At 38.0% G+C, this 57,671-nt stretch carries 57 protein-coding genes and 2 tRNA genes (1 of these 59 running past the window's edge); 42 read left to right on the top strand and 17 right to left on the bottom strand.

What is annotated here, in order from left to right; all coding sequences use genetic code 11:
• From bamJ to AC5YCE_RS04000, 4 genes are all read right to left on the bottom strand, one after another.
• Positions 1-526 carry the 5' portion of a BamJ family beta-barrel-assembly machinery protein gene (bamJ, locus tag AC5YCE_RS04015; RefSeq protein ID WP_496126463.1) on the bottom strand. The gene continues 248 nt to the left of window position 1, outside the view, so 526 of the gene's 774 nt are visible here — the first part of the coding sequence; the start codon lies at positions 524-526; the stop codon falls past the left edge of the window.
• A 208-nt stretch (positions 527-734) separates the two neighbouring features.
• Positions 735-2,930 carry a polysaccharide biosynthesis tyrosine autokinase gene (locus AC5YCE_RS04010; RefSeq protein ID WP_496171138.1) on the bottom strand — a complete coding sequence of 732 codons (2,196 nt, stop codon included), beginning with the start codon at positions 2,928-2,930 and terminating at the stop codon, positions 735-737.
• A gap of 20 nt (positions 2,931-2,950) precedes the next feature.
• Complete coding sequence (locus AC5YCE_RS04005) at positions 2,951-3,379, bottom strand: low molecular weight protein-tyrosine-phosphatase (protein WP_496171137.1); 429 nt, start codon at positions 3,377-3,379, stop codon at positions 2,951-2,953.
• 5 nt (positions 3,380-3,384) lie between these two features.
• Positions 3,385-4,485: a polysaccharide biosynthesis/export family protein gene (locus AC5YCE_RS04000; RefSeq protein ID WP_496126466.1), complete on the bottom strand. Its 1,101-nt coding sequence runs from the start codon at positions 4,483-4,485 to the stop codon at positions 3,385-3,387.
• Positions 4,486-4,729: 244 nt separating this feature from the next.
• On the opposite strand from AC5YCE_RS04000, the gene AC5YCE_RS03995 reads away from it, so the two are divergent.
• From AC5YCE_RS03995 to galE, 11 genes are all read left to right on the top strand, one after another.
• Positions 4,730-6,016 carry an MATE family efflux transporter gene (locus AC5YCE_RS03995; RefSeq protein ID WP_496171136.1) on the top strand — a complete coding sequence of 429 codons (1,287 nt, stop codon included), beginning with the start codon at positions 4,730-4,732 and terminating at the stop codon, positions 6,014-6,016.
• Between the two features lie 4 nt (positions 6,017-6,020).
• Positions 6,021-6,962, top strand: a complete 942-nt coding sequence (locus AC5YCE_RS03990; RefSeq protein WP_496171135.1) for a glycosyltransferase family 2 protein — start codon at positions 6,021-6,023, stop codon at positions 6,960-6,962.
• Between the two features lie 126 nt (positions 6,963-7,088).
• Entirely contained in the window at positions 7,089-8,198 is a 1,110-nt protein-coding gene (locus AC5YCE_RS03985; RefSeq protein ID WP_496171134.1) for a hypothetical protein, read from the top strand.
• A gap of 3 nt (positions 8,199-8,201) precedes the next feature.
• Positions 8,202-9,131 (top strand): glycosyltransferase family 2 protein, encoded by a 930-nt coding sequence (locus tag AC5YCE_RS03980; protein ID WP_496171133.1) that lies wholly within the window; start codon positions 8,202-8,204, stop codon positions 9,129-9,131.
• A gap of 11 nt (positions 9,132-9,142) precedes the next feature.
• Positions 9,143-10,186, top strand: a complete 1,044-nt coding sequence (locus AC5YCE_RS03975; RefSeq protein ID WP_496171132.1) for a glycosyltransferase family 4 protein — start codon at positions 9,143-9,145, stop codon at positions 10,184-10,186.
• 3 nt (positions 10,187-10,189) lie between these two features.
• Positions 10,190-11,020, top strand: a complete 831-nt coding sequence (locus AC5YCE_RS03970; protein ID WP_496171131.1) for a glycosyltransferase — start codon at positions 10,190-10,192, stop codon at positions 11,018-11,020.
• Positions 11,021-11,036: 16 nt separating this feature from the next.
• The gene (locus tag AC5YCE_RS03965; RefSeq protein ID WP_496171130.1) at positions 11,037-11,657 is read left to right on the top strand and encodes a sugar transferase; all 621 of its coding nucleotides are present in this window, start codon (positions 11,037-11,039) and stop codon (positions 11,655-11,657) included.
• Between the two features lie 38 nt (positions 11,658-11,695).
• Positions 11,696-12,577 (top strand): UTP--glucose-1-phosphate uridylyltransferase GalU, encoded by an 882-nt coding sequence (galU, locus tag AC5YCE_RS03960; protein WP_496171129.1) that lies wholly within the window; start codon positions 11,696-11,698, stop codon positions 12,575-12,577.
• A 28-nt stretch (positions 12,578-12,605) separates the two neighbouring features.
• Positions 12,606-13,865 carry a nucleotide sugar dehydrogenase gene (locus tag AC5YCE_RS03955; protein WP_496171128.1) on the top strand — a complete coding sequence of 420 codons (1,260 nt, stop codon included), beginning with the start codon at positions 12,606-12,608 and terminating at the stop codon, positions 13,863-13,865.
• Positions 13,862-15,517: a glucose-6-phosphate isomerase gene (gene pgi / locus AC5YCE_RS03950; protein ID WP_496171127.1), complete on the top strand. Its 1,656-nt coding sequence runs from the start codon at positions 13,862-13,864 to the stop codon at positions 15,515-15,517. The genes AC5YCE_RS03955 and pgi overlap by 4 nt, the downstream gene beginning before the upstream one ends.
• A gap of 26 nt (positions 15,518-15,543) precedes the next feature.
• Positions 15,544-16,560, top strand: a complete 1,017-nt coding sequence (galE, locus tag AC5YCE_RS03945) for a UDP-glucose 4-epimerase GalE (protein ID WP_496171126.1) — start codon at positions 15,544-15,546, stop codon at positions 16,558-16,560.
• A gap of 64 nt (positions 16,561-16,624) precedes the next feature.
• Here the strand turns inward: galE and AC5YCE_RS03940 are convergent, their stop codons facing one another.
• A complete protein-coding gene (locus AC5YCE_RS03940) occupies positions 16,625-17,995 on the bottom strand; it encodes a phosphohexomutase domain-containing protein (protein ID WP_496171125.1) in 1,371 nt (456 codons plus the stop codon).
• Between the two features lie 203 nt (positions 17,996-18,198).
• On the opposite strand from AC5YCE_RS03940, the gene AC5YCE_RS03935 reads away from it, so the two are divergent.
• Entirely contained in the window at positions 18,199-19,116 is a 918-nt protein-coding gene (locus tag AC5YCE_RS03935) for a LysR family transcriptional regulator (RefSeq protein WP_496126479.1), read from the top strand.
• Positions 19,117-19,271: 155 nt separating this feature from the next.
• Here AC5YCE_RS03935 and AC5YCE_RS03930 read toward each other — a convergent pair.
• Together AC5YCE_RS03930 and AC5YCE_RS03925 are read right to left on the bottom strand one after the other, a co-directional pair.
• Positions 19,272-19,347: transfer RNA gene (locus AC5YCE_RS03930), tRNA-Gly, on the bottom strand.
• Positions 19,348-19,395: 48 nt separating this feature from the next.
• Positions 19,396-19,468: transfer RNA gene (locus tag AC5YCE_RS03925), tRNA-Gly, on the bottom strand.
• 228 nt (positions 19,469-19,696) lie between these two features.
• Between AC5YCE_RS03925 and AC5YCE_RS03920 the strand changes: the two genes are divergently transcribed.
• From AC5YCE_RS03920 to AC5YCE_RS03905, 4 genes are all read left to right on the top strand, one after another.
• Entirely contained in the window at positions 19,697-20,005 is a 309-nt protein-coding gene (locus AC5YCE_RS03920; protein WP_496171124.1) for a BolA family protein, read from the top strand.
• A gap of 9 nt (positions 20,006-20,014) precedes the next feature.
• Positions 20,015-20,410, top strand: coding sequence for a SirB2 family protein (locus AC5YCE_RS03915; RefSeq protein ID WP_496126213.1), 396 nt, complete (start codon positions 20,015-20,017; stop codon positions 20,408-20,410).
• A gap of 318 nt (positions 20,411-20,728) precedes the next feature.
• Positions 20,729-21,142 carry a hypothetical protein gene (locus tag AC5YCE_RS03910; RefSeq protein ID WP_496126214.1) on the top strand — a complete coding sequence of 138 codons (414 nt, stop codon included), beginning with the start codon at positions 20,729-20,731 and terminating at the stop codon, positions 21,140-21,142.
• A gap of 210 nt (positions 21,143-21,352) precedes the next feature.
• A complete protein-coding gene (locus AC5YCE_RS03905; protein WP_496126215.1) occupies positions 21,353-21,943 on the top strand; it encodes a LysE family translocator in 591 nt (196 codons plus the stop codon).
• A gap of 41 nt (positions 21,944-21,984) precedes the next feature.
• On the opposite strand, the gene AC5YCE_RS03900 is transcribed toward AC5YCE_RS03905, so the two are convergent.
• On the bottom strand, positions 21,985-22,629 hold the full coding sequence (locus tag AC5YCE_RS03900; RefSeq protein WP_496126216.1) for a DedA family protein: 645 nt from the start codon (positions 22,627-22,629) through the stop codon (positions 21,985-21,987).
• 219 nt (positions 22,630-22,848) lie between these two features.
• On the opposite strand from AC5YCE_RS03900, the gene AC5YCE_RS03895 reads away from it, so the two are divergent.
• The 7 genes from AC5YCE_RS03895 to AC5YCE_RS03865 all read left to right on the top strand — a co-directional run bounded on the left by AC5YCE_RS03895 (position 22,849) and on the right by AC5YCE_RS03865 (position 29,079).
• Positions 22,849-23,265: a DoxX family protein gene (locus tag AC5YCE_RS03895; RefSeq protein ID WP_496171123.1), complete on the top strand. Its 417-nt coding sequence runs from the start codon at positions 22,849-22,851 to the stop codon at positions 23,263-23,265.
• Between the two features lie 182 nt (positions 23,266-23,447).
• On the top strand, positions 23,448-25,016 hold the full coding sequence (gene guaA / locus AC5YCE_RS03890) for a glutamine-hydrolyzing GMP synthase (protein ID WP_496171122.1): 1,569 nt from the start codon (positions 23,448-23,450) through the stop codon (positions 25,014-25,016).
• A gap of 271 nt (positions 25,017-25,287) precedes the next feature.
• Positions 25,288-25,962, top strand: coding sequence for an HNH endonuclease (locus tag AC5YCE_RS03885; protein WP_496171121.1), 675 nt, complete (start codon positions 25,288-25,290; stop codon positions 25,960-25,962).
• A gap of 237 nt (positions 25,963-26,199) precedes the next feature.
• Entirely contained in the window at positions 26,200-27,150 is a 951-nt protein-coding gene (locus tag AC5YCE_RS03880) for a pirin family protein (protein ID WP_496171120.1), read from the top strand.
• A 55-nt stretch (positions 27,151-27,205) separates the two neighbouring features.
• Positions 27,206-27,604, top strand: a complete 399-nt coding sequence (locus AC5YCE_RS03875; protein ID WP_496126220.1) for an OsmC family protein — start codon at positions 27,206-27,208, stop codon at positions 27,602-27,604.
• A gap of 196 nt (positions 27,605-27,800) precedes the next feature.
• Positions 27,801-28,445 (top strand): glutathione S-transferase family protein, encoded by a 645-nt coding sequence (locus AC5YCE_RS03870; protein WP_496171119.1) that lies wholly within the window; start codon positions 27,801-27,803, stop codon positions 28,443-28,445.
• A 16-nt stretch (positions 28,446-28,461) separates the two neighbouring features.
• Positions 28,462-29,079, top strand: a complete 618-nt coding sequence (locus AC5YCE_RS03865) for an alpha/beta fold hydrolase (protein ID WP_496171118.1) — start codon at positions 28,462-28,464, stop codon at positions 29,077-29,079.
• A gap of 42 nt (positions 29,080-29,121) precedes the next feature.
• On the opposite strand, the gene AC5YCE_RS03860 is transcribed toward AC5YCE_RS03865, so the two are convergent.
• Positions 29,122-29,991, bottom strand: coding sequence for a helix-turn-helix domain-containing protein (locus AC5YCE_RS03860; protein ID WP_496171117.1), 870 nt, complete (start codon positions 29,989-29,991; stop codon positions 29,122-29,124).
• Between the two features lie 172 nt (positions 29,992-30,163).
• On the opposite strand from AC5YCE_RS03860, the gene AC5YCE_RS03855 reads away from it, so the two are divergent.
• Positions 30,164-31,060: a DMT family transporter gene (locus AC5YCE_RS03855; protein ID WP_496171116.1), complete on the top strand. Its 897-nt coding sequence runs from the start codon at positions 30,164-30,166 to the stop codon at positions 31,058-31,060.
• 63 nt (positions 31,061-31,123) lie between these two features.
• Here the strand turns inward: AC5YCE_RS03855 and AC5YCE_RS03850 are convergent, their stop codons facing one another.
• Positions 31,124-31,738: an SPOR domain-containing protein gene (locus AC5YCE_RS03850; protein ID WP_496126261.1), complete on the bottom strand. Its 615-nt coding sequence runs from the start codon at positions 31,736-31,738 to the stop codon at positions 31,124-31,126.
• 192 nt (positions 31,739-31,930) lie between these two features.
• Positions 31,931-33,721, bottom strand: coding sequence for an arginine--tRNA ligase (gene argS, locus AC5YCE_RS03845; protein ID WP_496171115.1), 1,791 nt, complete (start codon positions 33,719-33,721; stop codon positions 31,931-31,933).
• Between the two features lie 177 nt (positions 33,722-33,898).
• Between argS and AC5YCE_RS03840 the strand changes: the two genes are divergently transcribed.
• A complete protein-coding gene (locus tag AC5YCE_RS03840) occupies positions 33,899-34,168 on the top strand; it encodes a DUF2798 domain-containing protein (RefSeq protein ID WP_496126226.1) in 270 nt (89 codons plus the stop codon).
• A gap of 159 nt (positions 34,169-34,327) precedes the next feature.
• On the opposite strand, the gene AC5YCE_RS03835 is transcribed toward AC5YCE_RS03840, so the two are convergent.
• A complete protein-coding gene (locus AC5YCE_RS03835; RefSeq protein ID WP_496171174.1) occupies positions 34,328-34,927 on the bottom strand; it encodes a YfjT/YkfB family phage-associated protein in 600 nt (199 codons plus the stop codon).
• Positions 34,928-35,324: 397 nt separating this feature from the next.
• Here AC5YCE_RS03835 and AC5YCE_RS03830 point away from each other — a divergent pair, with 397 nt between their 5' ends.
• The 4 genes from AC5YCE_RS03830 (at position 35,325) to AC5YCE_RS03815 (ending at position 42,672) form a co-directional block, all read left to right on the top strand.
• The gene (locus tag AC5YCE_RS03830) at positions 35,325-37,025 is read left to right on the top strand and encodes an NAD-dependent malic enzyme (RefSeq protein ID WP_496171114.1); all 1,701 of its coding nucleotides are present in this window, start codon (positions 35,325-35,327) and stop codon (positions 37,023-37,025) included.
• Between the two features lie 157 nt (positions 37,026-37,182).
• A complete protein-coding gene (locus AC5YCE_RS03825; RefSeq protein WP_496171113.1) occupies positions 37,183-40,536 on the top strand; it encodes a type VI secretion system Vgr family protein in 3,354 nt (1,117 codons plus the stop codon).
• Positions 40,529-42,283: a glycoside hydrolase family 19 protein gene (locus AC5YCE_RS03820; protein WP_496171112.1), complete on the top strand. Its 1,755-nt coding sequence runs from the start codon at positions 40,529-40,531 to the stop codon at positions 42,281-42,283. The genes AC5YCE_RS03825 and AC5YCE_RS03820 overlap by 8 nt, the downstream gene beginning before the upstream one ends.
• Positions 42,280-42,672, top strand: a complete 393-nt coding sequence (locus tag AC5YCE_RS03815) for a hypothetical protein (RefSeq protein WP_496171111.1) — start codon at positions 42,280-42,282, stop codon at positions 42,670-42,672. Before AC5YCE_RS03820 ends, AC5YCE_RS03815 begins: the two co-directional genes overlap by 4 nt.
• A 50-nt stretch (positions 42,673-42,722) precedes the next feature.
• Here AC5YCE_RS03815 and AC5YCE_RS03810 read toward each other — a convergent pair whose 3' ends face one another.
• Complete coding sequence (locus AC5YCE_RS03810; RefSeq protein WP_496171110.1) at positions 42,723-43,643, bottom strand: Dyp-type peroxidase; 921 nt, start codon at positions 43,641-43,643, stop codon at positions 42,723-42,725.
• Between the two features lie 160 nt (positions 43,644-43,803).
• On the opposite strand from AC5YCE_RS03810, the gene AC5YCE_RS03805 reads away from it, so the two are divergent.
• Positions 43,804-44,424: a LysE family transporter gene (locus AC5YCE_RS03805; protein WP_496126233.1), complete on the top strand. Its 621-nt coding sequence runs from the start codon at positions 43,804-43,806 to the stop codon at positions 44,422-44,424.
• 59 nt (positions 44,425-44,483) lie between these two features.
• A complete protein-coding gene (locus AC5YCE_RS03800) occupies positions 44,484-45,101 on the top strand; it encodes a LysE family translocator (RefSeq protein ID WP_496171109.1) in 618 nt (205 codons plus the stop codon).
• Between the two features lie 293 nt (positions 45,102-45,394).
• On the opposite strand, the gene AC5YCE_RS03795 is transcribed toward AC5YCE_RS03800, so the two are convergent.
• The 4 genes from AC5YCE_RS03795 to AC5YCE_RS03780 form a co-directional block, all read right to left on the bottom strand.
• Positions 45,395-45,988, bottom strand: coding sequence for an SRPBCC family protein (locus AC5YCE_RS03795; protein WP_496171108.1), 594 nt, complete (start codon positions 45,986-45,988; stop codon positions 45,395-45,397).
• Between the two features lie 235 nt (positions 45,989-46,223).
• Entirely contained in the window at positions 46,224-47,018 is a 795-nt protein-coding gene (gene znuB, locus AC5YCE_RS03790) for a zinc ABC transporter permease subunit ZnuB (protein WP_496171107.1), read from the bottom strand.
• Between the two features lie 3 nt (positions 47,019-47,021).
• Entirely contained in the window at positions 47,022-47,810 is a 789-nt protein-coding gene (gene znuC, locus AC5YCE_RS03785) for a zinc ABC transporter ATP-binding protein ZnuC (protein WP_496171106.1), read from the bottom strand.
• Positions 47,789-48,280 (bottom strand): transcriptional repressor, encoded by a 492-nt coding sequence (locus AC5YCE_RS03780; protein ID WP_496171105.1) that lies wholly within the window; start codon positions 48,278-48,280, stop codon positions 47,789-47,791. Before AC5YCE_RS03780 ends, znuC begins: the two co-directional genes overlap by 22 nt.
• Positions 48,281-48,416: 136 nt before the next feature.
• Between AC5YCE_RS03780 and AC5YCE_RS03775 the strand changes: the two genes are divergently transcribed.
• From AC5YCE_RS03775 to AC5YCE_RS03725, 11 genes are all read left to right on the top strand, one after another.
• Positions 48,417-49,259: a metal ABC transporter solute-binding protein, Zn/Mn family gene (locus AC5YCE_RS03775; RefSeq protein ID WP_496126263.1), complete on the top strand. Its 843-nt coding sequence runs from the start codon at positions 48,417-48,419 to the stop codon at positions 49,257-49,259.
• Positions 49,260-49,427: 168 nt separating this feature from the next.
• The gene (locus AC5YCE_RS03770) at positions 49,428-49,820 is read left to right on the top strand and encodes an ATP synthase subunit I (protein ID WP_496126239.1); all 393 of its coding nucleotides are present in this window, start codon (positions 49,428-49,430) and stop codon (positions 49,818-49,820) included.
• A 111-nt stretch (positions 49,821-49,931) separates the two neighbouring features.
• Entirely contained in the window at positions 49,932-50,807 is an 876-nt protein-coding gene (gene atpB / locus AC5YCE_RS03765) for a F0F1 ATP synthase subunit A (protein WP_496126240.1), read from the top strand.
• A 79-nt stretch (positions 50,808-50,886) separates the two neighbouring features.
• Positions 50,887-51,141 (top strand): F0F1 ATP synthase subunit C, encoded by a 255-nt coding sequence (gene atpE, locus AC5YCE_RS03760; protein ID WP_107008918.1) that lies wholly within the window; start codon positions 50,887-50,889, stop codon positions 51,139-51,141.
• A gap of 38 nt (positions 51,142-51,179) precedes the next feature.
• A complete protein-coding gene (locus AC5YCE_RS03755; protein WP_496126241.1) occupies positions 51,180-51,650 on the top strand; it encodes a F0F1 ATP synthase subunit B in 471 nt (156 codons plus the stop codon).
• A gap of 11 nt (positions 51,651-51,661) precedes the next feature.
• Positions 51,662-52,198 (top strand): F0F1 ATP synthase subunit delta, encoded by a 537-nt coding sequence (locus AC5YCE_RS03750; RefSeq protein ID WP_496126242.1) that lies wholly within the window; start codon positions 51,662-51,664, stop codon positions 52,196-52,198.
• Between the two features lie 63 nt (positions 52,199-52,261).
• Positions 52,262-53,806 (top strand): F0F1 ATP synthase subunit alpha, encoded by a 1,545-nt coding sequence (atpA, locus tag AC5YCE_RS03745; protein WP_496171104.1) that lies wholly within the window; start codon positions 52,262-52,264, stop codon positions 53,804-53,806.
• A gap of 90 nt (positions 53,807-53,896) precedes the next feature.
• Entirely contained in the window at positions 53,897-54,766 is an 870-nt protein-coding gene (atpG, locus tag AC5YCE_RS03740; protein WP_153389452.1) for a F0F1 ATP synthase subunit gamma, read from the top strand.
• A gap of 26 nt (positions 54,767-54,792) precedes the next feature.
• Positions 54,793-56,187, top strand: coding sequence for a F0F1 ATP synthase subunit beta (gene atpD / locus AC5YCE_RS03735; RefSeq protein WP_153373062.1), 1,395 nt, complete (start codon positions 54,793-54,795; stop codon positions 56,185-56,187).
• Positions 56,188-56,213: 26 nt separating this feature from the next.
• Positions 56,214-56,633, top strand: coding sequence for a F0F1 ATP synthase subunit epsilon (locus AC5YCE_RS03730; RefSeq protein ID WP_496126244.1), 420 nt, complete (start codon positions 56,214-56,216; stop codon positions 56,631-56,633).
• A 79-nt stretch (positions 56,634-56,712) separates the two neighbouring features.
• Positions 56,713-57,471 (top strand): hypothetical protein, encoded by a 759-nt coding sequence (locus AC5YCE_RS03725; RefSeq protein ID WP_496171103.1) that lies wholly within the window; start codon positions 56,713-56,715, stop codon positions 57,469-57,471.
• Positions 57,472-57,671: the final 200 nt, after the last annotated feature.

Here is a 57,671-nt window from a genome sequence, read left to right as displayed (position 1 = left end):
GTACCGTTGACTCAGCGGTGGGTTGTTTGCCCGTACCTTGCTTGGTGATTTTATATTGCAAGCCAGAATCAGTGGTGATCACACCTTGTTTCTTGGCATTTTCTTTTAAGAAGTTGGTATTTGCATCGTAGGCAGCAAGTGCTTGCTCAGCTTCGGCTTTTTGCTCCGCAGGAATGCTGGCTAAATTGGTACGCAGTTCTTCCATACCTTTTGCATAAAGTTCTTTATTGAGCAGTGCTGTTGCAGATTTAATTTCAGCTTCAGAATATTTTGATGGCTTTTCAGATTTTGCATCCAATAAGCCTGCAACAAGTGCATTCACGTTCACTTCCGCAGGGATTTGTGATGCCATTTGATAACCATTGGCATAACTGAGCTTATTTAAAACCTCGCTATTCTGGCCCTTGTTTACAGCAACTGTGGTTAAAGCTTGGCTTGTAGCTGGCGTTTTTGAAGCGTAATAAACAGGTGCGAGTGCAGCTCCACCTAAAAGAATTGCGACAGCGATGGGTAAGGCTTTACTCATGATGATTCCTAATTTTTAATCTTAATACGCTACATTATTGGGGTAGCTTGTTGTATGAAGCATATATCGTCTAGTCTATAAACGATAGAGAAATTAAACTAAATCTACCGAAAATAACAAGATACAATATTTAAAAAATAAATGCTCTATGCAATAAAAAGCCAGAATCGAAATTCTGGCTTTTAAGTTTTCAAAAACTTAAATGATGTTAATCATTGTCTTTGGATGCTTTATAGGCATAGTTATAATTATAACCGTAACTACCACCTGCACTACGCTGAATGTCATTTAAAATGAAACCATTCACTTTAACACCTGCTTGCTCAAAACGATTGATTGTAATTTCAAGCTCTTTCATTTGAGTTTTCGAATGACGAGCGACAACTAAATTCACACCTGCGTATTGAGCAATAATAATACCATCCGTGACCGCCAATACTGGTGGTGTATCAATGATGACATAATCAAACTGACTAGAGACTTGTTCTAATAACTCTTTAAAACGAGGACAACCTAATAACTCAGATGGGTTATTTGGACTCTTACCTCGAGTCATGACACTCAAACCAGAGACATTACTTTCTCGGATCACAGGATCTAGTGGAGACTGTGAGTTGAGATAATCAGTTAAGCCTGGCTGTGTATCCAAATCAAAATACTTATGAATATAACCACGACGTAAATCTGCATCGATAATCAGAACACGACTACCAGACTGGGTAAGGATTGTTGCAAGATTCGTTGAAATAAACGACTTGCCGACTTCTGGAGAAGGGCCAGAAATCATGATGACGTTGTTGGTAGCTGAATTCAACACAAAGTGAATTGCAGTTCGCATACTTCTTAAACTCTCAACCGCAATATCATCACCATGATTCACAGCCAGAATCGGAATCGACTTTTTCTTTTTCAATAAGCGAATCCGATTTTCCTGTAATGGAGAGCGAGGAACCGTGGCATATACAGGGAGATTAAACTCACTTTCCAATTGAGTCGCATCTTTAATGCCTGATTTCAGCATTTTTCTGATCAGAGCAATCAGTACACCAATAAATCCACCAACAAATAATGAAAGCAATAAAATAATGAGTGAACGAGGCTTAACTGGTTTTACAGGCTCTACAGCATGGTCAATAATGCGGACATTACCAATTTCACCCGCTTCTGCAATTTTAAGTTGTTGATAGCTATTCAGTAAGGTCGTATATAATTCTGTATTAACTTTTACATCACGATATAACTGTAAATAAAGACGTTGTGTCTCAGGCAATTTTTTAATCGTCTGAGTCATTTCAGACGTTTTTTGATCAATTTCAGCAAGCTGAGCATTTACTGCCGCCATCAGAGGATGATCATTGGTATATTTTGATGATAATTCAGCTTGCTGTTGTTGTAGCTCAATTTTAATTTTTGCCAATTCAACATTTTGTTTTAGCATCAATTCAGCTTCTTGAGTCACGTCAATCGTATTGTATTTTTGACGGAAATCATTAAATTTGATTTCTGAAATTTCAAGTTGCTTTTTCAACTCTGGGAGTTGTTTGTCTAAAAAACTCAAAGTTTGTTTGGATTCTTGACTTTTTCTTTCAATATTTTGTGCTTGATAGACATTGAGCACATTATTAAGAACATCGGTAATATGTTCTTGATCTGTACCATGATATGACAAGCCGATCACACCAGATTGTTTGCCTTTTTCAGCCACGCCATATTGTGAGCGAACAAGCGAAACAGCAGAGGGTAAGGAAAGCTTTGTGATGATGAAACTTTGCTTAAAAGGCACTTTATTAAATAGCTCTACATTCCATTGCCCATATTGATCAGTTTTGATATTGGCTTTATTTAAGGCACCTTCAAAAACGATATGATCTTTATAGCGAAGTGTAAATTTATCTTTATTGATAAAATTTAACTCTAGAGGCTTATCAATATAATAAGAGGGAACATCAAGCGTTTTAATGACAAATTCAGATTTTTCATTTTTGAAAATGACTAAATTATTCTTATAAATGGTTTGGTTTTTATTCGGTTCTATGATTCGGTTAAATAAAGTATCATGATTATCATGAATGCGGATATTGAGATTTAAGTCTTCGATTACTTTACCCAAGATCATACGAGAGTTTAAAATCTCGATTTCGGCATCCGCCACAGATTTAGCGCCTACACCAGGTACAGCTTTGCTTAGATCGCCTAATAGTGCTGCAGCTCCTGCACCTTTACTATCTTCGACTTGTACCAATGCATCAGTCGAGTAAACAGGTGTAGTAACTCTTAAATATAGCAAAGCGCAAATCAAGCTTAAAATCACACAGAGTGCAATCACTTTCCACTGTGCGATTAGTGAAAAAAACAACTCTTTTAAGTCAATAGTGTCGTCAGTCGTGTTCGAATTTTGATTCATAAAAAACTACTAAATAAATTTTAAATATGTGATTTCCAATCCGCAACATAGGACTGTATGTTACGACACGTTTCTTCAAAAAAAGCTTGATCATGTTGGTAAGGATCAGGCACATTTTGTCCTTGCCAGTGACCTAGTCGAAACACTTTACCTTTAGCAAAAGGCCAAGTGTGTTCGATATGTTTTTGTTGATTGCTACTCATCACCAAAACCAGATCCGCTTTTTTGATTAATTCTGCATTGATTTGCTTGGCTATATGAGAACGCATATCAATATTGAGCATATCCATACACGCGATTGCTTTATCATCAGCAGTGTGCCCCACCATGGCAGATAGCCCCGCTGAATCAATCTGCAAATCAGGATGTTGCCTTTTGATTAGATATTCGGCCATAGGGCTGCGACAAATATTACCGACACACACCACTAAGATATTTTGAATCTGCATCTGGATTATTTACCTAACTGATCAAATGAGTAAAGCGCACTTGAGAAAGGCACGATTTGATTGATCACACGCTGCCAGCGTGTTAAGCCTGTTGCATCGATATAAACGATATCATTTTTTTGCATTTCAAATTGATTCGCTAATCCTAAATTACCAAAACTGCTTAAATTTAAATGAAAAACGGTAGATTCTTTAGTTTTTAAGTTAGTACGCATGACATAAATTTTGGCAGCACTGGCAGAGTAGGGGTTAATACCTTCACTTTCACCCAAGACATCACTCAAGGTCATGCCCTGATCACGCAGCGCAATCGCTTGGCTTTTACTGGATTCGCCCATGACATACAGCTTTTGATTTTGTTTGGTATTTACAAATATGGTGTCATTGGGTTGAATCAAAAGATTATGCAGGGAAAGGCCTTGTTTTTCCAATTGAACGGTATTGAGATCATAGGTTTGACCCTGACGAATCAGTTGAATATTGGTGTTGTCACCTGTTTCAGTATTAATCCCCCCAGCTTGACCCAAAGCGGTATATAGACTGATGGGCTGATCATTTAAAGTGTATTGCCCACTTTTCATGACTTGACCATTTACAAAATAACGTCGGCCTTCATAGGACAGCACTCGAACTACAACGTCAGGATGTTTCAAATAACGGGCAAACTGACCACGTAGAAAACGGTTGGTCTCTGCTAATGTTTTACCCGCAATACGTACTTGACCGATGAGTGGGAGTTGGACATTACCACTTGAATCAATGGGATAACCTGAGGCACGGACATTGGATATATCTTGAATTGGAGGGGTAATTTCAGGGTAAGCCCAAAGCTGAATCGAGAGCACATCGCCTGCACTTAAGGTATAAGCGCGCTGATTGCCATTAAATAGATGTGAAATAGCAGAAGAATGTGAGTTTTGTGCATGATTAAAAGCAAAAGCATTCACATTTTGTTGATTCAACTGAACCACGGACAGTTTTGAACCTTGCTCAGTGGTATAGTCGCCTTGCTCTGGCAAATCATAAGTTTGAAGACCAGAGGTGATCGCACACCCTGAAAATAAAAAAGAAACTGTTAAAAAAAGTGATGTGCTTTTGTATTTCACATTCAAAACCCTTAGTTGTAATAAGTTGTTGCTTGAAAATCCTTTGAAAGGCAATTGTATTCTAAAAAACCAAGTTCGCATACTCGTGTGTGTAAGTGTGTCAGTTACATCGACAAATTAAGTTTTATGATATAGTGCTACCTGTAAAAATTACACTGAATTTAAGTAATGAGTAGCTTTATCTTTATTTACTTCACAGATTAAATCTTAAATTTTTAAAACATTAAATGCTTATATGAGTGTAATGAAAAAAATCCTCACTAAACTCTCAAACCCCATGTTTAGTAACTCCTTGTGGATGATGTCCGAAAAGCTTATTGCTATATTTGGTTTGATTTTTGTTACGTCGTTCGTTGCAAAATACATCGGTCCTGAGAACTTTGGCAAATTAACTTTCGTTGGCTCCATATTTGCGATTGTACAAACATTGTCATTGATGGGCACAGAGAATGTGATTTTTCAAAAAACCGCCAAGAGTCGAAAATTTGGTGAGAAAATGATCCATGCATCCAAAAGGTTGCGAGATTATATTTATAATACACTTTCCATCCTTATCTTATGTGTACTTTATTTTTATACAGATCGTTTAACATTCATTTTTGGTCTAGCAACTTGTATCGCAATTTATTTTGCTGTACATGATGTTTATAGCATTTATTTCAATGCGATTTTAGAATCAAAAATAAATGCATACTGCAATGTCACAGCGTTAATTATTTCCTTAAGTGTTCGCTATATCATTGCTTTGTTTCAACTTCCGATTGAAACACTCGGCATACCCATCATTTTACTTACACTCATTCCATTTTTATTAAGAAAATATCTTTATAAGAAAAAAAAGCTGTCCGTTGGCACCATGCTGCCCCATGCTATAAAAAGATATAGGCAATACACTTTTTCGGTCGGTCGAAAGCTTTTGTTGTATTCACTGTCGGTTGCTATTTTTACTAAAACAGCACAGTTGTTTCTCGGTTTAGAGTCGCAATTTGATCTTGGAATCTATACCGTAGCCATGACATTAGGTAATAGTTTCTATTTTGTACTTGTAGCGATTATTTCATCTTATTTTACTGGAATTTATCAAGAAAAAAGTCTCGAAAAAAGCCATAATCATGTTGCACAACTTTATATGGCGGTGACTGTCATTTCTTTGAGCGTCACCTTCGGTTTATATTTGTTTGGACCTTGGGTGGTACATGCTCTTTATGGTGCTGAATTTGTACGGGTCACTGAGATTTTATGGATCGCAGGTTTAGTCACCCTGTTCTCAGGATTGTCTACAGTTGCAGAAAAGTATCTGATCAAGTTCAATGCATATGATTATTTAAAGCGAAAAACTTTTATACTTGTTGTTTTTAATGTCATATTTACCTTTTTAATGGTGAAGATGTATGGGTTATATGGTGGTATTTACGCCATTTTAATGACGGAAATTTTATCTGTAACCTTATTTAATTATTTTTTTAAAAATGGACTTATTTGGAATACTCAAAAAAGAATGTTCCTACCATCTACTTATTTGAAGCGGTAAAAATATGCTTTTGAGTTTAATTATCCCTATTTATAAAGTTGAAGACTATATAATTGAGTGTATTGAGAGCGTGTGCTGTCAATTATGCGAAGGTATAGAAGTAATCATTGTAAATGATGGAACGCCAGATAATTCTATGTTGATGGCAAGAGATTACATACAAAGAAATTACAATAATTTTATTGACCAATTTATATTTATTGACCAAAAAAATCAGGGTCAGAGTGTGGCAAGAAATAATGCTCTTAAAGTTGCAAAAGGCGATTATATTGCTTTTTTGGATTCAGATGATTATTTGCTGGAAGGCTACTTTAGGGTTATTTCTGATTCGATTCAAAGTTATAATGACGTTGATGTTATTCATTTTAATGCAAGACAATTTAATGATGTAAATAAGACATATCTGCATAGTTTAAGGATTGTTGAGAAAGAAAGGTATTTTAAAATCGATGATCATTACAGGGAAAGTATTTTTAAGAAATCTCAATGGTATCCGTGGTTGAGAATTTTAAAAAAAAGTTTATTCGATGAGATTTCGTTCGAACCTAATGTTTATATGGAAGATAAGTTACTGTTTCCTGAGTTATATTATGATAACAATTTAAATAATATCTTAGATTTAGAAGATGAATTAGTTTGTTACAGGCATAGGAATGGTAGTTCTATTCGTTCTGGTTATAATAAAGCTTTACTAAATGGAATTGATTTAGGATTGGTAAAATTTTCAAGTAGACGATATAAGCTTTACTCTATCGTGTATATCCAATTTTTAATTCAGAAACTTTCAATTATGGCTGAGCAAGGCCATTCAATAGCAGATATTTATAAATATTTAAAATCTAAAAAAAACCATATTGATTTGAGTTATTCTCTTAATATGAAGACTTGGTTGTTAAAAAAAATTAGCATAATCTATGTTTTTCTTTTAATTTTAAAAAAGAGATAAGTGTGATGAATAGTTTTTTTTAGCAAATAAAAATATACCCATATTAGTTTTATAGATTTGTATGTTTTTGGATCTAAGTTATTTGATACAGGATAAATTTTATTTAAAATTGTGTAGAGTTAGTTAATGATAAGTAATGATTTTAATTTAAGCTCAAAAATAATGTTTTTTTTGCTTTTATTCTGTTCTTTTTTCAGTGTTAATGGACTACCTATAAATCCTGTTTATTTGTTGGGTTTTCCATTGTTGGTTTTATCTTTTTTTTATATCAACTTAAATGGTATAAATAAATTTCAAATTGTCATTTTTACTTATTTATTTTTGACCATGTTCGGATTTTCCATAGGAATATTTAACTTTTATAAAATTAACGAAAATTTAGTTTCTATATCATCAATTTTATATTGTTATTGTATTTTGTTGGGTGCTCAAACTGTAAACTTAGGTTTAATTACGAAAAAAACTGATAGGCTAAAAGTTTATAATCAATTTTATAATATTTTTATATTCTATATGTTCTTAGACTTAATTGTTAGGATGTTAATGTCAGGTGGTTCTGGAACATTTTATGATTTTAAATGGGGGTTTTTCTATTTTGATTCTAATTTTTCTGCCTTAATTATTTTATTATTTATAATGTTTTCGGTTTTCTTAAAAGTAAACAGTATTTATGATATTGGAATCATTAGATTATTATTATTAATTTTTTTACTTGTTACAACATTTTCTAGATCAGCGATTTTTGCCTTCATTATTTCATATATATTATTAAGATATACAAAAAAAATAATTTCATATTTGGCATTGATTTTTGGATCTATACTTGTTTATGTTTTTTATAAAATGGTTTTAATATATCTTTCTGGTGAAAGTTTTGTTGAAATAGATGGTAGCTTTAATTCTAAATTTTATTTAATATCTGTTGCTATTGATAATTATGCGGAACTACCCTTCATCAATAAAGTTTTTGGTATAGGTATGGCAAATTTTCCTTATTTTTCAAATGGAATTTTTGCACATAATATGTTGATTACTTTATTTTATGAGTTTGGATATTTTGGTATATCATTATTTATAATTTTTATTTGTTTAAGCTATAAAATGATAGGTAAAGACATATTATATATACTTATTCCGTTCTTTATTGCTGGATTTTCACTTTTTTCAGCGTTCATGCCTTTCTTTTTTATATTGCTGGCATGTATGTATATTGAAAAAAATCGAACCATGGATTAAAAAATGAGTGAATTTTTAATATCTGTTATTATTCCTGTCTACAATGTTGAGCAATATATTGCAAAAGCATTAACTTCAATTTGTAATCAGACATACAAAAATCTCCAAATCATAGTTGTTGATGATTGTTCAACAGACAATACCTATGGGATTGTACAAGAGATTGCTAAATCAGATTCTAGGATTCTATTGTTAAAGAATGAAATAAATTCAAGAATTGTTAAAACTTTAAATATTGCTTTAAAACATGCGAAAGGTGATTTTATTGCGAGAATGGATGGTGATGATATTAGTGCTCCTGAAAGACTCGAAAAACAATTAAACTTTTTAATAGAAAATCCTGATTATGCATTAGTTGGTTCCCATGTTTATACTATAGATGAATATGACAATGTTATAGGTAAACTTAGATTGCCTATGGGTCATACTAAAGTGGAAAAAGTAATTAAATATTCTTCTCCTGTTTTACATATTTGGTTAGCTAGATCTGAGGTTTACGCGAAATTAAAAGGCTACCGGGAAATTCCTGGGGCTGAAGACTATGACTTTTTATTAAGAATGTCTTCGGAAGGGTTTAAATCTACAAATTTAAATAGTTATGAGTATTCAGTTAGACTTCGAGATGGAAATACTACATCTACTATTGGTTTTAATCAAAGATTGATGTCAAATTATGTGGTTGAATTATACTATTCTAGGATGAAAAATAAAACAGATAACTTTAGTGTAAACTCTGTAAATGACTATTTAAAAAAATATGCCAAACATCAATCCAATTTTGATAAATCCAATGAATATTTAAGGGCTGCATTTAAGTCAAAAGTTGAAAAAAAATTTATTAAGATGTTCTTTTTGGTCTTTCTAACCATTATAACTTCGAAATATCAATTTCAGTATTTGAAAAACAGATTGTTTTTTAAGTTGAACTCTTAGGATTAACTTTGATGAAAGTTTTATTTGTTATAAATTCTCTAAAAGAAAAATCAGGTATTGAAAGAGTGGCGTGCTTATTAGCGAATTTTTTTGATTCAGATTTTAATTTTCAAATTAAAATAGCTAATCGGGATACTGTAAAAGAAAGCGCATCTTATAGTTTAAATCCGAATATTGATGTTGTAAAAATAGATGGGGGTTATCATAATTTCTTTGGCGGACTAAATGGTTTGGTTAAAGATTTTAAACCTGATTATATATTTGTTCATAATATGGGGCGGTTGGCTCTATTAACAGCATTTTTAAATAAAGGCTCATTTTCGAAATTAATTTCACTTGAGCATGTAGCTTTTCAGGTACGTCCAAAATGGGTTAGATTTCTAACGAAGATCCTATATAAAAGGGTTGATCAAGTTGTTACTTTGACTCAACATGATATGAAGCCTTATCAAGAGTTTCACAATAATGTAGTACAAATTAACAATATATCTCCATTTGATTCCGAAACTTTAGATATTGATTACCCAATTGAATCAAGGACTATCGTTTCAATTGGTCGTTTAACATATCAAAAAAACTTTGAATCATTACTTGAAGCGTGGAAAATAGTTTCGGAACAAGCACCTAATTGGAATTTGATGATTTATGGTTTAGGAGAGAATCAGAAAAAATTAGAAAATATTATCATTGATGATGAAATTGATAACGTTTATCTAAAAGGGCAAACGAGTGATGTTGAATCTGTATATAAAACAGCAGCATTTTACGTAATGTCATCAAGATTTGAGGGGCTACCAATGGTTCTTATTGAAGCTCAATCCCATGGTTTACCAATAATTTCATATGATTGTCCACATGGGCCAGCTGAAGTTATACTCAATGATGAGAATGGTTATTTGGTTCAAAATCAAAATACCAAATTATTAGCTGAGGCTATGCTTAAGTTGATATCTTCAGACTCCCTACGTTTAAAGTTTTCTAAGAATGCACATCAAAACGCGAAAAGGTATTCAAAAGTAGAGATCCTTAAAGAATGGTCAAAGGTGTTGAGCTAAATTATGAATTTCTCAGTATTATTATCTCTTTATCACAAAGAAGACCCTCTGGCCTTAAATCAATGCTTTCAAAGCATATGGCAAGATCAAACTATTTTACCGAATGAAATCGTTCTCGTATTAGACGGTCCTATTGGTGATGAATTAAATGAAATAGTTTCGTTTTGGCAAAAAACAATTGGCAAGCCTTTAAAGATAATCCCTTTGCTAAAAAATTTGGGTTTGGGTAAGGCGTTAAATGAAGGTTTAGAGCACTGTACGCATGAATGGGTTTTTCGGATGGATACAGATGATATTTGTATATCTGATCGATTCCAAAAACAGCTCGATTTTATAAAGGGAAATCCTGATATTGTTTTATTTGGTGGCCAAGTTCTTGAGTTTGATCAAAGTATAAATGATGCTCAGGTGTTAAAAGCGGTACCTATTGAACATGACGATATAAAAAAATTTGCACAAAGTCGGTGCCCTTTTAATCACATGACTGTCGCTTATAAGAAAGACATCATTCTTCAGCTAGGCGGTTACCAACATCACTTATTTATGGAAGATTATAATTTATGGTTGAGAGTAATCGGTGCGGGTCATCAAGTTGCAAACTTAGCTGAAGTAATCTTGTATGCAAGAGTGGGTAATGGTATGCATGCTCGTCGTAAAGGGCTTGAATACATTAAAAGTGAAAAGCAATTACTAAATTTGAAAAAACAGCTTAAATTACAGAATCCGATTCATGCTAATATACTGTTTCTTGTCAGATCAGTGTTTAGACTGATGCCTAGTTCATTACTAGGGAAAATATATAATACTTTTTTAAGAAAGAAAGTAGAAAAATAGAGTGGTGCTGAAAGTAATGAAACGTTTGGTCGATATCGTAATTTCATTGATGGCTTTGATTATATTGTCGCCTATATTTTTAATCGTAGCTTACAAAGTACGTAAGAATTTAGGGTCACCAATATTCTTTTATCAAGAGCGTCCAGGTAAGAATGGCAAACTATTTAAAATGATTAAGTTTCGTTCTATGAAAGATGCGGTTGATAGCAAAGGAAATCCGTTGCCAGATGAGGATCGCATTACCCCTTTTGGGCAGAAACTGCGCTCAACAAGCCTAGATGAAATGCCACAATTGATCAATGTACTCAAAGGTGATATGAGTGTTGTAGGACCACGTCCAATGCTCAAAGAGTTTGTTGAGTTATATTCGCCAGAGCAAGCGCGCCGTTTAGAGGTGCGACCAGGGATGACAGGACTTGCACAAGTGAGTGGCCGTAATGAGCTGGATTATGAAGAACGATTTAAATGTGATGTTTGGTATGTAGATAATCACTCGGTATTAGTCGATTTTAAGATTATGTTTAAAACAGTATCAGTGATGACCACTAAAGAGGGAATCAACGCACCAGGTCATGTCGGCCCTTCATTATTTAAAGGGAATAATGAACAAGAAAAGTCTGATAAAGTAAAAAGTTAATTACACCACATTTAATTCAATTGCCCGAAAGTATTGTTATGATCAAAAAAGCCATTCTTCCCGTAGCTGGTCTAGGTACTCGTTTTTTACCAGCAAGTAAATCCATTCCTAAGGAAATGGTCACAGTGGTTGACCGTCCTGCCATTGAATATGTCGTAAAAGAAGCTGTTGCAGCAGGTATTGAGCAAATCATTCTGGTAACTCATTCATCTAAAGCATCGATTGAAAATTATTTTGACCGTAATTTTGAACTTGAAACCACTTTAGAAAATAAAAAGAAATTTGATCTTTTAGATGAAATCACCAACATTGTTCCATCACATATATCTGTGATCAGTGTCCGCCAGCCTCAACCATTGGGTTTAGGACATGCAGTACTGTGTGCAAAAGATATTGTGGGTCATGAAGCTTTTGCTGTATTACTCCCAGATGTGTTGGTTAAAGATGACAGTGATCAAAATGATCTTTCTCTAATGATCGAGCGCTTTAATGCATCCAATGCATCACAAATTATGGTGGAAGCAGTGCCAGATCATTTGGTGGATCAATACGGTATTGTTGATGTGGCACAATCTCCTGCAGAAGGTCAAAGCATCAAAATGCAAGGTATTGTAGAAAAGCCAGCTGTCGGTACTGCACCATCAAATTTATCAGTCGTAGGACGCTATGTTCTGCCTGCTGAAATTATGCAATTACTTGAACAAACGCCTCGTGGGGCTGGGAATGAAATCCAGTTAACTGATGCCATTGCGAAATTACAGGAAACACAGAAAGTCGAAGCCTATCGTATGAAAGGGCAAACTTTTGATTGTGGTAGCAAAATTGGTTATTTAAAAGCTGTACTACATTATGGATTAGAACATCCAAAATTGGGTGCAGAGTTTAAGCAACTCATTCAAGAGCTAGATTTAACTCATTAATAATTAAAAGATGTGTGATTGGTGATGTATGAAAATTAGTATTTTCGGTTCCACCCTGCAAGCTGCGGTTTTTGCAGGGGTATTCGCCGAATCAGGGCACCATGTACATTGGTGTCCTCAGTTTTCAGAAAGTCAGGAGGTTCAATTTCCTGAATACCAAGATCAGAATGTGAATCAGTTGCTTGAAAAACAAGTGAATACTGGTCGTTTAAGTTTAAAGCAAAATTTCACAGCGGAGTTCGAACATGAAGTGTGTTTACTCAGTTTTGGAAGTACGGACTTAAACCTCGCTGAACAAGTGATCGATGATATTGTGCAGAAAAATATCATTCCTCAATTGGTGATGAATGGTTCCACTTTTGGCTTAAATATGACGCAGCAGCTATCACAGCGGCTGAGTCAATCTCATTGGGCGTATTTACCAGATAATATTCAGGAAGGAAATGCGCTGAATAGTGTATTGGGTTTAAAAAGACTGATTGTTGGTGTCGATCAACAGTCTACTAAGCAATTGGTTATAGAGCTCTTTAGACCTCAATTTCCAGCGAGACATCAATTCTTGTTTATGCCGATTTTAGACGCTGAGTTTACCAAGTTAACTATCTCAGGTATGTTGGCAACTCGGATCAGCTTTATGAATGATCTCGCGAATGTCTCTGAAAAATTGGGTATTGATATCCAAAATGTGCAACAGGGGTTGGCATCTGACAGTCGTATTGGTGCATCCTATTTGGCCGCGGGTGCGGGTTTTGGTGGTGAAAACTTTTCGCATGACATTTTAACACTTTCCAATACTGTAAATGCCACAGGTGTGAAAAGCCGTTTGTTGGATCAAGTTTGGACGATTAATGAGCAGCAGAAAGAGATTTTATTTAGAAAGTTATGGAATATTTTCAAAGGTGATTTAAAAAATAAAAAAATCGCAATTTGGGGGGCTTCCTTTAAAGAAAATACAGCCAGTATTCAAAATTCATCGATTCACCCATTACTTGAAGCACTCTGGGCGCAAGGTGCGATTGTTCATTTGCATGATCCTGAAGCATTGGATGAGGTTAAGGCCGTATATGGTGAGCGGGAAGATTTGATTTTGTGCAAAGATCAGTATCAAGCAATTCAGCAGGTAGACGCGCTGTGTCTGTTGACCGCTTGGAAACAATACTGGAGCCCAGATTTTCAATACTTAAAAGCGCATATGGTGCGTCCACTGATTCTCGATGGACGTAATATTTATGATCCAGCCTATGTGAAATCGCAGGGTTTTGATTATCAAGGAGTGGGTCGAGCATGAGTGCAACCATTTCTCCAAATAATAAAATAGATGTATTGCAAAGCTTAAAAGACAAAGCTTCTAAAATGCAATCGCAGCATTTAGTGCAGTTGTTTAGTGAAAATACTCAGCGTTTTGAGCAGCTATCTGTACAGTTTGACTGCGTAACTTTTGATTATAGTAAACATCGTGTTGATCAAAACATTATTGATCAATTAACAGAATTCGCAGAGCAAAAAAATCTATCTGGCTGGATTAAGCGTTTATTTTCGGCAGAAGAAATCAATTACACGGAACAACGTGCTGCAATGCATTGGGCTTTACGACTGCCTAAGCATGATACTGTGCATACAGCGCTAAGTGACCAAGTTCATGTACAACTTGATCGTATGTATGCACTTGTCGACAAAATCCATGCAGGACAATACCGTGGTTGTACCGGTGAAGTCATTCAAGACGTTGTCAATATTGGGGTGGGTGGTTCAGATTTGGGGCCATTAATGGTTTCACATGCGCTCTCCGACTTTAAAGTTGAAACTAAAAAGCCTTTAGGTGTACATTTTGTGTCGACCATGGATGGCAGTCAGCTTTCTGATTTACTCCATCAGCTACGCGCTGAAACGACACTCTTTATTATTTCTTCTAAATCCTTTGGTACGATTGATACGCTTTCAAATGCGAAAACTGTTCGTCAATGGTTGCAAAAATCACTCGGTGATGAGGCTTGTGCGGTAAGACATCATTTCATTGGTGTTTCGACAAAACCTGAAAAAATGACAGAGTGGGGGATTGCACCTGAAAATCAGTTCCTGCTTTGGGATTGGGTTGGAGGGCGTTATTCACTGTGGTCGTGTATTGGTTTACCGATTGCACTCAGTATTGGCGTTGACGGGTTTAAACAGTTGCTCGCTGGTGCATATGCAGTCGATCAGCATTTTCAAAACACACCATTGAATCAGAATGTTCCCGTGTTAATGGGATTGCTAGGTGTTTGGAATAATAATTTTTTAGATATTCAAACCCATGCAGTTTTACCCTATGACGGACGGTTAAAGTATTTTGCATCCTATTTGCAACAGCTTGAAATGGAATCCAATGGTAAGTCGATTCAACGTAATGATCAAAAAGTTGACCTAGATACTTGTCCGATTTTATGGGGTGAAGTTGGACCAAATGCTCAGCATGCGTTTTACCAACTGTTACATCAAGGGACACATGCGGTCAGTTGTGATTTTATTGCACCTGTACAACGTTACAATGCCAAGCAATTTACTTATGTTGAAAATGCAGAGGCTTTGATTGCCCAACATTATTTAGCACTGTCCAACTGTTTGGCACAATCCAGATTATTGGCATTTGGTAATCAAGCACTCGATCAAAATGAATTAGAGCAGTTACCCGAATATAAACAGTATGCGGGCAATCAGCCGAGTACAACGATGTTACTGAATGAGTTGAATCCGTATTCATTGGGCATGCTGATTGCGCTTTATGAACATAAGGTTTTTGTTCAGTCTGTGATTTGGAATATCAATCCTTTTGATCAATGGGGGGTTGAGAAAGGGAAGGAAATCGCCAATCAAATTTTACCTGTATTAAATGGCGATCAAACCGATTTAACTCGTTTAGATGCATCGACGCAGGGCTTATTGAAAGTATTGCTCAATAAATAAAGATTTTAAGAATGTAGGGTGGGATTATGGCTCAAATATTAGTGACAGGTGGCGCAGGTTATATTGGATCTCATACATGTATTGAGTTGTTAAATGCAGGTCATGAGGTTGTTGTTTTAGATAATCTTTCGAACAGCTCTGTTGAATCCTTAACACGAGTTCAAGAGTTAGCGCAAAAAAGTCTGAATTTTGTTGAGGGTGATATTCGTCATCCTGAAACTTTAGATTCGGTGTTCAAGAATTTTAAAATTGATGCTGTGATTCACTTTGCAGGATTAAAGGCGGTGGGTGAAAGCCAACAGATTCCTTTAACCTACTTTGATAATAATATTGCAGGTTCAATCAGTCTCGTTCAGGCCATGGAGCGAGCACAAGTCTTTAATTTGGTGTTTAGTTCCTCTGCAACTGTTTATGATGAAGCGAATATCTCACCGTTGAATGAAGATATGCCAACGGGTATGCCGACCAATAATTATGGTTATACAAAGCTGATTGTGGAGCAGTTATTACAAAAACTCTCTATCTCAGACGAGCGCTGGTCAATTGCGTTATTGCGTTATTTTAACCCTGTAGGGGCGCATAAGAGTGGACGTATTGGAGAAGATCCACAGGGTATTCCCAATAATTTAATGCCATTTGTGACCCAAGTTGCAGTCGGTCGCCGTGAAAAATTATCGATATTTGGTGATGACTACGATACTGTAGATGGTACAGGTGTACGTGACTATATTCATGTGGTGGATCTTGCTAATGCGCATTTGTGTGCTTTGAATAACCGTCTAGAACATAAAGGTTGTCGCGCTTGGAATATTGGTACAGGTCATGGTTCTTCTGTATTACAAGTTAAGAATACCTTTGAACAAGTGAATGGTGTTGCAGTGGCTTATGAGATTGCACCACGCCGTTCTGGTGATGTTGCAACGTCATTTGCCAATAATGCTCGTGCAATGGCTGAACTCGGTTGGACGCCTCAATATGGTTTAGAAGATATGCTTGCTGATAGTTGGAATTGGCAGAAGCAGAATCCTACAGGTTATAAGTAATAGTCATTTATTCAATAACAAAGGGAGCTGATTGCTCCCTTTATTCTTTCTAAGAAGACGAGACTTATCCTTCAATTAATGCTGTGAGTTCATCAACATAATCTTGCATTGGTTTAGGATTTTGATCTAAACGACTTTCAATATTTAAGCGAAGTAAAGGTTCAGTGTTGGATGCACGAACGTTGAAGCGCCATGAACCAAAATCCAAACTCACACCGTCGGTATAGTCAATTTCAGGCTTTTGATCTTCGAAATGATCAAAAATCTTTTGAATGGTGATTTGAGTATCAGTAACCTTAAAGTTGATTTCACCACTACAAGGGAATTTAGTGATCATATCTTCAACTAAACTTGATAAAGATTGTTGGGTGTCTGAGAGTACAGAAATCGCCAACAACCATGGAATCATACCGCTATCACAATAGGCAAAATCGCGGAAATAGTGGTGTGCACTCATCTCGCCACCATAGACTGCATTGTGCTCACGCATCTTGTCTTTAATAAATGAATGACCTGATTTAGATTGAACCGTGATGCCTTTATATTGTTCAACGATGTCCAGCGTATTCCACACTAAACGCGGATCATGAACGATTTTTTCACCTGACTGTTTCAGTAAAAATGCTTGAGCCAATAAACCGACGATGTAATAACCTTCAATAAATTGCCCTTTTTCATCAAATAAGAAGCAACGGTCGAAGTCACCATCCCATGCAATCCCCATATCCGCTTGATGTTGAATCACAGCTTCGCTGGTACTTGAACGGTTTTCAACTAAAATCGGGTTGGGAATCCCATTGGGGAAATTACCATCAGCTTCATTATTGATTTTGATAAATTCAACAGGGATCTTCAATTCTTTGAATTTATGTTCAATCGCATCAACAATATGACCTGCAGCGCCATTCCCTGCATTCATGACTAATTTAAGCGGGCGAATGCTTTGTGGCTGAATATAACCCATCAAGTGTTCAATAAACTCAGGTACGATATTGTAACTTTGTGCCGTTCCTTTCACCGCAACTTCAACGAAGTTCTCAGATTCCGCCAGCGCTTGAATCTCGTTCAAACCTGAATCAGCGCCAATTGGGCGCGCATTTTCACGGACCAATTTCATACCGTTATAATCCATCGGATTATGACTTGCGGTGATTTCAATACCACCTTGGACATCTAAATGAAATGCACCAAAATAGACTTCCTCTGTACCTGTCATGCCTAAGTCTAAGACATTCACACCAGCATCATTGAGGCCACGGATCATTGCTTGTTTTAAGCTTTCACTACTAAGACGGATATCACAGCCAACCACAATTGATTTAGGTTGATAGATCTGTCCGTAAGCGCGTCCGACTTTATAAGCAATGTCCTCATTTAACTCTGTACCGAGTTTTCCACGAATATCGTAGGCTTTAAAACAAGTCAGTTTAGTCATAATGGTCATATTATAAGGTTGATTTCTATGCCTTGATTATAACGGATGATTTGTAAAAAAAGGGATAGAAGTGTTATTGCTTAATAATGTTTGATAGTTTTAGGTTTGTTCATTTAAATTTATTTAAGATGAATTAAATTAAGTTTTTTATCGAAATGTTTTATGATGACAGTGCTCAAAAATTGCGGTAATGGACATTTAACATGATTGAACTTAGACATTTAAAAACATTGGCGGCACTTAGAGAGCATGGTTCTTTAGTCGCAGCAGCAGGGGATTTATGCTTAACCCCTTCAGCCATTTCACACCAATTAAAAGAGCTAGATCAATGGTTTGGTATTGAAGTTGTGAATCGACGTAATCGGCCAGTGAGCTTTTCCAATGTTGGTTTAAGATTACTCAAATTGGCGGATGATATTTTGCCACAAGTGCAAATTGCACAAAGTGATATTTCTCGTATTGTGCATGGACAGACGGGGCGTATTATTTTTTCCTCTGAATGTCATAGTTGTTTTGATTGGTTGATGCCTTTATTAAATCAATATCGGATGCAATATCCGGACGTAGATTTAGATTTTGCATCGGGTTTTGAGGCTAATCCGCATGAGCTTTTACAAAATGCTGAGTTTGATCTGTTGATTACAGCCGATCCAATCGCGCTCAAAGGAATTGAGTATTTTCCTATTTTTGAATATGAGTCGCGTTTAGTTTTATCCAACACGCATCCTTTGGTACGTGCAGAAAAGATCACAGTTCAAGATTTAGCGGAACAAACATTGGTGACTTATCCTGTCGATAAGCATCGTCTCGATATTATGTCGAAGCTTTTTATTCCTGCGAATATCTTACCGAAACAAATCCGGACCACAGATCTGACTCAGATGTTAATTCAATTGGTTGCGAGTGGTCGGGGTGTGGGTGCATTGCCAGACTGGGTCGTGAATGAATATGAGCAAAAAGGTTGGGTGACATCAAGACGCTTAGATTGTGTTGCACCCGAAGGCCTACGTCGTACGTTATATGCGGGGTATCGAGTAGAAGAAAAACAAAAAAGTTATTTTGAGGGTTTTTTAACTCAATTGGATAAATTTTCTAAAAGACGTACGCACTATTATGATTAATTTTCACCGATGATGATGTTTATATCCTAAGCGTTGAGCAAAGTAACCTACGTTGCTTTGCTTATAATTTGTGATTTATCAATCAATAGAACATTGAAATAGAATTTTAAACCATAAAAAAACCCTCATCATATGATGAGGGTTTTTTTAGAATCTGGAGCGGGAAAGGAGACTCGAACTCCCGACCCCAACCTTGGCAAGGTTATGCTCTACCAACTGAGCTATTCCCGCGGAGTCTGTACAGTTTTTTAAATGAAAAAACGATACTAAAAAATTTTGAGCGGGAAAGGAGACTCGAACTCCCGACCCCAACCTTGGCAAGGTTATGCTCTACCAACTGAGCTATTCCCGCATGCCGTGTATAATACAGGATGGAAAAATACGGTCAATCACTTTATGTAAAAATTGAGTTTGTTTGAATAAAATAAAAGCATTTTTCATGAAAATAACATGAATTGATCAGTTTTTCATACCTTTAGCTCCAAATGTCACTTCAAAATACAGCAAAGTTCGAAGCTCAATGACCTTACGGAACAAGGTATACTCTTAACATTAAAGGTTTTAGAACTGGAGAAGTGTTGTGACTTTAGAACAACAACTGATTGAACGTTTACAGAGTTTAGCCCCGAACCATTTAGATGTGATCAATGAATCAGCGGGACATGGTGGTTATTTCCCGGGTAAAGAATCCCATTTCAAAGTCACGATTGTCAGTAATGTATTTGAAGGCTTACGTTTGGTACAGCGTCATCAAAAAATTTACGCTGCAGCAGGTGATTTACTTTCTCCAGGTAAAATTCATGCCTTGGCAATCCATGCGTACTTACCTTCTGAATGGACAGGTACAGCTCCAGCAAGCCCTGAATGTGCGCACGCACCAAAACAATAAGAGTCATCTATGGAATTACATCTGATCATTAAAATTGTGCACATGTCGAGTGTGGCACTCTTGATTGTGGCTTTTTTGCTACGTGCTTCAACGCTTCTTTTATCGAAAGAAAATGATGCGCCTTTAGCAAAAGGTCCGAAAGCTTTAATTGGTTTGCAACATTTGTCATTAACCCTGATTGTGCTGACAGGTGTGACTTTACTGATCATGAATGATTTACAAGTTCAACCTTGGTTTTATGCAAAAGTAATCCTGTTTTTAGTGATGATTTCATCTTTGATCAAAGCGTATAAAGCCGATGACCGTATCTTATTGGTACAACGTAAAGCGGGTTTGGTGATCAGTGGTGTGGCTTTGATCGCGATTATTGCATTGGTCATGATCAAGCCTGTATTTAATTCATGAGTAGATATTTATTCGCAACTCGATGGTTTAATTAATTCAATTCAGCATAAAAAATTTTTGATGGGTTTATGTTGATTCGAGTTAGGTTTAATTCAGTAATCAGCACAAGCTACATTGTCAAAAAGAACTGGTCTTTAAACTCAAAGACGAAGTTTATCTGTGTCTGAGTGTTTGAAAATAGATAAGCTCCATGAGTGATGATGAAAGATAAATCTGAGCAAAATAAGCTATTAAGGTTTTGAGCAACAGATCATAAATTGACGAAAGCCTATCAGACGTTGTTCAATGGGACAGAAAAGAAATAAGATCGAGAACGAAATGAAATTTAAATCACTTAAAATGATTCAATTGACTCTGGTTGGGCTCAGTATCGGTTTACTTAGCGCATGTGCAACCACAGTGAAACCGACCTACGTTTCGCCAACCCAATATCAAGGATTGAACTGCGCACAGCTGAGTTCTGAGTTCGATCGTATTCAGCATTATATCGAAACTGGGGTACAAACACCGAAACGGACTGGAATGGGTGTGGGTATTGGTTTAGGTGGTGGATGGGGCAGTCGTGGCGGTTGGGGCATCGGTCCATCTGTTTCAGTGAACATGGGGCAATCATCAAATACCAAAAACACTGAAATATCACGTCTCTATGGTGAGCAAGACGCACTCAGTCAAGCAGCACAATTTAAAAATTGCCCTTATGTGCCAAAGCGTCAAGTTGAAGTGAAAAAATAAGGCATCAGCTGTTTGCATGGTGTCGCATTACCCAGCAAACAGCTTTTTTATGGCAAAATGTTTCAAAGCTAAATTGATCTAAAACAGAGAATTAGGCTTTTAAAATTACGTATTTTGACTTTAAATTCACATTTTCTTCATAATTAAAACTTGTTATCTTTTCCTAAGATCGTTTAATGTGTGCCCCACTCAACGTGGTTTAGATGTTACATGATAGAAAGTTGGCTCTTTATTTTTGCAGTGATTGCAGTACTCTTAGTACCTGGACCAACCAATGCATTATTGGCAAGCGCTGCACATCATCAAGGCATTTTAAAAACATTTTTATTGGTTCCGATGCAATTACTGGGCTATATCTATGCCATCAGTATTTGGGCACTGGTGATTCATTTAACCATGCCGATTTGGCCAAACCTGATTCATGTCTTACATACTATCAGTATGTTGTATGTGCTTTGGTTAGCATTTAAATTGTGGAAAACGGCGAATTTAGAGCAGCACAGTAAAAAAAACACCAGCTTGAGCAAATCTCAACTCTTTAAAGAAACCCTGAAAAATCCAAAGGCACTCTTGTTTGCTGCGGGTATATTTCCAGTCTGGACGTGGGACTCATTTCAAAACTATTTCTTTGTTTTAGGTGTGTTTATTGTTTGTCTTTTGCCATGTGCATTGTTTTGGACGTACTTAGGAAAACGAATTTTATCGGGTGGAATGATTACTGCCGATCGATTATATAAAGGATCGGCAATGCTACTTATGCTCAGTATGTTACCTGTCTTTGTGGGCTTCTTTCGCTATTAATTTTTGAGACTGATTTCGAGCACTCTTATTCAATATAGTCTTTAAGCATTCAAATCTTTGTTCGGAAAAAATTTGTGGCGAATAAACCCGATTACACCCGGTAATACGCTTAAAATGATGATCCCGAAAATCAAATAAGTGAAATTATCTTTGATGATCGGCATGTTGCCAAATAAATAGCCGAGTGTAATGAAAGAACCAATCCAGCAAAATGCACCGATCACGTTATAGCTGAGAAAATATTTATAATTCATGCTACTTGCACCCGCTACAAACGGTGCAAAGGTGCGCGCAAAGGGCACGAAGCGTGCAAAAATAATGGTTTTTCCACCATGCTTGTCGAAGAATTTTTGTGTATACACCAAATGTTTTTTATTAATAAATTTGGATTCGATCTCAAACACACGCGGACCAATATATTTACCGATATGATAATTCAGCGTGTCGCCTAATACGGCTGCAATAAATAGTAATATACCCAAAACCCAAGGATTCATTGCACCTGTTGACGCCGCCAAAGCACCAGCAGCAAACAATAAACTGTCACCGGGTAAAAATGGCATCACCACTAAACCTGTTTCTACAAAAATAATCAGGAATAAAATTCCGTAAATCCAAACGCCGTAATTTGTTATAAATTCAAGTAGATGGTCATCTACATGCAAAATAAAATCAATTAATTCCATGAGGTAAAAACTGTACAAAAGTGTGCGGAAATCCTAGCAGTCATCTTCTACAAAGTCAGTATCAAATTGATTTAATTTCCTTCTGCACAAGGAAATCTAAAATGATTTAATCATTCCAAATATAGAACGAATTGTATTTTGATATGTATTTATCCTAAAAATAAATCTAATTATTATAGGCAAATCGAGTCATAACTCATTAGAATTAAGGAAAAGAAGATGTTAAATCCAAATGTGGTGCTAAATCATCTGGTCAATCAAAATAAAATCAAGGCATTATTAAGTTTAATCGCACGTGTGTTGATGGCTTATATTTTTATTATTGCGGGATGGGGAAAAATTGCAGGGTATGAAGCCACTATAGGTTATATGGAAGCAATGGGTGTCCCAAGCGCAATGTTGCCGCTGACTATTTTACTTGAGTTGGGTGGTGGTTTGGCATTGTTATTGGGTTTTCAAACACGCTTGGTTGCACTGGGTTTGGCGGTATTTAGTTTGATCACAGCTTTTATTTTTCATTCAGGTGTAGATGATGCCGTTAACTTTATGAAAAATATGGCGATTGCAGGTGGATTATTGCTCTTGGTCTTGCAAGGTGCAGGAAAATTGAGCATTGATCAAGTCATTGAAAAATAGAAGGATCATTCTTAAATAAAACTTAGATGTTCAAATAAAGAAGTGGGTCATTTCGAACCCGCTTTTTTGTTTTAAAAGCATGAAATATACTGAAAAAAACAACACCGTTGAATCATGTGCGTAATCGATGGAAAAATGTTAGAATAGCGCGCTTATATTCGTTGCCTGCATAGTTGTTTGCCATGACTACCAATACCCAAATTACTGAAGACCGCATCCTGATTTTGGATTTCGGTTCTCAATATAGCCAGTTGATTGCACGTCGTGTACGTGAAGCTGGTGTTTATTCAGAAATGTATGCATTTGATATGTCTGAAGAAGATATTCGTGCATTTAACCCAAACGGGATCATCCTTTCAGGTGGTCCAGAAAGTGTTTATGAAGCTGGTAGTCCACGTGCCCCTGAAGTTGTATTTAACTTAGGCGTGCCTGTGTTAGGTATTTGCTACGGTCTACAAACCATGTCGCAACAACTTGGTGGTAAAGTAGAGCCGGGTGATGTGCATGAATTTGGTTATGCTGAAGTCGATATTCAAGTTCGTGACAAGCTCATTGGCGACCTTGAAGATACTGCAAATCAACTGAAAGTGTGGATGAGCCACGGTGACAAAGTAACTGCATTGCCTGAAGGCTTTGAAGTGACTGCAAGCACGCCAAGCTGCCCATTTGCGATGGTGTCTGATGAAGCGCGTCGTTTCTACGGTATTCAGTTCCATCCAGAAGTAACGCACACTGCAAAAGGTGCTGAGTTATTGTCTAACTTCGTTCACGGCATTTGTGGTTGTCGTAACCTGTGGAACTCTGAAAATATTATTGATTTACGTGTTGAACAACTTCGTGCGCAAATTGGTGATCAAAAAGTTTTACTTGGTCTTTCAGGTGGTGTCGATTCATCTGTTGTGGCTGCACTTTTACATCGTGCGATTGGTGATCAATTGACTTGTGTATTCGTAGATAACGGTTTACTTCGTTTGAACGAAGGCGAACAAGTGATGGACATGTTTGCCAAAAACATGGGTATCCGCGTGATTCGTGCTGATGCTGAAGAGCGTTTCTTAACTGCACTTGCAGGTGAAGTTGATCCTGAGAAAAAACGTAAAATCATTGGTCGTGAATTCATCGAAGTATTTGCTGAAGAAGCACGTAAGCTTGATGGCGTAAACTTCCTTGCACAAGGGACGATTTACCCAGACGTAATCGAATCTGCTGCGACTAAAAATGGTAAAGCGCATGTGATTAAATCGCACCACAACGTGGGCGGTTTACCAGCAGATTTAGCATTTGAATTGGTTGAGCCAATCCGCGATTTGTTCAAAGACGAAGTGCGCCGTTTAGGTACAACTTTAGGTCTTCCATTCGAAATGCTTTATCGTCACCCATTCCCAGGTCCGGGTCTTGGTGTTCGTATTTTGGGTGAAGTGAAAAAAGAGTATGCTGACATTTTACGTTTAGCAGATGACATTTTCATGCAAGAGCTTCGCGCAAGCGGTTGGTATGACAAAACTGCTCAAGCATTTGCTGTATTCCAACCCGTTAAATCTGTTGGTGTCGTCGGTGATGGTCGTCGTTATGCATGGGTAATCGCACTTCGTGCAGTTGAAACGGTTGACTTTATGACCGCTCGTTTTGCACATCTTCCGTATGATCTTGTAGACAAGATCTCTACGCGTATCATGAATGAAATTGCTGACGTTTCTCGTGTTGTTTATGACGTATCAAGTAAGCCACCTGCAACTATTGAATGGGAGTAATTCAGGGATTTCGGACAGCACTGCTGTCCGCCTGAATTACGCCAAGAGCTATGCTCTCGGCAGCTGGGATTTCAAGAAATAACGTTTCTTGCCTAAATTACGGCAAAGGCTATGCCTGCGCCAGTCGGGCTTTCTAAGAGCGATAGCTTTTAGCCGATTTTACGCCCAGCGCTATGCGCGCGGTAGTGTCTGATCAAGGACATATCTTATAAAAAGAGCATTTCGGTGCTCTTTTTTTATGTATATTAATTAAAAAAAATCAGGGTTTTACATGGATTTTTATAATTGGCTGTTATCAAAAAAAGGATTATCCAAAGCAACTGCATCAAAATATAACTTAGTCATTCAAAATAGAATTTCTGAATGGCTACCAAGCTATGAGCGTCCAAAAAATAGTATTGAATTTGAGGCTCTAAAACTTACAATTATTGATTTGGATATTTATAAAGAGCGGAATAGTGTTGGGAACAATATGTATTCATCTGCACTCAAGCATTATGGTCATTATTTAAGAGAGTGTGACTTAAATCGTGGGCTGATTTTTAAAGATGATCAAACTTTTAGTTCCGAAGCTGAAAGACAAATAAAAGTCAGACTAACTCAAAATAAATTTCGTAAATCTCTTTTTGAAATACATCCACATTGTGCTATTTCAGGACTTCAAAACGCTCAATTTTTAATTGCATCTCATATTAAGCCATGGTCGGTGAGTAATGATCAGGAGCGATTAGATCATTTCAATGGATTTTTACTAACGCCAAACTATGACCGTTTATTTGATCGGGGATTTATATCCTTTAGGCTAAATGGTGAAATCATGATTTCAAAGAAGTTAAATCAAGATGAAAGTAGTTTTTTCAATATACCCAACCAGCTTTTATTTAATCTCATGAAAGAACATAAAGTTTATTTGGAATATCACATGGATGAAATTTTCCAAAAATAATTTTGAGATACTTGATATAGATGATTTATTGATTTATCTATTTTGAGTCCAGATAAATTTCTAATAATAAAATTAACTGCTCTTACATTTTCCTCCCTTAGAATTGTCCTATTTCTGATATACAGCTTATCGACCTATCGCTAGGTTTAAACATGCCAAAAAGATAGAATGAAAATAATCACAAACGATAAAACGCTAAAAACGTATTTAGTGGAAAGCAATTGAAAGGATGATGTTATGACCAATACGAACTATACAGAGATTTCACATTCGGATGATTGTGAAAAATACGTCAACCAATTTATCCAAGATTTTCCAATCCGATCAGCAGAAATAGGCAAGGGCACCGTTATTAAACGTGCTCTACCCAGTCGTCAAAAACGCCTAATTGGTGCATGGTGTTTCCTTGATCATGCAGGTCCTGTGAGCTTCCCACAAGGCGATGGACTGGATGTTGGTCCACATCCACATATTGGTTTGCAAACTTTTACATGGATGATCGAAGGCACAATGCTACATAGTGATAGCCTGGGTACAACCAATCAGTTGATTCGTCCTAAACAAGTCAATCTGATGACTGCGGGGCGTGGTATTTCACATACCGAAGTTGCACCAGATACAGAAACTAAAATGCATGCAGCACAGCTCTGGATTGCATTGCCAGATGACAAACTTAATATCGATCCAAGATTTGATCATTACCCAGAACTGCCAGTCGTTCAAAAAGAGGGGATTGAATACACCGTATTGGTCGGTGAATTTCTTGAGACGACCTCGCCAGTGCAAGTGCATACCCCACTTTTAGGCGTAGATTTGACAGCAACAGAACAAGTCACCACACGTTTGAAACTGAATCCTGCATTTGAATATGGTTTTATGGCACTTGAAGGAACAGCAGTGATTCATGGTCATCATTTAGATGCAGATAATTTGGTGGTTTTAGAACCTGGCTTAACGGAAATTGAAGTGACTATTCACGCCAATAGTCGAATTTTATTGCTAGGTGGTGAACCCTTTGAATCGCCTATTTTATTGTGGTGGAACTTTGTCGGTCGTACACAAGCAGAATTGAAAATTGCGCTGAATGATTGGAATAATGCAGATGAACGTTTTGGATCTATTCCATCGTACACGGGTAAACGCTTAGAGGCGCCTGCATTTCCAGACAGTATGCGTGCTTCTAAATAATTTAACAGTTAGATAATTAGATATTCCACAACAAACAGCCCATAAGGACAACAATATGGCAATGATCGCAAATGCAAAAGTACACACCCGTGAAGAACATTGGCTCGGTGAAGTGACCAGTGGTAAGCATCAGTTATTGACCGATAAACCTGAATCATTTGGTGGTCAAGACTTAGGTTTGGCGCCGTATGATTTTATCTGTTCAGGTTTAATTTCATGCACCATGATTACTTTACGCATGTACGCACAGCATAAAGGTTTGGATTTGGGTGAGTTTGTTGTTGAAGCTGAGTTTCATGCCAATAAAGAAGGCAAAGAGTGGATTGAACGTCGTTTATCTTTTGTCAATCCATTGTCTGATGAGTTAAAACAAAAAGTACTCGATATCTGCCAAAAGACCCCGGTGACCAAGACGCTACTAAGAAGTGTCGAGATTAATACTACAGTGGTTTAAGCAGACTTTAAGCGAATCGAAAGCTTGGATTGACTCTCGCAATTGCATGCCGTGAAGTGTGATTGTATGTAAAATCTGATTTTGAATCACTGTATCTAAGAATGACATTTTCTGTAAAGCGGGGTGTCATTTTTTTATGTGGGTGGGCTATATTCAAAGAATAATAAATCCTTTGAGAATGATTGAGGCGAGAATAATGATTACACTGCATCACTTAGAACAATCACGTTCAATGCGAATTATTTGGGCATTGGAAGAGTTAGGCATTGATTATCAAATCAAATATTACAAGCGCTTGCCTAACTTTACAGCACCACCTGAATTGTTAACGGTACATCCTTTAGGTAAATCACCAGTGCTGACGGATGGGGATTTGACCATCGCAGAATCAGCGGTCATTTTGGACTATCTGCAAACCACATACGATACAGAACAAAGATTTAAGCCGTCTAACCTACACGATCAACGACAATATACGTATTGGATGCATTATGCAGAAGGCTCTCTAATGCCTTTATTGGTGATGACTTTAGTTATGTCAAAAGTTCCGAAACAAGCCCCATTTTTAGTGCGTCCTATTGCCAATAAGATTGTAGAAGGGGTGAAAGCAGGATTCATTACCCCTCGTTTGGCGGAACATATTCCTTATTTAGAAAAATATCTTAAAGCTCACTCTTATTTTGCAGGCGAGTTTTCTTTTGCGGATATTCAAATGAGTTTTTCTTTAATTGCTATTCAAGATCGCGTGAAAGGGCAATATCCTGAAATTCAAAACTATGTCGAGCGATTGAAGCAAAGACCTGCTTTCCAACGTGCTCAAGCCAAAAATGATGCGGGATGATAAAGGGAAATAGTCTTTGGAAAACTTAATTTTTTTACCCGGTGCATCAGGCAGTGTTGAATTTTGGCAGCCTGTGATTTCTTTATTGTCACCAGACTACGCAAAGCAAATCATTGCTTATCCTGAATTTGGTGGCGTGCCTACACAAACTGAGATCCAGAATTTTGATGATTTGCAGCAGTATGTGATTCATTCAATAAGACATTTAAGCGATCAACAACCCTGTATTGTGGTTGCTCAATCTATGGGTGGGATTTTTGCAGCCCAAATGGCATTACAACATCCTGAACAGGTCAAAGCTTTGGTGTTGGTTGCCACTTCAGGTGGTATCGATTTATCGCCTTTTCAGGTTGCAGACTGGCGTGAAGATTATCAATTGAATTTTTCAGTGCCTGACTGGTTTGTAAGCCACCATATCGCTTTAGATGATGAATTGAATAAAATTCAGTGCCCAGTTTTATTGATTTGGGGTAATCAAGATCCCATCAGTCCGGTGAGTGTCGGACGATATTTAAAATCACGATTTAAGCATTCACATTTAGAAGTTGTTGAGGGTGGGCAACATGATGTGGCATTTAAATACGCTGAACAGGTTGCAGATTTGATCAAGGGTTTGATTCATTCTATTGAATAAGCAGACTTAAACATTACTTCAGAAAATCCAATAGACTGATTGCTAAATGGTGCTGTTTTTACGCAGTTGAGATGGAGCATAACCATACAACTGTTTAAAGCGTGCACTGAAGTGACTTGCTGAACTAAATCCACAGTTTAGGGCGATCTCTGTTAATTCTTTTTTACTATTGATAATAAAATGATGAGCTCTCTGCAGTCGCTTTTGTAATACATATTGGTGGGGTGATAACCCTGTAGATTGTTTAAACATATGTGCAAAATGATATTCACTGAGTTCGACTTGCTTGGCCAAATCTGCAATGGTTAAAGCTAAGTGTAGATTCTGTTCAATCCAATTTTGTAAGCGGATGAGAGCATGTGGTGCAATCCCACCCCTAACACGCGGTAATTTCCATTGCACATTGCTGTAGTTTTGCAACATGTGGTTTAAAAGTAAATTAGAGGCACTGCTCAGCTGAAGTTGATTGCTAGAATCTTGCCAGTCACATTTGAGTAAAAATTGACGATATGCAGCACTAACCAATGCATCTTTAACAAAATTCTGCTCTTCTAAATGAATACGAGAAGGCTCTTTGTCCCAAATTTTAAGTGCGATATCTCGAAGATGTTGATCCGTATAATAAAGATGCACAAAACTAAGTTCCCCACGAATATCCCATGTTGAATCTTGACCTTGAGGCATCAAACAAAATCGGTCAGGTGAGCCCCCATTGCGCCAACCTGTTGTTGTCTTTCGATAGCTTTCATACCCGTCTTGTACATATAGGCTTAATGTGTGGTGATTGCTACATACATTCACACGATCATGACTGTTATACCAAGATGCCATTTGCATCCCTGAACCCAGCTTTACCGTATCTAAAAGTTGAGCTTTATGCTGCTGTAATTGTTCAATCGTTTTGTATTTCATTTTAAGAGACAGAACGCTAGGGCTTTAAATTCAGTTTAACGATTTAAAAGATGTTAAACAAAATTTAGCCAAAGAAAAGCGCAAGATTGTGTAAGTGCCCGCAAGATTATGTGAGTTTCGAAAGTTAAACATGAGCAGAATAATCACAATAAATCTTGTAGATGAAATAAAAATGAATGCATTTCTATATTTTTCAGTGGTTCTCATTTGGGGAACGACTTGGATTGCAATTTCATTTCAACATGGTGAATTGAGTCCAGCAGTCGGTGTCTTTTGGCGTTTTATTCTTGCGTCTAGTTTGCTCTTTCTTTTTTTAATGATCACTAATAAATTAAAAACACTAAATCCATACGATCATCTATTTTGTCTCATTCAAGGTGCATGTGTATTTGGCTTTAACTTTATATGTTTCTATACCGCAATTGCCTATATCAATAGTGGTTTAGAGGCGATTATCTTTTCGATGGCAGTGATATTCAATGCTGTGAATAATCGTATATTCTTTGGTCACACAATCTCTCAATATTTTTATCCATCTGCAATTCTGGGCATTGCAGGCATTGTTGCATTATTTTGGCATGACCTCGTATCAACAGCGGTTGATTTGAATACATTGTGGGGAATAGGGCTTTGCCTATTAGGTACGTATGGATTCTCCATTGGCAACATGGTGAGTATTCGACATCAGAAAAAAGGGTTAGATATTTTGACCACCAATGCATTTGGCATGCTCTATGGTGCAATGATTATGGGGCTAATTGCATTGTTTCTACAGCAAGATTTCTTTCCTCAAATGTCGAGTACAGGCATTTTTGCACTGTTGTATTTGGCTGTGTTTGGTTCTGTGATTGGATTTACTGCGTACTTCGCGCTCATTGGTCGGATCGGTGCGAATCAAGCAGCTTATACAACCTTACTGTTTCCTTTGGTTGCTTTAACACTTTCGACAATATGGGAGAATTATCAGTGGCATTTGGGATCAATTTTAGGGGTTATTCTTATTTTGCTCGGTAATTATATTTTATTTGCAAAACCCAAATGGTTATTCAATGCCTTGATTAAGTCTTGAGAAGTAAAATGCTCATTTAAGTTGAGAAAAAAAGAACAATCTTAAAGATTGTTCTTTTTTGGGTTAACGCTTCACAACGATTGAATCAATACCACTGTGTTGTAAAGTCTGTTGTGCAATCACAGCTGCTTCTTGTGATTCATAAGGGCCAGATACAACACGATACCAAGTTTGTCCGCCTTCTGTGGTTTTCATCACATCGGCAGAAAGACCATTGAGAATGATTTCCGCACGGCGTGCATCGGCACTGTCAGGGTCAGGGAAACTTCTAACCTGTAAGATGAAACTCGCTTTAGCGGGTGTGGTTTCAGTGGGTTCAATCACACTTCCATCTTCAGCCGTTTCAACAGGTGCTGTAGGCACAGGTGCTTCGACAATCACAGGCGCTGTATCCACGGTTTGATTTTCAGGCACTGCTTTGTCAGGAATAGGCGTCACTTGTTGTTGTGGCAACAGGTCATAAAAACGGTAGTCTTTATTGGTTTCTTCTTGATAATGCGTTGAAGTCACTTCATTGCTACGAGGTTTAACAGGTTCCCATGGTTTCCAGAGCATGAGTGCCACTGCAAAACTTAACACGATTAAAATCAGCACAAGCATACCCAACCATTTTGGAATCAATGGTTTTTTAGGTTTATTGGGTTTTTCAGAAACACCGCGTTGCGTTTTTCCAAACACGAGCAAACCTCTCATATTGTTGATTGGTAAAATGGCAATTTGCTGAGCCATTTCGAATCATTTTTCTGGTTTTAATGTTTTACATGCAAATGGCATATAAATCAGTAAAGCTTCAATCATTGCTTTCATTGGGCTGTACTCAACCGAATATTGGTTGAGTACAGCCGTATTTATTATCTTTGTGCTCTAGCTTTACATACTCTCAGGTGCCGATACACCTAATAAATTCAAGCCATTGTTTAAGACTTGGCGTATATTCACAGAAAGTAATAAACGAGCTTGAGTCAGTTCAGCATCATCACCCAATACTTTGTTTTCGTTATACCAACCGTGGAATAACGCTGCAAGTTCTTTTAAGTAGTTACCCACTTGATGCGGTTCATGGCTATTGGCAGCACGAACAATAATCTCAGGGTAAGCTGCAAGCTTCGCCAAAATTTCAGTTTCTGCTTCTAGATCTAAACGAGATGCAAGCGTACGAGCTTGAACCGCATCGAATTTCACATCTGTTGCAGCCGCTTTTTCTAACATACGGCAAATACGAGCGTGTGCATACTGAATGTAATACACCGCATTGTCTTTGCTTTGAGAAACAGCCAGATCTAAGTCAAAATCAATGTGTTGTTCTGATTTACGCATTACATAATAGAAACGCGCAGCATCATTGCCGACTTCTTTACGTAGGTCACGTAAAGTCACGAATTGACCTGAACGAGATGACATTTGAACCATCTCACCGCCACGCCAAAGGCTGACGAACTGAACCAAAAGCACTGTCAATTTCTTGGAGTCATAACCCAAAGCATCGATTGCAGCTTTGACACGCGCGATATAGCCGTGGTGATCAGAACCCCAAATATCAATGATATCGGTATAACCACGTTGTAATTTATTCAAGTGGTAAGCAATATCTGATGCGAAATAGGTGGTTTGTCCATTACGGCGTTTCACGACACGGTCTTTTTCATCACCAAAATCAGTCGATTTGAACCAGATGTTGCCCTCTTTTTCGTACAAGAAACCACGTTGATCAAGCGTTTGTAATGCTTCTTCAATTTTGTCTGTCAATGATTCTTCACTGAACCATTGGTTGAAAGTCACACCAAATTCACCCAGATCATCTTTAATATCATCCAGAATGGCTTTTAATGCCGCTTGAAGGAATACACGATAACCTGTGCCAATCAAGGCTTGAGAATTGAAAATCAAACCATCAATGTGTTTTTCTTTGTCACCAGATAAAACAACCTTGTTCCCTTCAGCATCCAATTCTTCAGCGAATTGAACATCTGGAGGCACGTCTTTATACACATCGGCAACAGGGCGTACATACGCATCGCCTTCTTGATCAATAATGCTTTGTGCGATTTCTTTAACGTAATCACCTTGGTAAGCATTTTTAGGGAAAACTAAAGTTTGACCCGTCAATTCTAAATAACGTAGGTATGTGGATGTTGCAAGGATGTCCATTTGACGACCTGCATCATTCACATAGTATTCGCGGTCAACGGTTGCACCTGTTGCTTCAAGTAAGTTGGCTACGGTCATCCCATACGCTGCCCCACGACCATGCCCAACATGAAGGCTAGATGTCGGGTTCGCAGAAACAAATTCAACTTGGATTTTTTTCTCAGCATTGGCAGTTGTGCGACCAAATTGCTCTTTCTGTGCTTGAATTTGATCTAAAACTGCAAAACGTTGATCTGCATTTAAGAAGAAATTGATAAAACCTGGGCCTGCAATTTCGGCCTTGGTAATATCTCCAACTTCAGGGAGCGCAGCCAAGATTTTTTCCGCTAAATCACGTGGCTTCATACCCGCAGCTTTAGAGGCAATCATGGCAATATTTGACGCAAAATCGCCGTGGCTTCGGTCTTTGGTACGAGTAAGGTTTCCGCTGTTTTTAAAGTCGGATGGAAGTACCCCTTCAGCTTGAAGAGATTGCACTGCATGATCGAGAGCTGCTTGTATTGCCGTATTCATAATTTATCGAAAAATTAATGTCGCAGAAAAACGATAAATATAGCAAATTTCGCTCGGATTAGCTAAATGCATTTGTACTGAATAAAACTTATCCGTTGATGTTTATGATTACTGCTCAACATTCCAACCAATAATCTGTAAAATAAAGTTTTCAAACTCGAGTTTGAGCTTATTAAAATGTCAGAACAACAACCTAAAATCGTTGGAAATATTCCTAAACTTGCCCCGAAGAATATTGCGTGGGTGTTACCATTATTTTTGTCATGCTTTATGAGTGGTGTGATTTCATTGGTAAATATGTTTTTAAACCTCGGTTTTGTAGAAGGTTTTACTTTTAAGTGGTTGTCAGCATGGATGCTTTCTTGGGCGATTGCTTATCCGGTTGTTTTGGTTGCTTTGCCTCTCATGCGACGTTTAACCGGTGTCTTTGTTCATATGCCGAAATAAAGTCATTTCTCGATGCTAAATTGCCAGACAATAAATTCAAAACTGAATCAATTGAAATCATCAAACGAACTATTTACAGATAAATCGGCTTTCTAAAATCTAAAAATTGCTTACAGAGTCAATATCTAATCTATAAGCAATTTTAGATTGATAGGGGACTTACTCTTTACACGTCACTTGTTTATCAAGTTGATCCGCTTGACCATTGTCAAAAATATAAAGTTTTGAAGCATTAAAAATTTTGATGGTTTTCGCTTTTTTGATGGCTGTTTTAAAGTTCGGATAATTTTTTAAATTGACCAAATCAAATGGATTGCCATAATTTTTATTGTCTAATAAAAACTGAACCGCACCTGCTTGAGGATCATGCGCTTTTAAGATTTCTTGACCTTCTTTGTTGTGCAAAATAAAGCCGGGACGTTGCGCTGGGTTTTTACAGTTCAGACGTAAAAACAGCATATTGCCATCTTTGGATTTGTTTTGCAGGTTGTAGATCCCTTGTAAATCATTCTCGATATAGACCCACTGTCCTGTTGGCATATTTTGGGTGAGTTTTTCGATTTGTTCCAAAGTGGTTTTACTAATATCGACTACACCTTTTTTATCAATTTCAGGTGCTTTAAGTTCTTTGTCACCCAAACCAATCATGGACAAGGCTTTGTTGCTGACTTTGGATGATGTCTCTGAAATCGTTTGACAGCCTGTGAGGGTGATTGTTGAACCAAAGGCTAAAATAAGGCTTATTTTTTTAAGGGTCATATGCATTGTGAAATCATCTTATAAAAGTTATTGAATGGAATAATTTTTTGAATCTAAAATCTGCATCAAAAATGTCTCATGTGATGATCATTTGAACTGATCTGGTTTTATTCTAAATTATTATAAATTTTAAAACAGTTCAAAATTGCATCAAAACAATCCTTAACCTAAATTTGTTAAAGACTATTTAAGGTCAGGCATCTAAGCTCAATCACATCATTTAAATAAAGCTTAATACATATCGAAATTATCATTTATGAAAATACTGTAAGATTCATTATCAATTTTATAAATGTTAGATTCAGTATAAATAGGTTTAAGCTCTTAGATGAATAAATTCCTGAGGTCTTATTCTAGGCTGAAGCAAGGGCGATTTGCCAAATAATTGAGATTGGAAATGACATCTACAAATTCAACGATTAAGCATCCACTATATACTCCGTATGCTGGTTTTACTTTATTAGAGTTACCTTTACTCAACAAAGGTTCAGCATTTACCGAAGAAGAGCGCTCAAATTTTAATTTGCACGGTTTGCTTCCGCATGTGATTGAAACCATTGAAGAACAGCACCAACGCTCTTATAAGCAATATAAAGATTTTAATGACGATATTAATAAGCATATTTATCTAAGAAATATCCAAGACACCAATGAAACCTTGTTTTATCACTTAATTGAAAAGCACTTGTCGGAAATGTTACCGATTATCTATACACCAACAGTCGGTGAGGCGTGTCAGCGTTTCTCTGATATTTATCGTCGTCATCGCGGCGTATTTATTTCATATCCTGACCGTGATCATATTGATGACATTTTACAAAATGTGAATAAGAAAAATGTCAAAGTGATTGTGATTACGGATGGTGAACGTATTTTAGGTCTAGGTGACCAAGGTATCGGTGGGATGGGAATCCCAATTGGTAAGTTGTCGCTATATACCTCATGCGGCGGGATTAGTCCTGCGTATACGTTGCCGATTACCATCGATGTGGGAACCAACAATCCACAGTTGCTCAATGATCCGATTTATTTAGGTTGGAATCAGCCACGGATCAGTGGTGATGAATACTATGATTTTGTCGATGCTGTATTGACTGCAATTAAACGTCGTTGGCCAAAAGCCTTGATTCAATTTGAAGATTTTGCACAAAAGAATGCAATGCCTTTACTTCAAAAGTATCGCGATCAATATTGCTGTTTTAATGATGATATTCAGGGAACGGCAGCAGTGTCTGTGGGGAGCTTGATTGCAGCCAGTCGTGCGGCAGCTAAGCAACTTAAAGACCAAAAAGTGGCATTTTTAGGTGCAGGTTCAGCAGGTTGTGGTATTGCAGAACAAATTATTGCTCAAATGGTTGCTGAAGGTTTAACGGATGCGGAAGCGCGTGCGCGTATTTATATGGTGGATCGTTTTGGTTTACTGACAGACAATCAACCCAATTTGCTAGATTTTCAAAGTAAATTGGTACAACGTACGGAATCAGTTGAGGCTTGGGCAAGTAGTGAAGGCATAATTTCACTGTTGGATGTGGTTCAGCATGCTCATCCTACCGTACTGATCGGTGTATCTGGTCAACCCGGTTTATTTACCGAAGAAATTATTCGTACCATGGCAATCCATTGTGAACATCCCATTATATTGCCGTTATCGAATCCAACCTCACAGGTAGAAGCTGTTCCAGCCGATATTATTCAGTGGACAGAGGGACGTGCTTTAATTGCTACAGGTAGTCCATTTTTACCTGTGAACTATCAGGGCAAGATCTTTAATATTTCTCAGTGTAATAACTCGTATATTTTCCCAGGCATTGGTTTGGGCGTGATTGCCGTAGAAGCAAACCGCGTGACTGAAAATATGTTGATGGCATCCAGTTTGGCTCTGGCTGATTGTTCACCTAAGCTTCACGATATTGAGGCAGATCTGTTGCCTGATTTGGATGATCTTCAAAAAGTATCGAAGATTATTGCATTTAAAGTCGCAAAAGCGGCAATTGCAGATGGTGTGGCATTACCCCTGAGCGATGAATTAATCGAAAAAAGTATCGAAGATAATTTCTGGAAACCCGAATATCGCAACTATAAGCGTATTCCTTTTTAATAATTGCTGGAACTTTCCAGTTTTTTGAAAATTTTATAGATAGGAATCAATCATTTGATTCCTATTTTTTTGGTATAAAAAAATAACAAATTATAATCATCTAGTTTAATCATGCAGGAGTAAAATGCGACAAAATCTATAAAAATAGTATAAGAATATGCTCAATAATATTCATTCCATGCTTGAACATTTGGGGCTAAGCCTACAAAAGCGGGCACTTCATATTCAATTTTCAAATGAAGCACTGAATTCACAAGTCTTTGTGCAACGTATCCAAGGACAGCACTTTATTAATCAGGGCTTAAAAGCCGAAGTGTTGTGTTTATCGACCAATGCACATATTCAATTAAAACAATTCATTGGCTGTCAGGTGGCGATTGATCAAGTCACGGATATGGGAAAGCTGGCACGGACCACAGGTATTGTGACGGGTGTCAGTCAAGGTCAAAGTGATGGGGCATTGACTTTATATAAACTGACCGTCGAAGATGCAACATCTCTATGGCATAAACGCCGTAATAGCCGTGTGTTCATGTCTAAAAGCGTGGTTGATATTACTGAAATTATTTTTCAGGAATGGCAGGCCAAAAGTGCATTATTCAGTGCTGGTCTAAGTTTATCAACTCAAGGTTTGAAAGGGGATTACGATACACGTCCTTTTACCATGCAGGCCAACGAGTCGGATTATGATTTTTTAACCAGACTATGGCGCAGTGAAGGGATCAATTGGTTGGTCGACGAAGCTGAACGTACCGTTCCCTTTTCAGCCAAAGAGATTCAAGCGCAAAGATTAAGGCTGATTGATGACAATAGTCAGTATGAGGCTTTGGATCGTCGAACAGTTCGCTTTCATCGCAGTAATGCAACAGAACGATTTGATACCATTTCAAGTTTTATTGCACAAAGATCCATTCAATCGACCGCAATACAAGTACAACGCTGGCAAGGGGATTTACTCTCTCAAGATCAAGGTGATCTTCAACTCAGTCATCATCAACATAGCGATCAACAAGATAACGAAACCTTGAGTTTAGAACAAGCATGGACGATTAGTCCTGCATGGGTCAGTGATCTGAAAGGCGAAGATCAAGCGACCGCATCGAGTAACGCACAACTGCAAAAACTCAATACCCAGCTCAATCAATATCAAGATTTACAAGCCAAGTATTTTACTGCGATCAGTAGTGTTCGAGATGCGAATGTCGGTTATTGGTTTGACTTTATTGATCATCCAGAAATTGATCAGCATCAAGGTTCCGATCGTCAATTTATTATTTTAGGTAAGCACTTTTTTAATCAAAACAATTTACCTAAAGATATCAATGCGCAAATTGAAGTATTGATCGATATGAGTCGTTGGAGTCGCACTAAATCTGATGAGCGTTTATCCAATGAGCTAAGTTTGGTTCGTCGTGGCATAGCTATTGTTCCTGAATATGATCCTTTAAAGCATCGACCTGTTGCTTATCCGCAACGTGCCAAAGTGGTGGGGCCTGAAGGGGAAACCATCTACGTTGACCAATGGGGGCGGATTAAAGTCCGCTTTGTATTCACACGCACGGATGATCATGGTCATGATGGTGGTGCAGGTTCAAATGATAATGATACAGACTCGGCATGGGTAGATGTACTCACCTCATGGGCAGGTGAGGGCTATGGTTCGCGGTTTCATCCACGTGTGAATGAAATTGTTGTGATTGACTTCTTCGATGGTAATGTGGATCGACCCTTTGTTGTGGGGCGTTTACACGAGGCAGAACGACATCAAACCATGTTCGACGTGAAAGGTCAGCTACCTGACACGAAAAAACTTAGTGGCATACGATCTGCTGAAGTGGGTGGGCAGGGGTTTAACCAATTACGTTTCGATGATACGACGGGACAGATTAGTACTCAGCTTCAAAGCAGTCATGGAAGTAGTCAGTTAAATTTAGGAAACTTAAGCCATCCGAAAGATAAAGAGCAAAGTGATGGGCGCGGAGAAGGATTTGAGCTGAGAACGGATGCCTATGGTGCTGTTCGTGCTGGTAAAGGAATGCTGATTACCACTTATGCTCAGGAAAATGCAATTTCAGATCATTTAGAAGCGACCCAAGCTCAATCCTTATTAAGCCAAGGCGAGCAGAGCATGAAAATGCTCAGTGAAATTGCGGTAAAACAGCAGACTGATGCACTTAATGTGATTAGTCGATTGCCTAAATTTATTCAATCCCTAGAAATTAAAGATAAAGCGCAAGCCTTACAATCTACCGTTAGTTTATTTAAAGAAGGCTTAGCGAGCGACCCGCTGAATGCGCTTAAAGATTGTGGTGGGTTTATTCAAGATATTGGTAAATTGGGTGGAAATGCATTAGGGATTATTGATGAATTTAATAGCTATTTTGAAGATGCAAAAGAAGCCGTTGATAACTTAAAAGAATTTATTGATAACGTTCAAGAGCGTGGCTCTGATTCAATTAAAGGAAAATTTGAAAGTATTAAAAACGGTATAAAGGATAATCCATTCCAAGCGATTCAAGATGTCAGTAAAGCTATTTCCAGTGTTGATGTAAATGCAGAAGATTTTCTCATTTCATGTACTGGATTTGGTGGTGGAAATAAAGGTGTAGATCTTACACCTGCCAAGGCATTAAGTACCTTACAAGGTTTTATGGAGGGGTATACGGAAGGCCTTGAAAGTAGTTCGGATAATAAAAAACAAGAACAAGGTCGATTGTTTCGTCAGGCATTGATGTTATTGGCTTCACCGAATGGGATTGCGTTAACAACGCCTGAGGACATTATCCTTCAAGCTTCACAGGATATTGCAGAGAGTGCCCAAGGTTCGATTAACTTGAGTGCTCAGAAAAATATCGTTGGGCATGCGCAGGATAAGATTAGTCTGTTTGCAGCGCAAAAAGGCCTACGTGCTTTTGCAGCCAAAGGCAAAGTTGAACTACAAGCTCAAGATGATGCCATTGAAGCCATTGCTCGTAAGGTGATCAAGCTTATTTCAACTGAAGATAAGATCGAAATTACCAGTCCTAAAGAAATTGTACTCACTGCGGGTGGCTCACAACTCAAAATTAATGGCAGTGGTGTATTTAGTACCACCGGTGGGAAGTTTGAGAGTAAAGCGGGACAGCATTTATTTACGGGTGGGGCAAATATTATTTCTGAAAAATATGTTTTACCACAGATACAGACTCCGTTCAGTAATCAAGTAGATTATAATTGGACAAAAAGTTCATCAGGTCAAAAAGAAATTTTTGTTGTAAATAAAAATAATGACAAGTTATTAAAAACTAAATTAGGATCTTTAGATGATGAGAAAAAAATAAGTTCTTTACGTTTCTATACAGCACAATCAGAAAATTTTATAGCTTTAGGCTTTAACTCTCCTTATGTAATATTAAAACAAAAGGAGCAAGGGGAAGAAAATATAGATGAATTAATAGACGAAATAGATGATCTTAATGCGCTATTGGATTTTGACCATGTTTATGCTGAAGAGGACTTAAAAAATGAGTAGTTTAGTCACACTTACAGCTAAATTTTATGACAGTTCTGGTCGTTATTTGATTAATTTAAATGTACAGTCAAGATATAAAGATTCATCCAGAGCTAATAGTCAAAAAACAGATTCTAATGGATTATTTATATTTCAAGCATCTCCTAATAGGATTGTAGAAATTTTAGCAAAACCGCCCAATGCTGAGAATTATATCGTTTTAAAAACAATAAGCACCTTAATACAATCCTCAACTAAGTCACCAATAACAGTTACATTACCTCAAACGCTTGAGGAATATCAGCGAAAGATATTGTCGCAATCTAGAGATGGTACGGTAGTTACTTTATTTAAGATTGTTGATAGTAGAGGTAAAGTTATGGTTAACTTTCCCGTTAAATCAAGACCTAAAGGAAGGGCTTCATCTTATGAGCGTTACACTAATCAAGAAGGCATTGTTGAAGTAATATCTTCTCCAAATAGGGATATTGAGATTTTGGTACTTAACCCAAGTGATCAGTTTATTTTAAAAGATTCAGTTAATTCCAAGAATGGTTCAATACAACCTATTATAATTAAATTAAATGATTCATACGAAAAATTTAAGAGTACGTCCACTTTACATTTACTGGATCGGGATGGTAGTGATTTTGTAGTTCAGAACACAAAAGTCGAAATGCTTTTGGTGCGTTCAGGGCAGAAGCAAATATTATCTATATCAAATGGCAAGATGCCGCTTGTTGCTATGGTTGGACAGCAATTGAGGTTTACTGTTTTTAAGCCAGATGGAAAGGCTCTAGAACCTGTAGATTATTTCGCAAAGAGAATTAAAGAGCCCCCAGTTGAGCTACATTTGGATGTAGATGTAACAAATGGAAATACAGCACAAGGAGATCCAAATATTGGTAGGGTTTTAAAAGATGGGGAGTGTACTTGTAACAGAGATATAACAACTGATGAGTTCAAAAAAATAACTAACAGTTCCACAGCATTAGGCTTTCTTAAAGATTTAAATGAACAATTTAAGAAACTGAATATGAATAACTGTTTAGAGAAAGCACATTTTATTGCTCATACCTTGCATGAGACTGGTAGTTATAGGCTTTTGGAAGAGGGATTAGGAGGAAAACCAGAAAGTAGTGTTTATGATGGTTATAAAGGACGGGGGTTAATGCAGATTACATATAAGTCTAATTATGAAGGTTATGGAAAGGCTGTAAATGAAGATTTTACTGATAAGAATAAACATAGGATTGCTAAGGAAAAAAAACATGCAGTTGGGTCCGCAGTTTGGTATTGGCATCATTCTAAAGCAGGGAATTTGACACCGCATGCTATAAAAAATGATCTAATTGCGACCTGCGCATTAATTAATGGAGGATATAATGGATTTGATGATAGATTGTCGTATTATAAAAAGGCCGTAGATGCATTTAAAATAGCAAAATGTACTAACCTTGAACAGACAGTAATAAACCGATTAGATGATTATACTTCTTTTGAACAAAGTTATATTTACTCTAAAAAGGCGGGTGAAAGTTTTGGGTGGGGATTGTGGAATGATCCTCAGGCCAATAAAAAGGGCAAAACAAAAAATACAGAAGAGGCAAAAAATGGATACACTCGTTTCCTTGAAATGAGCAAAGATCAAACATACCCTTTTGGTACTACAAAGGATAAAAAAGGTAATACAATAAGTCGTAAGCGTTATGGCTACAGTGCAGATGCTGCAAAGTCATTAGCTGCAAAAAGGTTGAAAGAACTGTGAAAAAAATTTTATTTCTTTATTTTGCTCTCGTATCATGTACACAAAGTTATTCTAAAAGTAATGATTATTATTGTTTTTCAAATAACAATACAATTTTACTGATACCAAGTGGCTACCCTAATATACAATATGTAAAATATTATCCTTATTTAAAGAACATAAAAATATCCAAATCAATCAAGATTGTAGAGGAAGATATGGGTGAAAATTCTAAGCCTGAAATTTACCGTACGATGAATGAAATTGTAAATGGTAAAGTTTCAGGACAATATACATTTATGTCTCAAGGATATCTGCTGTACGATGTTACATACAAAAGTTTAAAGTCAAAGAAAATAACCCAATTTAATAAGACAACGTTAGAAAATAAAGATATAAATTGTTTGTAATTCTATCATGATTGTAATATTAGGAAAGCCGACTAACGCCGGCTTTATTTTTACCCTTCCAACACGTCTTCCAACAAATCTTCACTCGGCGCAAAGTAATACGCACCATCGACTGCTGTAACAAAGTGCATTAGACGGTCATGAATGCCATCACCACTTGTACCAAACATACGTAACAGCATCTGATCAATACGCGATAAATCTTTGGTATAAGCAATAAAAAACAAACCTTGTTCACCTTTACCATCACCATATGGGAGCGAGTGACGTAGGATTTCTAACTCTTCACCTTCTTCATCTTCAACCACTGTACGCGCCACATGAGCATTTTTAGGCTTAACATCATCATCCAACTCAATACTTTCAAGTTTGGTACGACCAATCACTTGTTCTTGAGTATCAACTTTGAGGCGTTTCCAACTCTCTAAATTATGCACGTAGCGCTGAGCAAAAACAAAAGAACCATCTGCGAAAACACCTGAGTTTTCAGGTAATAGAGCAGTTTCGCCACGATCATCTGGAAATTGAGGGTTCTCAGTACCATCAATGAAACCAGTCAAATCACGACCATCTAAATAACGGAAGCATACACGTTCATCGAGAACTTCAACTTGATCTTGAATGCCATCAAAGAAGGACTGGCTGAGTGCAAAACAAATGTCACTCCGTGCAGAAGCGATATGGATTAGTACATCTGCAGGTACGACAGGCATTTCAAACAAACCATGAATTGGACTTAATTGTTTAAATCCTTGAGGGGCTTGATTATATAAACGAGACCATAGCTCAGGGCCAAACGCGACAGCAGTTTTGATCTCAGCATCAGGATGTTGCGCGATCAAACGATCACGTGTCGTGAATAAATGTTCAAGCTTTTCTTTTAAACCATCAATAGACAGATCTTTTAAACGTATCACAATAAAACGAGCATGATTAGACGGTAATGGTAAAATTACAGATTGGGCTGTCATTGAACGATGGCTCCTCGATTATTTTCTTTGCTATCACTTATTGTGCATCAAGCATCTTGACCTTAATAGGGAAATCTATAGATTTTTTAAATTAAATGGGTCAGGTAACCGAGTCAAATCGGTTTATAATTTGAAGCTCTACTCAAAACTGATTTAAACAATGTCTTACCAAATGTGGTTTGCCTACATGCTTGCATGTTGGGTCATTAGTATATCTCCTGGTGCAGGTGCAATTGCATCAATGTCTAGTGGTTTAAACTATGGTTTTAAACGTGGCTACTGGAATGCTATCGGTTTACAACTGGCATTGGTGGTTCAGATTGGTATTGTTGCTGCAGGGGCGGGGGTGTTACTTGCAACTTCGCCATGGGCATTTTTAGCCATAAAATGGTTCGGTGTCTGCTACTTATTATATTTGGCTTATGTGCAGTGGAAAGCGCCTGTTCAAACCATTGAAATTGCTGTCGATGCGAAACAAAAATCTATTCCGAAATTGGTGATGTACGGCTTTTTAGTGAATATGAGTAATCCAAAGGCAATTGTTTTTCTGTTGGCGGTATTGCCTCAATTTTTAGATTTATCCCAACCGCAGTGGCCTCAATATCTCATTATGGGGATGACCATGATTACGATTGATTTGATCGTGATGGCAGGCTATACAGGTTTAGCGGCTAAAGTTTTAAGATTGTTAAAATCTCCGAAACAGCAAAAATATCTCAATCGAACTTTTGCAGTTTTGTTTGCGGGCGCAGCAAGTTTACTCAGTTTGGTACATCAATAATTTTATATTTTCTAGAGTTAAAAATTTAACCCAACCACACATCTAGAAGGTGGAGCGACATGAATTATTTAGAATTTTATCTTTATGTGGTCAGTGTCGTGATTATGATTGCCACACCAGGGCCAGTGATGATCTTGGTAGCCAGTGCTGGAATTAAAGGCGGCTATCGCAAAGCTTTAGAGACCATTCTAGGAACGAATTTAGCCTCATTAATACTCATTGCTTTATCGATTCTGATTTTAAAAGGCATGTTGAGTATTAATGAAAACTTATTCCTCGTGATTAAGATTTTAGGTTGTATTTATATTGGCTATTTAGGATTTGAAATTCTCAAAGAGGTTCGACTCTCAAAAGATCAAGCAATAGAAACATTAAAGCCCATTGATGGTGGTCTTCAAAAAGGTTTCTTAGTCGGTATTTCCAACCCGAAAGATATCATTTTCTTTTCTTCGTTCTTTCCGCAATTTGTCGGTATTCATCCAGATCTGAATGTCAGTTTATTGATTCTTGTCGTGGCGTGGATTGTTCTTGATTTTTTAACGTTGTCAGTGGTTTATCTAGGGTTTAATCAACTCTCGAAAAGTCAACATTATCCAAAGGTTTTAGCATTGTGTGGCTTGATTCTGGTCTTGATTGCTGCATATGGATTATATATTTCATGGATGTATAGGGGTTAATTTGCAACATAATTCATATCAATTCTGACATTGAAACAGAGTGTCATCACTTCAGTTGAAACAATAGGCTTCTTGTGTAAATCAAATTTTAATCACTATTCAATTCATACTGGAAGTTGCCTCTCCTTTTAAAGGAGAGGGTTGGGGGAGAGGATTTATATTAAAATGCTCATGATCCTAAGCTTATCGCAAAAGCAGAAGGCGCTTTTTCAATCTTAATTTCATGGTCTAATTTTGTACAGTTTTCGACTTTTGCAAGAGATCTAATCTGTTTTATTTAAAATTACAGGATTTTATTTTGCATTTTCTTCAACATAATTTTTTAAATGATTTGCCATTTCCCACTGCGATCCTAAAAAACGATATAAAGATTCAGTTTCTTGTGGAGTAGCATTTTTAATAAAACTTTTATCGCTTAAATCAACTTCAATTGAGCGTTTAAACACGGTTGAGTTTTTAGATTTTTCAATAAACTCATATTTGAGGCGTGCGAAGATAGGGGCTTTGGCCGCAAAAGTGTCTATACCTGAAATGACAAAGAGCTTATTGGGAATATATTCTTCGACAGTAAGCTCCTTGGTCCAATTGGGAATCCCTGGGATTGGACTTGCAATGGTTTCTTTGAATTTAGCTCCTTTTTTTACGTCAACTTTCGCAGGTGAGATGGCTTGTGTTACACCTTTATTGATCTGAGGCCATGCTGTGACATTGGTTAGGCTATTGAATACTTCAGCGATGGGACGCTCAATGACCACAGTCGCAGAACCGCCCGATGGGTATTTAATCAATTTTAAATCGGAGTTTAATTTTTTTGCTTTTACTTCGGCTGCACATGTTAGTGGCAGAAGTAATGAACATAAAAGGGATGCAGCAAGTAGTTTTTTCATGTTTTAACGCTCAATATGACTTGAGTATCAAGATAAAAATTGCAGTAATATTTTTCTAGTTGCCAAGTGTAATGACGGATTTTATAAGCAAGTGGCGTTATTTTGTTTTTAGATGAATTGTTTGTAAAATTAAATGCTTATAGTCTAATTCATGGGCTGTTTTTGCAAGATTCTGTTATTTGAAAAACATTATCCTACAAAAAGCACTGTAAATTTTTTGTGGTTGGATATGACATTACTTTTTAAACTTTTGAACGATAAAAATGACAGCAAACAAAATCGACATGGTGAGTACGATGCTCAAGCCAGTCGCAATGTTCAGTCCTGCACTTGACCATAAACCAATCGTAATACCCAGTTGAGCCACGATAAACGCCATCAAGACCATCTGCTTTGGAGAGTGAGCAAGTAAGCGTGCCGTCAAAGCAGGAATGACCAATAAAGCCCCCATCAACAAAGAACCGACAGCGCGTAAGGCCAATACGGTAAATAATGCAAGCAGGATCATGAAGATCAAACGTTGCCATTTTGCATTTACGCCTTCACTGATGGCAATATCAGGGTCGATCGCAATTTGAATCTGCGCTTTCCAGTTTTTATACAGAACCACTAAAGCAATGATGATGACCAATGCAAAAACGGGTAAGTTTGACCAAGAGATAGTGAGTAAGTCACCAAATAAATAGCTCAATAATTCAGGTCTTAACGCAGGTAAATGCTGAATGAGCAATAAACCCGAGCAGAGTAAGGTTGCTGAACATAATGCCAATAAAGCATCATTCGGCAAACGAGGATCATGTAAAACCCAGAGCACACCTACCAAAAGTAGGGCTGTAAATGTCACACCCACCCAGAGGGGGAGGGTAAGAATCCCTGCAATGGCGACACCCAATAATGTTCCATGTGCCATGGTATCTGCAAAAAAAGACATACGACGCCAAAGCATCAGACAGCCCAATGGCGCAGTCAAAAAAACCAAAAGTGTCCCCATGATCCATGCTGGCAATAGGAGTTGTAACCATTCCATCATGATCTAGACTTCCGGTTCAGGGTGAATGTGTGGACGAGGATCATGTTGGCAAGGTGTAGCAGAGTCTCCATGACCACAGTGATCGTGGTGATGTTGATAAAAGACACGATTGGTACCAAAGATCGCCTGATATTCAGGATGGTTTTGTATCGAGTCTGGCAGACCGCTACAACAGATGTGCTTATTTAAACAGATTACGCGTTGCGTACCTTGCATCACCCATTGTAAGTCGTGAGAGACAATCAAAATCGAGCAACCATAACGCTCAGGTAGGCTACGCACATAGTCATAAAGTTCAGCTTCAGACTGAATGTCCAAGCCTTGCATTGGCTCGTCAAGGACCAATAGATCAGGCTGGCGCAACAAAGCCCGTGCTAACAGCACGCGTTGACGCTCACCCCCCGAAAGTTGCTGAACCTTTGAATTGTCTAGTTTGGCAATGCCTGTATCGCGGATAATTTCAGCTTTAATCGTCGCATCACAATGCTCTAAATCGAGTAAATCTTTGACACGTAAGGGAAGGCTATGTGAGGGATTAAATTTTTGAGGGACGTAGGCCAACTTTAACTGTTTTTTAGTTTTAATTTTTCCAGAATTTGGCTTAACAATACCTAGAATGATTTTAATCAGCGTTGATTTACCTGCACCATTGGGACCAATGAGCGTAATAATTTCTTTCTCAGCAATCGAGAAATCAATATTTTTTAAAATATCACGCTCATCGATTCGAACATTAATTTGATCAAGTTGAATCAATGCAGCTTCGTGGCTTACTTCGAGCACTGTTGGCAAATTCCTGAAATTTCAATAATGCTGTGATGCGCTTTAAATTGGTCAGAATCAGCCAATAGATTTAATTGCTGAATCAGACCTGATGCAGACGCTTCTGTAACGGCATGACATTCATTACAAATTAAGAATGCAGCTTGATGTCCCTCACGAGGATGACAGCAGGGGATATAGGCATTGATCGACGTCAAACGGTGAATAAAGCCTTTTTCTAATAAAAAATCGAGTGTACGATACACCGTCGGTGGAGCAGCAGGACGTTCGGTAGAACCTTTGAGTTTCGCCAAAAGATCATAAGCACCGACAGGACCCGATGCATTTAAGATCAGCTCGAGGACTTTCTTACGCAAAGGAGTCAGGCGAGCGCCTGAAGTCGCACAAATGGTTTCAGCTTCAGCGAGGCGAGCTTGAACATTTGGGTGATCATGCACACCGTGTAACGTATCGTGATGCTCGTGCGAACATAAGCTCATTACTGACCTCAAGACATTTTATAATAAAGAAATATAAATAAATCATATCATGAAGCATGATCTACTTACGAACGGCATAGGCAATGGTTGTATTTTGTTATAATATAACATGAAATCTGAATCGGTATATCTCCCAATGCTACGCATTCTTGCATTCTTTTTACTTTCTACATTCGCTCTGACCAGTTGGGCACAAGCGCCCATGGTGGTGTCTACACATCCTATTTATTTGATTGCTAAAGAAATTACGCAAGGTGTAGAAGAGCCAAAATTGTTGTTAGAAAGTCAAACGGGGCATGATGTTCATATGACACCTGCACATCGTAAGATGATTCAGGAGGCTTCATTGGTGATTTGGTTGGGCAAGGCACACGAGGCACCGTTAGCAAATGTGCTCTCTACCCATAAAAGTTCGATTGCTTTATTGGATGCAGGAATTATTCAGACTCTGCCAATGCGAAATGCACGTGGTGTTGCCTTAAAAAATACAGTCGATACCCACGTATGGCTTGATCCGAACAATGCAGTGCGTATTGGTTTTTTCATGGCGGCACTCAGATCTCAGCAGCATCCAGAAAACAAAGCAGTCTATTGGTCGAATGCGCGTCAATTTGCTCAAAAAATGCTTTCAGCATCTCAACAGATTAAATCTCCAGCACGAGCACAACCTTATTGGGCATTGCATGATGCCTATCAGTATTTAGAGCGTCCTTTAAATCTGAAATTTGCAGGCTCACTGACTGAAGACACACATATGGCACCGACTGTGGCGCAGATCAAATACCTAAATGACACTCGACCAAAGCCAAAAATGTGCTTATTGGCTGAAGCAGGTGCAAGTTCAAGTCAGTATAAAAAGCTCGGAAATGTCACTTTTGAAGCAGTTGATGAGAGCTTTAATGCTCAGCAACACTTCGTAAAAGCATGGCAAGATTTGGCTAAAAAAGCACAAAATTGTCTTAGAAATAGTCAAAATTGATTCAGATTTGAACAGAAATTGTATAAATCAACAGCAATCTATATTTTCTTATACCAGACTTAGGTCGGGAAAAGATTGCATGTTCAGGGGTGTAACTCTATAATGCCTGCGATTAAAAATAATCATCAGCTAAACTTGTCAAGCATGAATGCTGTGAGTGAGTAAAAAATGAGCCGAACTAGTCGCTTGATTGACCGACGATTAGCGAAAGCTTTAGTCATCTTGCAAGCATGTATGATACCTGTTTCAGCCTTGATAGCGTGGGTCTTGAAAGACTCGACTGCGGCTTTGAGTGCAGCATTAGGTGCACTCGTATGTTGGCTTGCCAGTTGTTATTTTTCATGGCAGTCGTTCCGAGCTGCAGGTGCAAGAGCTTCGAAACAGGTTCTATCGAACATGTATCGAGGGTTGCTCGGTAAGTTTGCAATAGTGATTGTTGGATTCACTTTGATTTTGATCAATGTTAAACCGTTGTCAGCGGGAGCATTGTTTTGTGGTTTTATACTCGTTCAGACCATGACGTGGGTCGCTCCGTTTTGGGCGTCACGACTAGCAAAATGAGTGAAGTCGCAACAAAAATTGAAAAGTTTTTTAGAAGATTAACGAGATATCAAGCAGCACGCGATGTTCGTTAACTCTAATTTAGTATTTGACATTAACCAGGTGTGATTTATGGCTGCTGAAGAACATACCCTTACCTCGTCTGAGTATATTCAGCATCACTTAACGAACATGACCTATGGTAAATCACCAGACGGTACATGGAAGTTAGCTGAGACTGCTGAAGAAGCGAAAGAGATGGGGTTCACTGCTATTCACTTGGATTCAATGGGTTGGTCAATCGGCCTTGGTATCATTTTCTGCCTATTATTTTGGATGGTAGCGAAAGCTGCAAATGCTGGTATCCCTAGCAAATTCCAAGCGGCAATCGAAATGATTATCGAGTTTGTTGACTCTAGTGTCCGCGACACTTTCCATGGCAAATCACGTTTAATTGCTCCTCTTGCATTAACCATTTTCGTGTGGATTTTCCTCATGAACACAATGGATTTAATCCCAGTTGACTTTATCCCGTATACAGCTCAATTGATTGGTGCACACGTATTTGGTATGGACCCTCACCATGTCTACTTCAAAATCGTTCCAACTACTGACCCTAACGTAACATTAGGTATGGCGTTATCAGTATTTGCGTTAACTATTTTTTATAGTATTCGTGAGAAAGGGCTTGTCGGTTTTGGTGCTGAATTTGCACTCAATCCATTCAATCCAAGTAACCCATTCTTAAAAGCACTTCTAATTCCAGTCAACATTCTTCTTGAATTAGTAACTTTTATTGCGCGTCCAATTTCATTGGCTCTACGACTGTTCGGTAACATGTATGCGGGTGAGTTAATCTTCATTCTTATCGCGTTATTGCCGTTTTGGATTCAATGGGCGTTGTCTGTGCCATGGGCAATCTTCCATATTCTTGTTATCACGTTACAAGCGTTCATCTTCATGATGTTAACGATCGTGTATATGAGTATGGCTAGCGAAAAGCATTAATTAATATTTGCTCGACTGCATAAGGCAGTTGGGCTAAAGTTTTTTTGTTTGATTTAAACTCAACCTTGAGGATATTTTCATGGATTTAGTAGTTGGCTTATCTGCTGTTGCAGCTGCTCTTTTAATCGCGTTTGGTGCTTTAGGTACTGCAATTGGTTTTGGTCTTTTAGGCGGTCGTTTCCTTGAAGCTGTTGCTCGTCAACCAGAATTAGCTCCACAACTTCAAACTCGTATGTTCTTAATCGCGGGTCTTCTTGATGCTGTGCCTATGATCGGTGTTGGTATTGGCTTGTTCATTATCTTTGCTAATCCGTTCATCGGCTTGTTGGGTTAATTCGCTAAATTCCGAAATCAACTATTTGAGGAATTGCAATGAATATTAACCTCACATTGTTTGGCCAAGCGATTGCTTTTGCGATGTTCGTCGCATTTTGCATGAAGTTTGTATGGCCACCGCTAATCAATGCGATTAGTGAGCGTCAGCGTAAAATTGCTGATGGCTTAAATGCTGCTGAAAAAGCGAAAGCAGATCTTGCTGATGCGCAAGCGCAAGTTAAGCAAGAAATTGATGCAGCGAAAGCACAAGCGGCTCAATTGATTGAACAAGCGAACCGTCGTGGGGCGCAATTGGTTGAAGAAGCTCGTACTCAAGCATCTGCTGAAGGTGAGCGTATTCGTCAACAAGCTAAAGAAGCTGTTGATACAGAAATCAATGCTGCTCGCGAAGAATTACGTCAACAAGTCGCTGCTCTTGCAGTAACTGGTGCAGAGAAAATTCTGAACCAGCAAGTTGATGAAGCAGCTCATAATGCCATGCTGACTCAGCTGGCTGCTAAACTTTAAGCGAGGCGATTATGGCTGAATTCTTGACGTTAGCACGCCCATATGCAAAAGCAGCATTTGCTTTCGCTTCTGAGCAAGGTGCAACTGACAATTGGTCAAATGTGTTACAAGTGCTTAGTGCTGCTGTGCAAGATGAAGCATTTTCCGCTTACTTGAGTCGCCCTGAGCTAACTCCTGTAGAGCAGGTGAGTCTTTTTGCAAAAGTTTTAGGTGAAGACCAAACTGCACCAGTGTCAAACTTTTTGACATTGCTTGCTGAAAACAATCGTTTGGCGCTTCTTCCTGAGATTTACACAGAGTACGAACTGCTTAAATCACAAAATAACAACGTTGTTGATGTAGTGATTGAATCTGCATTACCAATGACTTCAGTTCAAGAGCAACTACTGACTCATGCATTAGAAAAACGTTTTAATGCAAAAGTGGATGTGAAAGTTGAAGTGAACCCAGCGTTAATCGCAGGTGTTGTTATTCGTGCAGGCGACCAAGTGATAGATGATTCTGCGCTTAACAAGCTTGAAAAAATGCGGACTCGTCTTCTTGCGTAATTTTGCTTGAAAATAGCGGCGTAATAGAAGACTGAACTTAATTAAAGATTGAGGTATAGCGCAATGCAACAACTGAATCCATCCGAGATCAGTGCGCTCATTAAACAGCGTATCGGCGATCTGGACACCAGCGCGACCGCTAAGAACGAAGGGACCATTGTTATGGTTTCCGACGGTATTGTGCGTATTCACGGCCTAGCAGATGCTATGTACGGTGAAATGATCGAATTCGACGGCGGCTTATACGGTATGGCACTGAACCTAGAACAGGATTCAGTGGGCGTCGTTGTTTTAGGTAACTACTTAAGCCTTCAAGAAGGTCAAAAAGCGCGTTGCACAGGTCGTGTATTAGAAGTTCCGGTTGGTCCTGAACTTCTTGGCCGTGTAGTAGATGCTTTGGGTAACCCAATTGATGGTAAAGGCCCAATTGATGCAAAACTCACTGATGCTGTTGAAAAAGTAGCACCAGGCGTAATTTGGCGTCAATCAGTGGATCAACCTGTACAAACTGGTTACAAATCAGTTGATACAATGATCCCAGTCGGCCGTGGTCAACGTGAGTTGATCATTGGTGACCGTCAAACTGGTAAAACAGCAATGGCGATCGATGCGATCATCGCTCAGAAACAATCTGGCATTAAATGTGTATACGTAGCTATTGGTCAAAAACAATCGACTATCGCTAACGTTGTACGCAAGCTAGAAGAAACTGGCGCTATGGCGTATACAACTGTTGTAGCAGCAGCTGCAGCCGATCCAGCAGCAATGTTGTATTTGGCTCCATACTCTGGCTGTACAATGGGCGAATACTTCCGTGACCGTGGTGAAGATGCGTTAATCATTTATGATGACTTGTCTAAACAAGCTGTTGCGTATCGTCAAATTTCATTGCTTTTACGCCGTCCACCAGGTCGTGAAGCGTATCCAGGTGACGTATTCTATCTTCATAGTCGTCTACTTGAACGTGCTTCTCGTGTATCTGCTGACTACGTTGAGAAATTCACTAACGGTGAAGTTAAAGGCCAAACTGGTTCATTAACTGCATTGCCGATTATTGAAACTCAAGCGGGTGACGTATCTGCATTCGTACCAACGAACGTAATTTCGATTACTGATGGTCAGATCTTCCTAGAAACATCATTATTCAACGCAGGTATTCGTCCTGCTGTGAACGCGGGTATCTCTGTATCTCGTGTTGGTGGTTCTGCGCAAACCAAGATCATCAAAAAATTGTCTGGTGGTATCCGTACCGCTTTAGCACAATACCGTGAATTGGCAGCGTTCGCTCAGTTTGCTTCTGATCTTGACGAAGCAACTCGTAAGCAGTTAGAACACGGTCAACGTGTAACTGAATTAATGAAGCAAAAACAATATGCTCCATATTCAATCGCTGACCAAGCTGTTTCAATTTATGCATCTAACGAAGGTTATATGACTGACGTTGAAGTGAAGAAAATTGTAGACTTTGATGCTGCACTTGTTTCTTACTTCCGTTCAGAACATGCTGCGTTAATGCAAAAAATTGACGAGTCTGGTGCTTGGGATAAAGAAATCGAAGCACAATTCAAAGCAGGTATTGAAAGCTTTAAAGCGACTCAAACTTACTAAGTTTCAACTGGTTTGAAATTTAGTGTCGGTTTGGTTCACGGAATCAACCTTCGGAAGCTCGAAAGGGCTTTCGAATACTAGGTTAAGCGTATGGCAAATTTAAAAGAAATTCGCGCCAAAGTAGCTAGTATCAAGAGCACGCAAAAGATTACTCGAGCGATGCAAATGGTAGCAGCTTCTAAGATGCGTCGTGCGCAAGAGCGCATGGCTCAAGGCCGTCCGTATGCCGAAAATATGCACCGTGTAATTGCTCATTTGGTTCAAGCGAATCCTGAATACAAACACCGTTATATGGTTGAACGTCCTGTAAAGCGCGTTGGCTATATTATTGTATCTTCAGATCGTGGCCTTGCTGGTGGTTTGAACATTAACTTGTTCAAGAAAGTGGTCAAACACGTTCAACAGCAACAAGAGCAGTCAATTGAAGTTCAATTTGCTTTAATTGGTCAAAAAGCGGTTTCGTTTTTTAAAAACTACGGCGGTAAAGTTCTTGGTGCAACGACGCAAGTCGGTGATACACCAAGTCTTGAGCAGTTATCTGGTTCTGTACAGGTGATGTTAGACGCTTATGATAAAGGCGAGTTAGATCGTATTTATCTAGTGTCAAATGGCTTTGTCAATGCCATGACTCAAAATCAAAAGATCGAACAACTTGTTCCATTGGCTGCGGCTGATGAGGGCGAGAATCTGAACCGTCAATACGGTTGGGATTACATCTACGAACCTGAAGCTGAAGAGCTTCTAAATGGTTTGTTGGTTCGCTATATCGAGTCTGTGGTGTATCAAGGCGTGATTGAAAACATCGCGTGTGAGCAGTCTGCACGTATGGTTGCTATGAAAGCAGCAACTGACAATGCGGGCGAGATCATTAAGAGCCTACAACTTATTTATAACAAGCTGCGTCAAGCCGCGATTACTCAGGAAATTTCTGAGATCGTTGGTGGTGCCGCTGCCGTTTAACATTATTTTGAATTGAGGAGACAGCAATGAATAGCGGTCGTATCATTCAGATCATCGGCGCGGTAATCGACGTCGAGTTTGAACGCAACAGCGTTCCTAAGATCTATGACGCTCTCCAAGTAGATGGTACTGAAACTACTTTAGAAGTTCAGCAACAACTTGGTGATGGCGTAGTTCGTACTATTGCAATGGGTTCTACTGAAGGCCTTAAGCGTGGTTTGAACGTAGTTAACACTGGCGCTCCAATCTCTGTACCTGTAGGTACAGCATGTTTGGGTCGTATCATGGACGTTCTTGGTCGCCCAATCGACGAAGCTGGTCCTGTTGCGACTGAAGAGCGTTTACCAATTCACCGCTCAGCACCTTCTTATGCTGAACAAGCAGCTTCTACTGACCTTTTAGAAACTGGTATTAAAGTCATCGACTTACTATGCCCGTTCGCGAAAGGTGGTAAAGTTGGTCTGTTCGGTGGTGCCGGTGTTGGTAAAACTGTAAACATGATGGAATTGATCAACAACATCGCGAAAGCTCACTCAGGTTTATCTGTGTTTGCTGGTGTTGGTGAGCGTACTCGTGAAGGTAATGACTTCTATCACGAAATGAAAGATTCTAACGTTCTTGACAAAGTAGCAATGGTCTACGGTCAGATGAACGAGCCACCAGGTAACCGTTTACGCGTAGCGTTGACTGGTTTGACGATGGCTGAGTATTTCCGTGACGAGAAAGACGAAAACGGTAAAGGCCGTGACGTACTATTGTTCGTAGATAACATCTATCGTTATACACTAGCGGGTACTGAAGTATCAGCACTGCTAGGTCGTATGCCATCTGCTGTAGGTTACCAGCCTACGCTTGCAGAAGAGATGGGTGTTCTTCAAGAACGTATTACATCGACTAAGTCTGGTTCTATTACGTCAATCCAAGCGGTATACGTACCTGCCGATGACTTAACAGATCCATCGCCTGCAACTACCTTCGCTCACTTAGACGCAACTGTAGTATTGAGCCGTGACATCGCATCTTCTGGTATTTACCCAGCGATCGATCCACTTGACTCAACTTCACGCCAGCTTGACCCGCTAGTTGTTGGTCAAGAGCATTACGAAATTGCTCGTTCAGTTCAAAACGTTCTTCAACGTTATAAAGAATTGAAAGACATTATCGCAATTCTTGGTATGGATGAGCTTGCAGAAGAAGATAAATTGGTTGTTTACCGTGCGCGTAAAATCCAACGTTTCTTCTCTCAACCGTTCCACGTAGCTGAAGTATTTACTGGCGCGCCTGGTAAATTAGTATCTCTTAAAGAAACGATTCGTGGCTTTAAAGGTCTTCTAGCTGGTGAATACGATCACATCCCAGAACAAGCGTTCTATATGGTTGGTGGTATTGACGAAGTAATTGCTAAAGCTGAGAAACTTTAATTAGTTCCCTAATTTAGGAGATTCTCATGTCGACTATGCAATGTGACGTTGTAAGTGTTAAAGAGTCTTTGTACTCTGGCACTGTAACTATGCTAATTGCCAAAGGTGCTGGTGGTGAGTTGGGTATTATGCCTGGCCATGCGCCATTAGTAACTTTGCTTCAACCGGGCGCAATTCGCGTTCAGTTGGAAAACGGTACAGAAGAATTAATCTATGTATCGGGTGGTGTTCTTGAAGTTCAGCCGCATGTCGTTACGATTCTTGCAGATACTGCAATTCGTGCCGAAAACTTAGATGAAGCTGCAATTCTTGAAGCGCGTAAAAACGCTGAAGCTTTGCTTGCGAATCAAAAGAGCGAGTTGGACACTGCTGCTGCACTTGCTGTCTTGGCAGAAACTGTTGCTCAGTTGGAAACGATCCGCAAAATCAAAAACCGCGCTCAATAAGAGACGGTTCGAGATTGAAAAACCACCCGAAAGGGTGGTTTTTTTATGGTATAAACATATATAAATAAAGGGAATTTTTATGATTAAAGCATCGTTTTTTTATCGGGGATTCATTTTTTTAGCTTTCGTTACTTATATTATTTGTTTTGTAATTGCTGTAATTTATATGCAAGGAAGTTATTGGGATGAAATATTAAAAGCATTAACTACTCCAATAAGTTTTACGATATTTATTGCATTCTTTGCAATGGCTTTTGCATTAGAAAACTATCTTAGAAAAACCGATTTAGATATAGCGGGTAGTGTAGAAATTTATAATTATAAGCCTAAAAAAAGCGGATATGGTTATGATACTAGTGTTGTAAGTTTTCAACTAAATAACTATAAAGATAAGACAGTTGTTATCTATAAGGTTTATCTACGATTGGAAGAAAATTTATATATTGAACTATTAGATACAAGTAAGGAGCCAATATTACTAAAGGCTTATGATACCTATTTTAAAGAGTTGAAAAAAACACTTTATTATGAAAAAGAAAATAAACCTAAATTAATAAATAATATTAATCTTGGTAATTCAGATATTTATTTAGATACAAATGAAGGTAGATATAAGGTAAAGAAAAAAATAGAGAATTGGGCACCTAAGAAAGAGAAAACTTTAATTCCAATTACAACAACTAAAGAGTATGAATTTGACGTTAAATTTTACATCCGAGAAAATTCTCCAATTTCATTACAGCCTACAATATATGCTGTTAATTTTGGGCAAGAAATTATAAAAATAAACGGAAAACATGTAAATATTAAAAATATTGAAAATGTTGAGGAGTTATAGCTAAAAATCCAATATGAGCTACAATAGAAAAAACACTAAGATTTAGGATCATGCCAAAAACATATTCTGTCGATTTACGCGAAAAAGTCATGCAGTTTTATAAAGAATCACAGCATAAATCCAAAACGTGTGAACTGTTTAATATTGCAAGAACCACCCTAGATGATTGGATCCTACTCGAACAGCAGACTGGTCAGCTC

The organism is Acinetobacter sp. CY79, assembly GCF_059515845.1.
Note: the sequence above shows the minus strand (reverse complement) of the source record. Positions and strands in the feature narration are given on the sequence as shown.

Coding starts and splice junctions, on each gene's coding strand:
- AC5YCE_RS03800 (WP_496171109.1), top strand. CDS start 44,484: ATGAATTATTTAGAATTTTATCTTTATGTGGTCAGTGTCGTGATTATG.
- AC5YCE_RS03775 (WP_496126263.1), top strand. CDS start 48,417: ATGCTACGCATTCTTGCATTCTTTTTACTTTCTACATTCGCTCTGACC.
- znuB (WP_496171107.1), bottom strand. CDS start 47,018: ATGATGGAATGGTTACAACTCCTATTGCCAGCATGGATCATGGGGACA.
- AC5YCE_RS03805 (WP_496126233.1), top strand. CDS start 43,804: ATGTCTTACCAAATGTGGTTTGCCTACATGCTTGCATGTTGGGTCATT.
- AC5YCE_RS03755 (WP_496126241.1), top strand. CDS start 51,180: ATGAATATTAACCTCACATTGTTTGGCCAAGCGATTGCTTTTGCGATG.
- AC5YCE_RS03885 (WP_496171121.1), top strand. CDS start 25,288: ATGGATTTTTATAATTGGCTGTTATCAAAAAAAGGATTATCCAAAGCA.
- AC5YCE_RS03900 (WP_496126216.1), bottom strand. CDS start 22,629: ATGGAATTAATTGATTTTATTTTGCATGTAGATGACCATCTACTTGAA.
- AC5YCE_RS03840 (WP_496126226.1), top strand. CDS start 33,899: ATGTCAGAACAACAACCTAAAATCGTTGGAAATATTCCTAAACTTGCC.
- AC5YCE_RS03725 (WP_496171103.1), top strand. CDS start 56,713: ATGATTAAAGCATCGTTTTTTTATCGGGGATTCATTTTTTTAGCTTTC.
- AC5YCE_RS03770 (WP_496126239.1), top strand. CDS start 49,428: ATGAGCCGAACTAGTCGCTTGATTGACCGACGATTAGCGAAAGCTTTA.
- AC5YCE_RS03820 (WP_496171112.1), top strand. CDS start 40,529: ATGAGTAGTTTAGTCACACTTACAGCTAAATTTTATGACAGTTCTGGT.
- atpB (WP_496126240.1), top strand. CDS start 49,932: ATGGCTGCTGAAGAACATACCCTTACCTCGTCTGAGTATATTCAGCAT.
- AC5YCE_RS03795 (WP_496171108.1), bottom strand. CDS start 45,988: ATGAAAAAACTACTTGCTGCATCCCTTTTATGTTCATTACTTCTGCCA.
- AC5YCE_RS03880 (WP_496171120.1), top strand. CDS start 26,200: ATGACCAATACGAACTATACAGAGATTTCACATTCGGATGATTGTGAA.
- atpG (WP_153389452.1), top strand. CDS start 53,897: ATGGCAAATTTAAAAGAAATTCGCGCCAAAGTAGCTAGTATCAAGAGC.
- galE (WP_496171126.1), top strand. CDS start 15,544: ATGGCTCAAATATTAGTGACAGGTGGCGCAGGTTATATTGGATCTCAT.
- AC5YCE_RS03750 (WP_496126242.1), top strand. CDS start 51,662: ATGGCTGAATTCTTGACGTTAGCACGCCCATATGCAAAAGCAGCATTT.
- AC5YCE_RS04005 (WP_496171137.1), bottom strand. CDS start 3,379: ATGCAGATTCAAAATATCTTAGTGGTGTGTGTCGGTAATATTTGTCGC.
- AC5YCE_RS03935 (WP_496126479.1), top strand. CDS start 18,199: ATGATTGAACTTAGACATTTAAAAACATTGGCGGCACTTAGAGAGCAT.
- AC5YCE_RS03835 (WP_496171174.1), bottom strand. CDS start 34,927: ATGACCCTTAAAAAAATAAGCCTTATTTTAGCCTTTGGTTCAACAATC.
- AC5YCE_RS03990 (WP_496171135.1), top strand. CDS start 6,021: ATGCTTTTGAGTTTAATTATCCCTATTTATAAAGTTGAAGACTATATA.
- AC5YCE_RS03895 (WP_496171123.1), top strand. CDS start 22,849: ATGTTAAATCCAAATGTGGTGCTAAATCATCTGGTCAATCAAAATAAA.
- guaA (WP_496171122.1), top strand. CDS start 23,448: ATGACTACCAATACCCAAATTACTGAAGACCGCATCCTGATTTTGGAT.
- AC5YCE_RS03970 (WP_496171131.1), top strand. CDS start 10,190: ATGAATTTCTCAGTATTATTATCTCTTTATCACAAAGAAGACCCTCTG.
- atpA (WP_496171104.1), top strand. CDS start 52,262: ATGCAACAACTGAATCCATCCGAGATCAGTGCGCTCATTAAACAGCGT.
- AC5YCE_RS03940 (WP_496171125.1), bottom strand. CDS start 17,995: ATGACTAAACTGACTTGTTTTAAAGCCTACGATATTCGTGGAAAACTC.
- atpE (WP_107008918.1), top strand. CDS start 50,887: ATGGATTTAGTAGTTGGCTTATCTGCTGTTGCAGCTGCTCTTTTAATC.
- galU (WP_496171129.1), top strand. CDS start 11,696: ATGATCAAAAAAGCCATTCTTCCCGTAGCTGGTCTAGGTACTCGTTTT.
- AC5YCE_RS03975 (WP_496171132.1), top strand. CDS start 9,143: ATGAAAGTTTTATTTGTTATAAATTCTCTAAAAGAAAAATCAGGTATT.
- AC5YCE_RS03985 (WP_496171134.1), top strand. CDS start 7,089: ATGATAAGTAATGATTTTAATTTAAGCTCAAAAATAATGTTTTTTTTG.
- AC5YCE_RS03955 (WP_496171128.1), top strand. CDS start 12,606: ATGAAAATTAGTATTTTCGGTTCCACCCTGCAAGCTGCGGTTTTTGCA.
- AC5YCE_RS03830 (WP_496171114.1), top strand. CDS start 35,325: ATGACATCTACAAATTCAACGATTAAGCATCCACTATATACTCCGTAT.
- AC5YCE_RS03980 (WP_496171133.1), top strand. CDS start 8,202: ATGAGTGAATTTTTAATATCTGTTATTATTCCTGTCTACAATGTTGAG.
- AC5YCE_RS04010 (WP_496171138.1), bottom strand. CDS start 2,930: ATGAATCAAAATTCGAACACGACTGACGACACTATTGACTTAAAAGAG.
- AC5YCE_RS03860 (WP_496171117.1), bottom strand. CDS start 29,991: ATGAAATACAAAACGATTGAACAATTACAGCAGCATAAAGCTCAACTT.
- AC5YCE_RS03905 (WP_496126215.1), top strand. CDS start 21,353: ATGATAGAAAGTTGGCTCTTTATTTTTGCAGTGATTGCAGTACTCTTA.
- AC5YCE_RS03810 (WP_496171110.1), bottom strand. CDS start 43,643: ATGACAGCCCAATCTGTAATTTTACCATTACCGTCTAATCATGCTCGT.
- AC5YCE_RS03875 (WP_496126220.1), top strand. CDS start 27,206: ATGGCAATGATCGCAAATGCAAAAGTACACACCCGTGAAGAACATTGG.
- argS (WP_496171115.1), bottom strand. CDS start 33,721: ATGAATACGGCAATACAAGCAGCTCTCGATCATGCAGTGCAATCTCTT.
- AC5YCE_RS03965 (WP_496171130.1), top strand. CDS start 11,037: ATGAAACGTTTGGTCGATATCGTAATTTCATTGATGGCTTTGATTATA.
- AC5YCE_RS03915 (WP_496126213.1), top strand. CDS start 20,015: ATGGAATTACATCTGATCATTAAAATTGTGCACATGTCGAGTGTGGCA.
- AC5YCE_RS03825 (WP_496171113.1), top strand. CDS start 37,183: ATGCTCAATAATATTCATTCCATGCTTGAACATTTGGGGCTAAGCCTA.
- AC5YCE_RS03910 (WP_496126214.1), top strand. CDS start 20,729: ATGAAATTTAAATCACTTAAAATGATTCAATTGACTCTGGTTGGGCTC.
- AC5YCE_RS03995 (WP_496171136.1), top strand. CDS start 4,730: ATGAAAAAAATCCTCACTAAACTCTCAAACCCCATGTTTAGTAACTCC.
- atpD (WP_153373062.1), top strand. CDS start 54,793: ATGAATAGCGGTCGTATCATTCAGATCATCGGCGCGGTAATCGACGTC.
- pgi (WP_496171127.1), top strand. CDS start 13,862: ATGAGTGCAACCATTTCTCCAAATAATAAAATAGATGTATTGCAAAGC.
- AC5YCE_RS03780 (WP_496171105.1), bottom strand. CDS start 48,280: ATGAGCTTATGTTCGCACGAGCATCACGATACGTTACACGGTGTGCAT.
- AC5YCE_RS03730 (WP_496126244.1), top strand. CDS start 56,214: ATGTCGACTATGCAATGTGACGTTGTAAGTGTTAAAGAGTCTTTGTAC.
- AC5YCE_RS03870 (WP_496171119.1), top strand. CDS start 27,801: ATGATTACACTGCATCACTTAGAACAATCACGTTCAATGCGAATTATT.
- AC5YCE_RS03855 (WP_496171116.1), top strand. CDS start 30,164: ATGAATGCATTTCTATATTTTTCAGTGGTTCTCATTTGGGGAACGACT.